Genomic DNA, 44,196 nt, shown 5'->3' with positions numbered 1-44,196 from the left:
GGGTGCGGAACGTCTTCTCGCTCGACTCGGTGACCTCGGCGCGGTGCACGTCGTCTTCGAGGCGGCTCTCGTTCTCGAGGTGGCGGTGCACCTCGTCGAGAACGAGCTGCGGCGGAACCGGGATCTCGAGCGACTCGAGCAGGGTGTCCACGACCTGGTCGCGGGCCTGCGTGCCCTGCCCGAAGACCTTCGACTTCTTGACCTGCTCACGGATGTCCGCCTTGAGCTCGTCGATCGTGTCGAACTGGCTGGCGATCTGGGCGAAGTCGTCGTCGGCGGTGGGAAGCTCGCGCTCCTTCACGGCGAGGAGCTTGACCGTGATCTCGGCCGACTCGCCCTCGTTGTCGCCGCCGAGCAGCTTGGACTCGAAGACCGTGGTCTCGCCGGCGCTCAGTCCGTCGAGCGCCTCGTCGATGCCGTCGATGAGGTCGCCGGAGCCGACCTCGTAGGAGATCGCGTTGGCCGTGTCCACCTCGTTGCCGCCGATGGTGGCGACGAGGTCGATCTGGGCGAAGTCGCCGGTGGCCGCGGGGCGGTCAACGGTGATGAGCGTGCCGAAGCGGGCGAGAAGGCTCTGCAGTTCGGTCTCGACCTCCTCATCCGTCACCTCGATCGGGTCGACGGTGAGCACGAGACCCTCGAGGTTGGGCAGGTCGAAGTCCGGACGCACGTCAACCTCGACGACGACCTTGAGCTCTCCGCTGAAGTCCTTCACGTCGGGGAGCTCGGTGATGTCGGCCTCCGGGCGGCCGAGCGGGCGGATCTTCTGCTCCTCGATCGCCTGGCGGTAGAACTTGTCGAGGCCGTCGCTCACCGCGTGGTTGAGCACCTCGTCGCGGCCGACGCGCTGGTCGATGATGGGCGGCGGAACCTTGCCCTTGCGGAAGCCCGGGATGTTGACGGACTCCGCGATGTGGCTGTACGCGTGATCGATGCTGGGCTTCAGCTCGTCGGGGGTAACCGAAATGCTCAGCTTCACGCGCGTGGGGCTCAGCTTGTCAACCGTGGTCTTCACGATGGGATCTCCTGAATTTCTGTGCTTCGTGGTGTACGTGGGTATTGTCGGGGCGACAGGATTCGAACCTGCGGCCTCTCGGTCCCAAACCGAGCGCTCTACCAAGCTGAGCTACGCCCCGGACTTCAGTGTTGTGAGGTACGTTCACCCCGAGGACAGATCGGCGGATGTCGCGAGACGTTTTCCGAAAATAAGCCTCGGCAAGCCTAGCGCACTGTCTGCCGGGTGCGCCGTGCGCTCGATTGCGCGAGGCGCCCGCGCCATGTATTAGGCTGGCTACCGCGCGATCGGCCACGGCCGGCTGCCACGGGGATGTAGCTCAATGGTAGAGCCTCAGTTTTCCAAACTGATGGCGCGGGTTCGATTCCCGTCATCCCCTCCACGTAGCGGACTCTCGAACCACAGTTCTTCCGTCAGGAGTACTAGCCTGCTGCCATGATCGATGCGCAACGCGGCGTGGCCCCTCGGCAGTTCTCCTGGGCCGACTTCCTGCTGCGGTGGGGTGTCCTTCTGATAATCGTGGGTTCGGTTGCAGGGCTAGCGGCCAAGTTTTTCGCCGACCGCGCCTCCCACGCGGCTTCTGGGGCGACCCGGATGTTGACTCCCGATGCTTCGGAGCCGATCGCATCGCATATTGCGCAGATCTTCGACCCGTCGTCGGCCCACTACGTGCCGCCCGATTACACCGCGTTCTGGATTGGCATGCTCGCCGTTGCGCTCGGCGTAGCCGCCGTGGCGGCAGGAATAGGCGTCGTGGTGGCCAAGCGTCGTGCCGGGTGACACGCTAAGCAGCTACTCTCGGCGCTTCCACGGTGGGATCAGGCCCACATCGGGTGTAGGTCTGCGGGTCGACCACAGACGCCGCTCGATCAGCCCGCCGCGGCCAGGCGGGTCGCCGGCTCCGTCACGTAGCGATGCCCGGTGGGCGACGTCCACTCGAGGTCGCCGTCGTCGACGTGCTCGACGGTCCACGCGGTGTGGTGCTTCTGGTCGTGATGCTTCGGGCAGAGGTGCGCGAGATTGTCGTGGTTCGTCGGACCGGCGAATTGCCAGTCCTTCGTATGGTCGAGGTCGCAACGTCGGGCGGCGGCACCGCATCCGGGGGCACGGCAGGTTTCATCCCGCATTCGAAGCCAGGCGCGAAGGTCCGGGGGAATCGCGTAGCGATCGCGACCGAGCGAGAGCACCGCGCCGGTCTCGGGGTGGGTGAGGATCCGGACGAAACCGGGAGCACCGGCGGCGAGCTCACGGGCGGTGTCGATGTCGATCGGACCGTAACCCTCGAGCACGGCGGGCTCGGTGCCGCGGCCGAGGAGGGTCAGCACCGGCACCGTGACCAGCACTCGAGCGCGGATGCCGGCGCCGAGGTTCGGCTGGGTCGGATGGTCGGCACCGGTCTGGCCGTCGATGAGCAGGTCGCAGAAGACATCCGCCCGAAGCTGGGTGAGGGTGCGCGACTCGTCGGGAAACTGGAGGGCGGCCGCGACATCCGTCACCCGCTGAAAGATGGCCTCGGCGCTCGCGGCCGGAAGGTAGGCGGTGAGCCAGGCCATGCCATCCCGGGCCGGATCGAGCGAGATCTCGCGCTTGTCGCGGCAGCTGTCGTGCCGCGCCTCCACGGATTCCGGATGCTCCCGCTCGCGCAACACCCGGGCCCGGTGCTCGAAGCGGCTCACGGTGAGGCTGACGGCAAACGGCAGCGCCGCCGCCTCAAATTCGCGACGCGCGTCAACCGGCAGCGAGTTGGCGTGATCGATCATCACCTGGGCGTGGCGGTAGCTGATGTCTCCATCCGAGAGGGCGGCCATCGTGGCCGGCAGCTCGCGAAGCAGCGACCGGCTCTCTTCGATGAGGGTCTCGGTGGTGCGCTCGGGCAGGCGCAGGGCGGCGGCGAGTTCGCTCACGAGGGAGCGCCGAGCGACGTGGGCGTCGCTCCAGGGGCGCACCTGGGACGGATCGGACGGCATCAGGGAGGCCGTGGCCTCGCTCCAGCTGCGCGCCTGGTCGATGAGGGCGGCCCTGTTGGCGGCGGCCCGTGCGGCCGCGCGATCGGCCTCGACGACATCGTCGATCAACTCGCCCATGGTGTCGAGAAAACTCGCGGCGAGCGAGGGAGTGAACACGCTGGAACGCGGCGCGCGATCGAGCCCGAGGGCTGTCATCGCGGGGGCTTCCATGACCCCACTCAACACCATGCCACCGACATTCCTGGCACACTCCGACGGACTGTAAACAAGGCCGAAACCGACAAGAAAACACGACCGAAAACGGAATTGCGCACGGGCCGAGAACGACGCCGAACACCGCGCAGAACACAAGTCACCCATAGCCCTATCCCCCCATACCGGCCAGACTGGGCACCACGCAATGACGAGGAGATCCCGGTATGAAGTTCATGTTGCTCATCGGCGGTAACCGCGACGCCTGGGCCGCGCTCACGCCGGAGGACTGGTCCGACAACGAGAAGGCCCACGGGGAGCTCATCGCCGACCTGAAGAAGTCCGGCGAATTCATCGAGTGCGACGAGCTCAACGTCACTCCGCAAGGCGCCCGCATCGTGCGCACCGACCACGGCGCGCCCTCGGTCGCCGACGGCCCGCTCCACGACGGTGACGACTTCGCCTCCGGGTATTACCTCCTCGACTGCGCAGACATCGACCGGGCCTGCGCGATCGCCGCACGGCTCTACGAGAGCCGATTCGCGCCGATCGAGGTGCGCCAGGTCGGCGGATGACGGCCGACGGCGCCGCACCATCCTGAGCGCATGCACCTGCACGCGCGCGCCCCTTAATTGTCACCGGTGCCCCCGCGATCCCCGTGACCGTCTACCGTTGAACCATGACGTCCCCCGATACCACCGCGCCCACCGAGGCAGACACCACCCCCGACGCGAAGACCTTCGCCGACCTGGGGCTCGGTGATGCGATGCTCAAGGCGCTCAAGGATGTGGGCTACGAGACCCCGTCCGCCATCCAGGCCGCGACGATCCCGCCGCTGCTCGCCGGACGCGACGTCGTGGGCCTCGCCCAGACCGGAACCGGCAAGACGGCCGCCTTCGCACTGCCGATCCTCTCCCGGCTCGACGTGTCGCAGAAGAACCCGCAGGCTCTCGTGCTCGCCCCGACCCGCGAACTCGCCCTGCAGGTCTGCGAGGCGTTCGAGAAGTACGCCGCCCACATCCGCGGCGTGCACGTTCTTCCGGTGTACGGTGGCCAGGCCTACGGAGTGCAGCTCTCCGCCCTGCGACGCGGGGTGCACATCGTGGTCGGCACGCCCGGCCGCATCATGGACCACCTCGAAAAGGGCACCCTCGACCTCTCGGAGCTCAAGTACCTCGTGCTCGACGAGGCCGACGAGATGCTCAAGATGGGCTTCGCCGAGGATGTCGAGACGATTCTCGCCGACACCCCGGACGACAAGCAGGTCGCGCTCTTCTCTGCCACCATGCCGCCGCAGATCCGGCGCATCTCGAAGAAGTATCTGCACGACCCCGAAGAGATCACGGTCAAGAACAAGACCACGACATCCGCGAACACCACCCAGCGCTACCTGGTGGTGTCCTATCCGCAGAAGGTGGATGCCCTCACCCGAATCCTCGAGGTGGAGAACTTCGAGGGGATGATCGTCTTCGTCCGCACGAAGAACGAGACGGAGACCCTGGCCGAGAAGCTGCGCGCGCGGGGCTATTCGGCCGCGGCGATCAGCGGCGACGTGGCCCAGGCCCAGCGCGAGCGCACCGTCAACCAGCTCAAGTCGGGCAAGCTCGACATCCTGGTGGCCACGGATGTCGCGGCCCGCGGCCTCGACGTGGAGCGCATCAGCCACGTGGTCAACTACGACATCCCGATCGACACCGAGTCGTACGTGCACCGCATCGGGCGCACCGGGCGGGCCGGCCGCAGCGGCGCCGCCATCAGCTTCGTGACGCCGCGCGAGCGACGGCTGCTCACCGCCATCGAGCGGGCCACCAGGCAGCCGCTCACCGAGATGCAACTGCCGACCTTCGCCGACGTGAACGTGACCCGGCTGGCGCGCTTCGACGACGCGATCACCGAGGCCCTCGGCCAGGCCGACCGCATCGCGGCGTTCCGCGACATCATCGGCCACTACGTCGAGCACCACGACGTGCCGGAGTCGGATGTCGCGGCCGCCCTCGCGGTGGTCGCGCAGGGCGAGACCCCGCTGCTGCTCGCGCCGGAGAAGCCTCAGCGCCGCACCGAGCGTGCCGAGTGGGGCGACCGGCCGGAGCGCGCCGACCGCCCGGAGCGGGCAGACCGCACCGAGCGACGCGCGCGCCCCAATGCCGGCCCGATGTCGACCTACCGCATCGAGGTGGGCAAGCGCCACAAGGTGGAGCCGCGCCAGATCGTCGGCGCGATCGCCAACGAGGGGGGCCTGAGCCGGGAAGACTTCGGCCACATCAAGATCCTCCCCGAGTTCTCGCTCGTCGACCTGCCGGCGTCCCTGCCGGACGACGTGCTCGACAGGCTGAAGGGCACGCGGATCAGCGGCAAGCTGATCGAGATCCGTCCCGACCGGGGCGGCGCGCGGAACGACGACCGAGACGATCGGCCGGCACGCAAGCCCCGCCACGACCCGGCGCGCTGACGCTCCGCCGCGCGTGAGACCGCGGCGACGTTACGCCGAGGACATCCCGGCGGCCCCTCGACGCAACGCGAGCAGCTCGAGCTCGTCCACCCGAGACAGACCGGAGCGGCGAACGCGGTCGAGGCCGCGGGCGCGCTCGTCCTCGAGGGTGCGCGCGAGCGTCTCGCGCAGCGGCAGCAGCCGGCCACCCGCGGCGAGGAACGCCGCGTTGCTGCGCCGGGCGAATCCGGATGCCGTCGCCGGCAACCAGAGGGGAAGCGACCGGGGGCCGCTCCAGTGCTGCACGTCGTGCTCGGCGAGCCAGTCGTCGTCGGCCGGGACGATCCCGCCGGTGAAGCCGGCCACCTCGGCCGCGAGGTCGAGCACATCGGCGAGGGGATACGGATCTCCCGCGACGTTGATCACGCCCGTCACCTGCCGGACGCTCGCGAGCGCGATCCACTCGGCAAGGTCCCGCACGTCGACGACCTGCACCCACCGGCCGGCGGTCGCCGGGGCCAGCACCTCGCCGTCTCCGGCGAGCGCGAACCTTCCCACCCAGTAGCCGGTTCGATCGCTGACGTCCCCCGGTCCGCCGATCAGGCCCGGGCGCGCGATGAGCAACCGGTCACCCACCGCCGAGGCCGTCGCCCGCTCCGCGGCCAGCTTGGCCTGCGCATAGTCGTCGGGGTCGACGGGCTCCGCGCGCTCGACGACGGCCGCCGACTCGTCGGCACCGGGCTCTGAGCTGCTCGCGTAGACCGACACCGTCGAGACGAGGGTCCAGTGCCGCGCCCGGGCGGCGAGCGCCTCGAGGGCGCCGGCCACGAACTCCGGCCGGTAGGAGATCTCGATCACCTCGTCCCAGGCCGTGTCCGCGACGGCCGCGTAGGCGCCCGGCACCGCCCGATCCGCCCGCACGAGGTTGGCCCCGGCCGGCACCGCGCCGGCGTCGCCCCGCGCCAGGCAGGTGACGTCGTCACCGTGGGCGAGCATCCGTCTGGCTATTTCGTGCCCGACCCAGGCCGTGCCACCCAGAACCAGCACCGTGCGCCGCGCGGAGTCTTCCATGACCGGTAGTCAAGCGGGAATCCGGCCGCCCGTGCGCCCGAATACGCTGCGGGCAGAATCGGCCGGCTCAGTCCCTCTCGTTTCGCCGGAGGGCGCCGAAGCGCCACACCGCGCCCGCGAACGCGACGATCGCGATGCCGGCGAGGATGCCGAGGGCCAGCGCCCGGTCGATCTCGCTCGTGCTGCGGTAGGCGAACCCGTAGAACGCCTGCAGGGCATGGGTGGCCGGGAAGATCCGGCCGATCCAGAGGAACACGTCGGGCAGCATGGTCGCGGGGAACATGATGCCGCTGAGCAGCAGGGACGGCAGGAAGACGAACATCGACAGCATCGTCGCCCACGACTGGCTGGGGGCGACCGCCCCGATCAGCAGCCCCACGGCGATGCTCGCGGCGATGAAGGTGACGAGCACGAGCAGGTACGCGAGCGGCGCCTCGGGCAGCCTGGCTTGAAAGACGATCGGCGCGGCGAGGTAGATGATCGCCGAGACCAGCAACAGGTGCAGGAAGGCGCTCGTCGCCTGCACCCCGATCACCGCCGAGCCCGGGATGCCGTTGGCCCGGTACGCGCGCAGCGTGCCGGACTCGCGCATCTTCACGATGGGCTCCGGAATCCCGAGGAGCGCGCCCATGGTGACGGCGAAGATCGTCATCGTGGCGGCGAGTGTGTCCTTCATGAGCGGGTTGAGCGACGCGAGCACTCCCCCGAAGACGAAGAAGAACACGAGGGGCACGAGGTAGAACACGAGAAGTGTGCCCCGGTCTCGCACGTCGACCCTCAGCTGGATGACCAGTGAGGTGAAGAAGGCGGTCATTGCTGGGCCTCCGTGACGACCTCGAGAAAGCGCTGCTCGAGCGACGGCCTCGCCACCCGCAGGTCGTCGACGGCGTCACCCGCCCGCTGCACCCTGGTGAGGATCTCCGTCACCGACTCGGCGACATCCCGGCTCGTCCACTCCAGGTAGCCGTTCTCCGCGTCCACGAAGTGAGCGGCGCCCACGTCCCAGCCGGGAAGCAGCGAGCCATTCGCCGTACGCAGGAGGATGCGCGTGTCTGAGTGCCCGGCCGCCGTCACCTCCTTCGGGGTGCCGCAGACCACCACCCGGCCGCGCACGATGATGGCGATGCGGTCGCAGAGCTGTTCCGCCTCGGCCATGTCGTGGGTGGCGAGCAGCACCGTGACCCCCTGCCCGCTGATCGAGCGGATCTCGTCGTGCAGCCTGGCCCTGCCCTGAACGTCGAGCCCCGCGGTGGGCTCGTCGAGCACGAGGAGCTCCGGGTCCCCGACCAGGGCGAGCACCAGGTGCACGAGCCGCTTCTGTCCGCCGGACAGCTGCCGGTACTCCCGCCGCATCAGTCCGCCGATGGTGAACCGTTCGACGAGCCCGGCAGTGCTGGGCGTGCGGTGCCATGCGGAGACGAGCCTGATCGCCTCCCCCACCCGGATGCTGTCCGGCAGCGACGACGACTGCAGCTGAACGCCCACATGGCGGCGCAGCTCGCGCTCGTCCCGGCGCGGGTCGAGGCCGGCGACCAGGACCGAGCCGGAATCCGGAGTGCGTAGGCCCTCGAGACACTCGAGGGTGGTGGTCTTGCCGGCGCCGTTGGGGCCGAGCAGACCGAACACCTCGCCTCGGCGCACCTCGAGGTCGAGCCCGTCCACCGCCGTGACCGTCCCGTAGCGCTTGGTGAGCGCACGGATCGAGACGATGGGCTCGGGCGAAGCGTTCATCCGTCGAGTATGGGCGCGCGGGCTCGCTGCCCTAGTGGCTTTGGTCCCCCCCTGCCTCTCAGGAGTTGAGCAGTCTCGCCAGCACCGCGGCCTCGCTGATCTCGGGCCGCCGCGTGGCGGTGAGAAGCACCAGTTCACCCTCGGCCGCCAGCCCGCGCAGGTGGTCGAGTGCCGCCGCCCGCTCCGGTTCGGCGAGCTCGGCCTCGTAGCGCCGGGAGAATTCCTCGAACAGGTCTGGGTCGTGCGAGTACCACTGTCGAAGCTCGGTCGAGGGGGCCACGGCCTTGCACCACTCGGTGAGGGCCGCCCGATCTTTGCTCATCCCCCGGGGCCAGATCCGGTCCACGAGCACCCGGGCGACCTCCTTCTCCGCCGGAGCATCGTAGATCCGCCCCACCGTCACTCGTCCGTTCGTCACCCTACGAGTATGGGCCGGTGTTCCGTGATCGGCCAGCGGCACACTCGGCAAACTCTCATACCCCCGGGGGTATCATGAAGTCATGGAAATTGCGCGCAAGATCGTCATCGTTGGTGGGGTGGCCGGCGGGATGTCGGCGGCGACCAGGCTGCGCCGGCTGGACGAGACGGCGGACATCGTGGTCTTCGAGCGCGGCCACTACGTCTCCTTCGCCAATTGCGGACTCCCCTACTACGTGGGCGGCGTCATCACCGACCGCGCGGCGCTGCTGCTGCAGACTCCCGAGTCGCTCGCGAGCCGATTCCGGCTCGACGTGCGCGTCGATCACGAGGTCGTGGCGATCGATCGGGTCGCGCACACGGTGGAGGTTCGCAACGTGCGCACCGGCGCGCTCACCGTCGAGGGCTACGACCGGCTCATCCTCGCCGGCGGGGCCACCACATCCCCCGAGCGTGCGTCGTCCTCGATCCCGACCCACACTCTTCGCACCATCGACGACGTCGACCACATCACCCGCACCCTCGCGGCGACCGGCTCCGCGTCGGCCGTCGTGATCGGCGGCGGATTCATCGGGGTCGAGGCGGTCGAGAACCTGGTGCGGCGCGGCCTCGACGTGACCCTCGTTCAGCGCGGACCGCACGTGCTGCGCCCGCTCGACGTTGAGATGTCCTCCCTCGTCGAGGCGCAGCTGCGGGCGCACGGCGTCGACGTGCGCACGAACACCACCGTCGTCGCGGCCGAGAACGGCGTGGTCTCGCTCAGCGACGGGACCGTGGTCGCGGCCTCGATCATCATCGACGCGAGCGGGGTGCACCCCGACACGACCCTCGCCGCCTCCGCCGGCCTCGCCATCGGATCGAGCGGCGGAATCTGGGTGGATGCCGAGCAGCGCACGAGCGACCCGGCGATCTATGCGGTCGGCGACGGCGCCGAGAAGACGGACGCCGTGACGACGGATGCCGCATCCGACGGGATCCTCGTGACGATGGCCGGGCTGGCGAACCGCCACGGTCGGGCGGCCGCGGACAGCATCGCCGGAGTGCCGGAGCCGGCCGTGCCCGCGCTCGGCACGGCGATCGTCGGACTGTTCGAGACCACCGTCGCCATGGTCGGCTGGAGCGAGCGTCGCCTCGCCGCCGCGGGCCGCGCCCATCGCGCGATCCACACGCATCCCGACTCGCACGCCACCTATTACCCCGGCGCCGAGCGGATGCACATCAAGCTGCTCGTCGACCCGGCGAGCGACGCCATCCTCGGGGCGCAGATCGTGGGCGGGGCCGGCGTCGACAAGCGCATCGACGTGATCGCCACGGCGATGTCCGGAGGCATCACCGCCTCCGGTCTCAGCCGGCTCGAGCTTGCCTACGCGCCCCAGTTCGGTTCCGCGAAGGACCCGATCAACCAGCTCGGCTACGTCGCGGACAACCTCGCCTCCGGCGCGACCCGCAGCATCCAGTGGCACGAGCTCGACACCGAGCGAGAGGCGGGCGCGCGGCTCATCGACGTGCGCCGGCCGGACGAGTTCGCGGCGGGCCACATCCCGGGCGCCGTCAACCTGCCCCTCGACGAGCTTCGCGAACGTCTCGACGAACTGCCGGTCGCCCCGCTCATCGTGCACTGCCAGGTGGGCCAGCGCGGTCACACCGCCGCTCGCCTCCTCGGCCAGCACGGCTTCGACGTGCGCAACCTCGATGGTGGCTATGCCACCTGGCTCGCCGGGGTCTCCGCCTTCGCGGCCGTGCCGACCCTCGCCTGATTCCGCACCTCATCATTCAGAACCCCCACCATCCAGAAAGGACCAGCAATGAGCATCTTCGGCAGGTTGTTCGGCAAACCGTACGCGACCATCGACGGCTCGGCCGCCCGCGAGATCACCGAGTCCGGCGGGATCCTCGTCGACGTGCGCAGCCAGGGCGAGTGGAATGCCGGCCACGCGCCGGCGGCGAGACACATCCCCGTGGAGGCCATCGATCGCAAGTCGACCGAGCTGCCGGCCGGCGTTCCGATCGTGACGGTGTGCAAATCCGGCGCCCGCTCGGCGGCCGCGGCGCGCACCCTCGCCGCGAAGGGATTCGAGGTGTCTTCGGTGCGCGGCGGGATGACCGCGTGGCAACGGGCCGGCGGCCGCGTCGTGGCGAAGAACGGACGAGAGGGAACGGTCTGATGTCCAGCCCAGCACTCACTCCGGCCGACAGCGCGGCCGAGCAGAAGAAGATCCTCAACCGGCTGCGCCGCGCTCAGGGCCAGCTGGCCGGAGTCATCGCCGCCGTGGAGTCCGGCGGCAGCTGCAAGGACGTGGTCACTCAACTCGCCGCGGTCTCGAGCGCCCTCGACAAGGCGGGCTTCGCGATCGTGTCGAGCGCCATGCGCCAGTGCCTCACCGAGGACGGCGCCGAGAACTCGCTCACCGTGGACGAACTGGAGAAACTCTTTCTCACGCTGGCCTGACGGTGGCCGCGGCTAGGGTTTCGACCATGGCCAGAGTGATCTACAACACCGCGAGCACCCTCAACGGGTTCATCGCCGACGAGAAGAATTCTCTCGACTGGCTCTTCGAGGTGGAGAGTGCGGACGGCGGCGACCTGGAGTCCTTCATACACCGGATCGGGGTGTTGGTGGAGGGCTCGACCACCTACGAATGGGTTCTCCGGCAGGAGAGGCTGCTCGAAGAACCGCACAAGTGGGCGGGCTTCTACGGCGATCGGCCGACCTTCGTCTTCACCTCGCGAGACCTGCCGGTGCCGGATGGCGCAGACGTGCGGTTCGTGTGCGGGCCAGTCGCAGACGCCCTTCCGGCGATCATCGACGCCGCCGGCGAGCGCGACGTCTGGGTGGTGGGCGGCGGGGAACTCGCCGGCCAGTTTCTCGACGCCGGTGCCCTCGACGAGATCCAGGTGTCGATCGCGCCCGCGGCGGTCGACGGAGGCGCCCCGCTGCTCCCCCGGGCGGTCGGGGCCCGAACCCTGTCGCTCCGCCGCGTCGAACAACGCGGCCAGTTCGCGCACCTCAGCTACGACGTGCGCAAGGGGTAACTCCCGGCGCGGACTACGGCCGGGGGTCCTCGCCCGATGCGGCGGGCGGTGCCGGAGGAGCGCCGACGTGGGCGGCATCCTCGGCTGGCTGTGCCGGCGAGACCGGCTCGTCCCGCTCGACATCCGCCCGGGCGGCGGGCCCACGGCCGGGAAGATACGGGCCGTCGGGCGCCGGCACGTGTCGGCGCGCCTGCACCACGAGCACGATCACGCCCAGCACGGCCAGCAGCAGGGCGGCGATCACGTTCGCCTTGAGGCCCAGGTAGACGAACTCCGTGGGGTCGAGGCGCAGCGACTCGAACCAGGCCCGACCCACGCCGTACCAGATGAAGTACAGCGCGAGCGTCCTGCCGGAGTGCAGCCGCAGGCGACGCTCGAGGTAGATGATGAGGAAAGCGCCGATCGTGTTCCAGATCATCTCGTAGAGGAACAGCGGGTGGAAGAGCGTGCCGGCCGGCAGTCCGGGCGGGAAGGCGGCGTTGGTCGCCTCGATCTGCAGTCCCCAGGGCAGCGTGGTCGGCCCGCCGAAGAGCTCGTGGTTGAAGTAGTTGCCGAAGCGTCCGAAGGCCTGCGCGAACAGCAGGCCGGGCACGAGGGCGTCGGCGAAGGCCGTGAAGCGAAGGCCGCGGCGACGGCAGGCGATATAGGCGCCGATGCCGCCGAAGATGATGGCGCCGAAGATGGCGAGGCCGCCCTCCCACACGTAGAGCGTCTTGAGCAGGTTCGCGCCGGGAAAGAAGTAGTCGCCCGGGTGGGTGACCACGTGATAGAAACGGCCGCCCACGATTCCGAATGGCACGGCCCAGAGGGCCACGTCGAGCACCAGTCCGCTCTCGGCGCCCCGCCGAGAAAGCCGGCGCTGGGTGAGCCACACCGCGATGACGATGCCGGTGAGGATGCACAGGGCGTAGAAGTGGACGGTCAGCGGACCGACCTGGAACGAGCTGATCGGGGGGCTGGGGATGCTCGCGGGAAACACGGCCACTCTCTTTCGCGCACCACGGCGCCGTTGAACCTGACGTGACGGATCGAGGCGACACCCGCCCATCGCCCACCGGCGGCAAGTTTACCCGCGTACCGGGTGAACGTCGGCCGTGTGCCGCCGCGACCCATACGATCGAATCGTGACGCAGGCGACGAGCAGAACCGGGGCATCCTGGTTCGTGCGGCTCACGGTCGTCACGGTGCTCGTGGGCGTCGGCAGCGGGGTCGCCGGCATCGCCGTGACCCTCCTGCTGCGCGTGACCCAGCACCTGGCCTTCGGATACTCCGACGGCACCTTCCTCGAGGGGGTGCTCGGTGCGGAACCGTGGCGCCGTGTGGTCGCCCTCGCGGCGGCCGGCGTCATCGGCGGCGTCGGCTGGTGGGCGCTCCGGCGGTGGGGCCGAGCCGTCGTTCCCGTGGCCGACGTGGTGGACGGGGCGCGGATGCCGGGCCTCCCCGCGCTGATCCACGCCGCGCTGCAGATCGTGATCGTGGGGCTCGGCGCGTCGATCGGCCGCGAGCTGGCCCCGCGGGAACTCGGCGCCCTCTTCGGTTCCTGGCTGAGCGACCGGGCCGGGTTGAGCCCGCGCGATCGCCGAGTGCTCGTGGCGGCGGGGGCGGGGGCCGGCCTGGCCGCGGTGTACAACGTCCCGCTCGGCGGGGCGATCTTCACCCTCGAGGTGCTGCTGCTCGACCTCAGCATCGCCTCCGTGATCGTGGCGCTCGCCACGTCTGCCGTCGCGACCTTCGTCGCCAGAATCGTCGTGCCCAACGAGCCGCTCTACGCGTTGCCCCCGCTGCCGGTCACGCCGTCTCTGATCGTGTGGGCCTGCCTCGCCGGACCGGTGCTCGGACTCGCCGGAGCGGGCTTCGTGCGCGCCGTCGAGGTCGCTAGGGACCACCGGCCCACGGGATGGCGGCTCGTCGTGGTGATGCCGCTCGTCTTCACGGGCATCGGAGCCGTCGCCCTCGTCTTTCCGCAACTCCTCGGCAACGGCCGCGCGCTCGGCCAGGTGGCCTTCGACGTGGCGCTGCCCACCGCCACCATCGCGCTTCTTGCCGTGCTCAAGGCGGTCGTCACTCTCGCGACCATCGGCAGCGGCGCATCCGGAGGCAGCCTCACGCCGTCTCTCGCGATCGGCGCGGCCCTCGGCATGGTCGGCGGCGCCGTGTGGGGCCACGTCTGGCCGGGAACGCCCGTCGCGGCGTTCGTCCTGGTCGCGGCGGCGGCCTTTCTCGCGGCATCCCTGCGGGCGCCGATCACCGCGCTGGTGCTCGTGTTCGAGTTCACCAACCAGCAGCTGGGGATGCTCGTGCCCGCGATGATCGCCGTCGCCGGATCGATCGCGGTCGCGCGCCAGCTCGAACGCCGCCGAGTCACCGGCGTCGACTAGCCGCGAGACCGTGGCCGCGGCCATCGCACGGCCAGTTCACGGCCAGCTCGCGGCGGGAGTCGTGCGGCCTCACGGCGGGGAAATGTGCTCGCGGCGGGAGTCGTAACCCCCGCCACGAGCACGTTTCTCCCGCCGCGAGAGAATGGGCAGCCGAGCGGCCGGAGTCGTGACCCGCGGGACTTTGTCCCCGGGGCGGCACCGTGCAAGGGACGAGGATCGACTCACGAGACTGCGCGCGACCGCGCGAGAGCGCCCAACGGTCGGGCGCCGTCCAGACGAGAAGGGGAACCCGTGACCTCCGCGCCACTGTCCTACGAGGTCACCGGCTCCAGCACCGCGGGAGGCTCGGCCTCCATTCGCGCGGGCCTCCACGACATCCCGATCGACGCGCGCTGGCCGGCGGGAGAGCCGTCCGGCGACCCCGGACCGGCGGAACTGCTCGCGTCGGCCTTTGCCGCCTGCCTCATCAAGAACCTCGAGAGGGCGAGCTCCATGCTGCCCTTCCGTTACGACAGTGCCGAGGTCACCGTTCGCGCGCGGCGGCAGGATGCCCCGCCCCGGTTCGTCGGGATCGAGTACGAGCTGCGGATCGTGACCGGGGAGGAGCAGCGACGGGTCGACCTCGTGCACCGCAACCTCCGGCAGTTCGGCACCGTCTACAACACCCTCGCGGCCGTCTGCGAGGTGCACGGCACCGTCGTCGCGGTGCCGCCGGCACCGGCCCCCGGCGGCTGAGCCGCAGCACGACACGGCGCCTCGGAGGTTGGCGGCGGCCGCTCCGGATGACAAACTCGCCCCATGAGCGACCAGCAGCCGAGCCTCCCCTCCCTCGCCGCCCGCGAGCCGGTCGCCCAGGCCCACGCCGACGAGACTCAGCGCGGCACCAACCGCCTGGCCCCGGCCTCGCTCTACCTCGGCATCGCCGGCGCGGCGCTCTCGCTCATCCCGGTCGCCGGCCCGTTCCTCTGCTGGCTGCCGGCGCTTCTCGCTATCGTCTTCGGGTTCCTCTCGCTGCGCACCGCGAGAGGCCTGAACGGACTGCGGCACACCGAGGCCCTGTGGGGCACGCTCCTCGGATTCGCGCCCATCCCGATCACGGTGCTGTGGCTCGCGTTCGGCGTCGCACTCGGGGGGATCACGGATCATCCGATCGCTCACTGACCGGTCCGCGGCAATCGTCGAGCCTACGATGGAGCGGTGAGCCCCCTCTCCCGTCGTCGCTTCCTCGCCGCGGGTGCGGCGGGAGCCGCCGGCCTCCTCGCCACCGGCTGTGCGCCGGAGCCCGCGCCCACCCCGACCGCGACTCCGGTCGGTCCGCCAGACTGGTCGGCGCTCGCGGCGGGGCTCGGCGGATCGCTCGCCCGCCCGGGGGATGCCGACTACGACTCGGTGCGGGTGACCGAGAATCCCCGCTGGGACGACGCGCGGCCCCTCGCCGTGCTCACCGCGAGCGACGCGCGGGATGTCGCGGCGGGCCTCGCCTTCGCCACGAAGTACGGGCTGCCGATCGCCCTCCGCTCCGGCGGGCACAGCTACCCGGGATACTCCGCCGGTGGCGCGGCGGGCAGCGGCGTGAAGCCGTCCCTGGTGATCGACAGCCGCGGGATGACGGCGGTGACCCTCGCGGCCGACAACACGGTGCGGATCGGGGCCGGCGCCTCGCTCGCCCAGGTCTATGACGGGATCGGCTCGCACGGCCGGGCCATCGCCGGCGGCTCCTGCGCCACCGTCGGCATCGCCGGACTCACCCTCGGCGGAGGCGTCGGCGTGCTCGTTCGGGCCTACGGGCTCACCTGCGACTCGCTCACCAAGGTGGAGATCGTGACGGCCGACGCCCGCGTGCTCACAGCGAGCGCCACCACCAACGCCGACCTCTTCTGGGCCTGCCGCGGCGGGGGCGGCGGGCATCTCGGCGTCGTCACCGCCCTGACCTTCGCCACCAAGCCGGCGCCCGAGGTGACGATGTTCTCACTCAGCTGGGCCTTCTCCTCCGCGGCCGCCGTGATCACGGCCTGGCAGGCCTGGGCGCCCACGGCCGACCCCCGTCTGTGGTCGACGCTGAAGCTGCTCAACGGGCCGGCCTACACGACCGGGCCCGGCGTCTTCGTCTCCGGCACCTGGCTGGGCGACCCGGCGGCCCTCGACTCCCTGCTCGCCCCGTTCATCGCGTCGGCCGGCGCCCCGCGCAAACGGGGCGTCTCGCAGCACAGCTACCGGGACGCGATGGCCAGCTACGCCGGCTGCGCCACCATTCCGGTCGCGGCCTGCCAGACGGGCGCCGGCGGCAGGCTCACCCGGGAGTCCTTGTCGGCCACCTCCCACGTGGCGTACCGGGCACTCGATGCCGCCGGAATCCGGGCCATCACCGATCACGTCTCGGCCGCGAAGGGCCTCGCCGGGCTGAAGGAGGGCGGCATCTCCATCGATGCCCTCGGCGGAGCGGTCGGGGACCTCGCGCCGGACGCCACGGCCTTCCCGCACCGCGCCGCGCTCGCCACCGTGCAGTACACCGCCACCTTCGCGAACGGCGGCGACCCGGCCCCGTTCGACGCCTACGTGCGCAGATTTCGTGCCTCGCTCACCGGCTCGTGGGGCGACGGCGCCTACGTCAACTACGCGGATGCGACCCTCACCGACCCGGCGAAGTCCTACTTCGCCGCCAACGCGGGCCGCCTCGCCGCCATCCGGGCCAAGCATGACCCGAGGGGCCTCTTCACCCAGCCCCAGGCCTACTGACGACCCACGCCTCGCGGGCCTGCCGCGCGACTAGGATTCAGCGATGGAGCTCACCCCCACCGAGTCACGCGTGCTCGACAGCCTCGACGAACAGACCATGGTCGACACCCTGGTGGCGCTCATCCGGGTGCCGAGCGTCACGGGCACCGATGCGGAGTCCGAGCTGCAACACGCCCAGGCGACACTTCTCGAACAGAGCGGCCTCGATGTCGACGCCTGGAAGTTCGACATGGACGAGCTGCGCGCCGACCCGGGCTTCCCCGGGGAGGAGACCGGGCGCACCGAGGGCTACGGGGTGGTCGGAACCACGGGCCACGGCACGCCCGCGCTGGTGCTGCAGGGCCACATCGACGTGGTGCCCACCGGCGATCGCGACCAGTGGCACGATGGCGACCCGTTCAGTGGCGCGATCCGGGGCCGGGTGCTCCACGGCAGGGGCGCGTGCGACATGAAGGCGGGCGTCGCGGCCAACCTCGCCGTGCTTCGCGCGATCCTCGTCTCGGGCGTCACCCTCGAGCGTCCGCTCGCCATCCATTCCGTGATCAGCGAGGAGGATGGCGGCCTCGGCGCGTTCGGCACGATGAAACGCGGGCACCGCGGCGACGCCGCCGTGCTCACCGAACCGACGAGCAATCGCATCGTCACGGCCTGCGCGGGCGCGCTCACCTTCGCCCTCTCGGTTCCCGGTCGGGCGGCGCACGGCAGCACGAGACTCCAGGGCATGAGCGCCTTCGACGCCTTCCTCCCGGTGAACGCCGCCCTCTTCGCTCTCGAGGCCGAGCGCAACGCGAGGCCGGACCCGCGCTTCCGCACGACGACGCTGCCGTATCCGATCTCCATCGGGCGGGTGCGATCCGGGGACTGGGCGAGCAGCGTGCCCGATCTCTTGGTGGCGGAGGGTCGGATGGGCGTGCAACTGGGCGAGGACCCGGCGGCCGCCCGCGCCGCCCTCGAGCGGGCGGTCGAAGACGCCTGCGCGGCCGACCCGTGGCTGCGCGATCATCCGGTCGTGGTCGGCTGGCCCGGCGGGCAGTTCGCGAGTGGACACATCGCCGACGATCACTCCTTCATCGACGAGGTCTCGAACGCCATCACGACCCTCTCGGGGCGCACGGCTCCGGAGAGAACCGCGGCGCCGTACGGCAGCGACCTGCGGCTGTACTCGGGGGTCGGGGGAATCCCCACCCTGCACTTCGGCCCGGGCGACGTCAATTTCGCGCACGCTCCGCGCGAGCAGGTGGACCTCGACGAGCTGGTCGCCGTCGCTCGCGCCCTCACCCTCCTCGCCGTTCGCCGCTGCGGTGCGCACCTGTAGGGAGCTCGAGGCCGCCGGCTGCCGCTGAGCTTCTGCAATAGCCTGAGGTGAGGGAGGCAAACGCCCGGGTGAGGAAGGCAGCGATGGCCGATCGGCTGCGGGTGGTGATCGCCCCCGACTCGTTCAAGGGCTCTCTGGGCGCACTCGAGGTGGCCTCGGCGATCGCCGAGGGCTGGCTGTCTGTGCGCCCGGCCGATGCGATCTCGCTCATTCCCCAGGCCGACGGCGGAGAGGGCACCCTCGACGCGATCGAGGCGGCGGTGCCCGGCGCGCGTCGCCGTGACGTCGGCCCGGTGACCGGGCCGGATGGGCGCGCGACCCCCGGCGTCTGGCTCGAACTCCCCGGGGGGATCGCCGTCGTCGAACTCGCCCAGGCGTCCGGCTTGCCGCTCATGGCCGAACCGGACCCGCTCGGTGCCACGACGGTGGGACTCGGCGAGGTGATCCGCGCGGCTCTCGCGGCCGGGGCATCCCGGCTCGTGATCGGGCTCGGCGGGTCCGCCTCCACGGATGGGGCGGCCGGAGCCTTGGCCGCCCTAGGCCTGAGCGGGGATGCGCCGCTCGGTGCCGGCGGCGGCGGGCTCGCCGCCCTCCGGTCCCTCGACCGCTCGGCGCTCCTCGCTCCGCCCCCCGGCGGCGTCACCCTGCTCACCGATGTCGCCGCCCCCCTGCTCGGTCCCACCGGTGCCGCCGCGGTGTTCGGCCCGCAGAAAGGCGCCTCCCCGGCGCAGGTCGAGTTGCTCGACGGCGCCCTCGCCCGGTTCGCCGGCCTGCTCGGCGGCGACCCTTCCCTCCCGGGAACGGGGGCGGCCGGGGGCGCCGCCTACGGATTCACGGCCGCCTGGGGCGCCGCGATCGAGCCGGGAGGCGACTACCTGACGGCCCTCACCGGTGTGCCGCAGGCGATCGCGGAGGCCGACCTGCTCGTCACCGGCGAGGGGCGGTTCGACGCGACATCCAGCACCGGAAAGATCGTCGGCACGCTCATCGGCCTCGCCGGCGACCGTGGAGTGCCGGTCGCCGTGATCGCGGGGCAACTTGCAGTGCCGCCGCTGGCCGCCGACGGCAGCGCGCTCTGGGCCGCCGGGCTCGCAGACCTCGCCGGCTCGGCCGAGGCGGCGATGGCCGATCCCGTGCGCTGGCTGCGCGAGGCCGGTGCGGCAGCGGCATCCGCGCGCGGGGTCGCCGACACGCCGTAGCCGCCCGCCGCGGTGCTTCCGGCGGTGCTACTTCCGGCGGTGCTACTTGCGGCGGTGCTATTTCCGGCGGTGCGTCGCACGTCCGCCCCTGCCCCTCGCGGCGGGAGACATCGCCGCCCTCGGCGGGGATACGGGCTCGCGGAGGGAGTCATGGCTCCCGCCGCGAGGGAGTATCCCCCGCCGCGACGGTGGAGGGAGTCACTACTCCCGCCGCGAGCACCGAGCGAGTCCGCGGAGACCGGTCAGCGCGCGGTCTCGACCGTGCCGGCCAGTGTCGCCGCCGCGCCCGTCACGGCGACGAGGGCGATCGTCGCGTTCTCGAGCGACGGCAGTGCGGCACCGACCGGGGGCGGGGACTTCGGGTCGAAGTCGACCGGGGAGCCGCCCGCGAGCGTGCCGCTGAGCGACCGGCAGTAGATCGTCACTGGCCCGCCCAGGATGAGCGTCGTGGCGGAGGCTGCCACCATGCGGGTGGCGGGATCCGTCGAGTCGAGGGCGAACCCGCCGATCGACACGCTGTCCGCCGTGATCTTGAGCACCGTCGTGCTGCCACCCCCGGCGAGAGCGACCGTCACGGTGCCGGCGTAGCGCCCGCCGGACAGGGCGACGGACGTGCCGCGAAGCCGGGCGGTCGATGACGCCGAGAGGGGCGCGTCCGGGTCGCGCGGCGCGTCTGGCGCCGGCGCTGCACTCGCCGCGGCGCGCGGGGTGACCGGCCGGGGGACGACGGGCGCGGGAGGCGAAACGGGCGTGGACGGCGCCGACGGTGACGGTGACGGAGCCGACGGTGACGGCACCGGTGACGGAGGCCCTGGCGACGTCACCGGCGACGGAGCCGCGGACGGTGTGGCGTCCGTCGGCACCGCCGTCTGGTCCGGGTTCGCGACGGCGGTGTCCGCGAACGACGGGACGGCGAGTGTCGTCGCGGAGGCGCCCGCCAGAAGCATCACCGCAACGACCGCGAGCGTGCCGCCCCGCCGCCAGGAGCCCGTCACGCGCGCGGTGTCCGCTGGGCCGCCGGGAACACCGGAGCCGCCAGAACCTTCAGACCCGCCAGAACTGACAGTGACGCTAGCCGCGCCGGACGCCGCCGGCGCCGGGGAGAAAGGGGGCGGCTCCGAGGCGGGCTCGGTGGCGCTGTCGGCCTCGAGGTCCGCTCCCTCGTCGCCCGTCGGCTCGTCCGATTGCTTGGCGGGCGCTCGCGGCGGCGCCCAGGAGACGCACATGATCCCGCCGACGACGCCGAGCAGGGTGCCGATGAGGAAGCCGCCGAGATTCACGCCGACCACGCCGTAGATCGCTATCGCGAGCGACATCACGCCGTAGAAGATGCGGTGCGCCGGCATCGCGACGATGAGCACCCCGAGCGTCACGAGGGCAAAGGGCAGGATCATCGCCTGCATCCCCTCGATGCCGACCTGGATGTGGATGCTGCCGAAGTCGAGCTGCCCGGAGAAGAACATCTCCAGCCCGGCGAGCACGATCAGGATGCCGCCGATCAGCGGCCGGCTGCGGTACCACCGGCCGAACCGGGTGCCCGCGGCCGACGCGTCCCGGGGTCTGGCGGTCTGGCTCTTTGCGCGACGATCTGTGCTCACCGATGGGCTCTTTCGCTGTGAGGAATGTGGAGACGGTGGAGACGGTGGAGAAGGTGGATGCAACCGAGGGAGGGGAAACCGGGACGCCTGCCCGCCACGAGGGCAGGGCGAGCGCCCCGGTGTCCGAACGCGAGACCGGGACGGGCTAGAAGCAGGTAGTCCCGGCGGTGAGCTGCATGTGCATGCCGGTGAGGGCGAAGGTGCCCGCCTGGGTGCTCCACGCCGTCTGCTTGAGGCTCGTGATGGTGAGGCTGTCGGCATCCTGGGCGAAGTCGCCCGCAGTGCCCTTGGCCGCGGTCTTGACGGCGGAGGCGTCGACCCCGATCCGGATGTTCTTGAAGGTCGCGTCACCCTGCAGGTCGGTCATGCCGATCTGGAGGTCGGTCGCCACAGCGGGGTTTCCGCCGCCGCCCGCGCTGATCAGCAGGCCGAGCTTGCCGAGCGGCGTCTGCTGCACGACCGACTGACAGAGGTCGGACAGCTTGGCCGACCCGATGTTCGCGATCGCGACCGGGTGCGGCACGCCCTTCGCATCCAGCGCGACGCCCGAGTACTGCGAGAAGCCGGTGCCGTCGAGCTTCGATGCCCCGATCTGGAACTGGCCGCCCGAGACCGCGAACGCGACGGGCACCGCGCCGTTGGCGACTCCGGCTCCCAGGAGACTCGCGACGATCGCGACGGGGACGGCGACGATGGCGATTCGTCCCGCGCGGAATTGGGTGAGTTTTCTGAACTTCATGGATCCTCCTTGATACATGCCGGGTGTACAGATGGGCGGCAGTGCCGCCCAGAGCAGACCCTAGGGATGCTGCTGTCAAGTTGTCAATAAGCAATTGACGCGTTGTCAATAACCCACTGCTGGAGGGTCCTTTTGGGCCGCCTCCGTTGTCGCAATGCAACTGAGGAACGGTCAGCAGTGCCGCGCTACTCCCCCGAGTGCGCGTCGAGGAAGGCGTAGAGCTCGGTGTCGTCGACCCCCGGGAAGGTTCCGGAGGGAAGCGGCGCGAGGATGTGCGCGTGCAGCTTGGCGCTCGGCCAGGCCTTGTGCACCCAGCGCTTCGACGCGTCGCCGGCGGGGCGTCGGCAGCAGTTCTCGTCCGGGCAGGTCGACGTGGCCCGATTGGTCGTCTCGCGCCCCCGGAACCACTTGGAGTCGGCGAACGGCACGCCGAAGGTGATCGAGAACTCCTCGCTCGACGCCGTGCCGGTCTGGGTGGAACACCAGTAGGTGCCGGTGGGAGTGTCCGTGTACTGGTAGAACTCGGTGGTACGGCTCGCTCGGCCGAAGGCGGTGCGTGCGCTCCAGTGCCGGCAGACGAGCTGGCCCTCGGTCGAGCCGGTGACATCGGTGGGCAGCTGCAGCCCGTCGTTCTCGTAGCCCTTGTACAGCGCGCCGTCCTCGCCGACCCGCAGGAAGTGCACCGGCATCCCCAGGTGAGAGGTCGCCAGGTTGGTGAATCGCAGCGCGGCCGCCTCATGGGTCACCCCGAACGCGTCTCTGAAGTCCTCCACGGCGAGGTTTCGCTCGGCCTTGGCCGCGGAGAGGAATTCGACCGACTGGGTGAGCGGCATCAGGCAGGCCGCAGCGAAGTAGTTGATCTCGAGCCGCTGGCGAAGGAACTCCGCGTAGCTCGACGGCTCCTGGTGGTCGAGCAGCCGGTGCGCGAGCGCCTGCAACGCCATCGACCGCAGGCCGTGGCCGCCGGGGATCGACGCCGGCGGCAGGTAGATCCGGCCGTTCTCGAGGTCGGTCACCGAGCGCGTGGAGTGCGGGAGGTCGTTGACGAAGATGAGTTCGAACCCGAGCTTCTTCGCCATCAGGCTGACCGTGCGATGGGTGAGCGCGCCGTTGACGTGGCCGACACCGCGCACGCTCTCTTCGGCGAGCTCCTCGATCTCCGGCATGTAGTTGTCCTGGGTGCGCATGGACTGGCGCAACTCGGTGTTGGCCCGCCTCGCCTCCTCGGGGGTCGCGATGGCCTCGCGGGCCCGCCGCGCCAGCTCGCGGTGCAGTCCGACGAGCGAGGCGAGAGTGTCGTCGGGCATCGTGCGGGAGGGGCGGATGGCCGGGAGCCCCAGGCCCTGGTAGACGGCCGACTTCTGCATCCGGTCGAGCTCGATCTCGAGGGCGGCCCGCGGCGTGGGCGGCTGTTCGCTGAGCAGGTCGGAGACCGGCACCCCCACCGTTCCGGCGATCCCCTGCAGCAGCGAGAGCCTCGGCTCGCGCCGCCCGTTCTCCATCAGCGAGAGCTGGCTGCCCGCAATTCCGACGGCGCTGCCCAGCTGGTCGAGAGTCAGACCCGCCTCGTTTCGAAAGTGACGGATGCGTTGGCCCAGCGTTGCGAGATCGGTCATGGAATTGATATTAGTGAAAGAAGCGCCATTCTTTAAGCCTACTTTTCTCGAATGATGCCGAAAATGTGGCGCAGGCTTGCATCACGACAGGATTTTCTCCCCCCTCGAGGACGGTTCGCAATGACACTCACCCCCACCCGCCACGGTTCGGCCCTCGCGCAGAACCTCACGCCCGCCACGTCGCCCGCAGCCTCCACCCCTCCGGCCATCGCCGACCCCCGCGTCGTCGCGTGGGTCGAGTCGATCGCCGCCGTCACCAGGCCGGACGCCATCCAGTGGTGCGACGGCTCGGCGGCCGAGTACGACCGGCTCACCAGGATCATGGTCGACGCCGGCACCATCCTGCGCCTGAATCCGGAACACCGCCCGTACAGCTTCCTCGCCAGGAGCGACCCGAGCGACGTCGCCCGGGTCGAGGCCCGCACCTTCATCTGCTCGGAGGACGAGGACGACGCCGGCCCCACCAACAACTGGCGTTCGCCGGCCGAGATGCGCCCGGTGCTGGCCAAGCTCTTCGACGGCAGCATGCGCGGACGCACGATGTACATCATCCCGTTCTCGATGGGCCCGCTCGGCAGCCCGCTCGCCAAGCTCGGCGTGCAGGTGACCGACTCGCCGTACGTCGTCGCGAGCATGGGCATCATGACCCGCATGGGAACGGATGCGCTCCGGCTCATCACCGCGGACACCGAGTGGGTTCCCGCCGTGCACAGCGTCGGCGCCCCCCTGCTCGACGGGGCGGCGGATGTGCCGTGGCCGTGCAACGAGACCAAGTACATCTCGCACTTCCCGGAGACCCGCGAGATCTGGTCCTTCGGTTCGGCGTACGGCGGAAACGCCCTGCTCGCCAAGAAGTCCTTCGCGCTGCGCATCGCCTCGGTGATCGCGAAGGACGAGGGCTGGCTCGCCGAGCACATGCTGATCCTCAAGGTGACCAACCCGCGCGGCAAGGTCTTCCACATCGCCGCCGCGTTCCCCTCGGCCTGCGGCAAGACCAACCTCGCGATGCTCACCCCGTCGATCCCCGGCTGGACAGTGGAGACCATCGGCGATGACATCGCCTGGCTCAAGCCCGGCCCCGACGGGCGCCTTCGCGCGATCAATCCGGAGGCGGGCTTCTTCGGCGTCGCCCCCGGAACCGGTGTGAAGACCAACGCCACGGCGATCGACACGCTCTGGGGCAACACCATATTCACGAACGTCGCCCTCCGCGACGACGGCGACGTGTGGTGGGAGGGGCTCACGGAGAAGACCCCCGACCACCTCATCGACTGGCAGGGCAACCACTGGACCCCCGGGTCAGGCACCCTCGCCGCCCATCCCAACTCTCGCTTCACCGTCGCCGCCGCGCAGTGCCCGTCGATCTCGGCGGACTGGAACGACCCCAACGGAGTGGTGATCGACGCGATCATCTTCGGCGGGCGCCGCGCCACGAACGTGCCGCTCGTGGTGGAGGCGCGCGACTGGGAGCACGGCGTCTACGTGGGCGCGACCGTGTCGTCTGAGCGCACGGCGGCGGCCGAGGGAACCGTGGGCGAGCTTCGCCGCGACCCGTTCGCCATGATGCCGTTCTGCGGCTACAACATGGCCGACTACTGGTCGCACTGGCTCGAGATGGGCGCGAAGCTGCGCTCGAGCGGCACCGCGCCGCGCATCTTCCAGGTCAACTGGTTCCGCAAGGACGACGAGGGCGGATTCCTCTGGCCGGGCTTCGCCGAGAACTCCCGCGTGCTCGCCTGGATCCTGGACCGCGTGGACGGCCGGGCGGCCGGGGCGGACACCCCCCTGGGCTGGAAGCCCGTCGCCGACGGCATCCACACCGAGGGCCTGGACATCACCGCCGCACAGTGGGAGCAGCTGTTCGAGGTCGACCCGGAGGCCTGGCTCGACGAGCTCGTCTCGACCGAGGAGTTCTTCGCCGGCTTCGGCGACCGACTGCCGGAGGCGCTCACCACGCAACTTGCCGACATCCGCCGCCGTCTGAAGCTGTCCAGGGAGAACTGAAACCCCGCTCGACAGTGCCCGTCCGTCGTCGGTCCCGCTCGATCCGGGACCGCGGCGGGCGGGCATCGCTGCGCGTGGGCGCGGCACGAGGGGAACCGGACACAACGTTTTGCGCGCGCCGTGCGTCTTAGGGGGTAGAGAGTAGAACCGACGCACGCAAGGGGACACGAGTGGCGACGCAGCAGGCAGCACACGGCGACGACTGGCGTGACGTCGTCACGACCCTCGTCGCCGAGCGCGGCGACGCCCTCACGCGCTATGCACACCTGATCTGCGGGAGCCCGGATGACGCGGCCGACCTGGTGCAGGAGGCCCTGGTCAAGACCTTCGGCCGGCTCCGCAACGGCTTCACCGTCACGAGCGCCGAGGCCTACGTGCGGCGCGCGATCCTCAACACGTATCTGGATGGGGGACGCCGCACCACTCGCTGGCGAAAGATCGCCCACCTCACGGCGGTTGCGGAGTCCGACGACTCCGCCGTGCCCGCCGCCGAGAGCCGTCTCGACCTGCACGGCGAACTCGGCAAGCTGAGCCCGCGAGAACGCGCCTGCCTCGTGCTGCGCTACTACGAAGACCTCAAGGTCGACGACATCGCCGAGTGGCTCGCCATCAGTCCTGGCACGGTGAAGCGCTACCTGAGCGACGGCCTCGCCAAGATGGCGGTCGCCCTCGCCGAAGAACCGGCCGCGGCGGAATCGCCCGAAATCAACCAGCCCACCACCGACGTTCAGGGAGCCACTCATGTCCACAGAATCTGATCTGAAGAGCCTGTTCGCCTCGGCCGCCGGCACTCCGAGCCGCGGCATCGACACGGCGACCGTGATCCGCCGCAGCTCCCGTCGCCGGCTGGGCCAGCAGTTCGCGGTGGGGAGCGCGACCACCCTCGCGGTCGCGGGCATCGGAGTCGCGAGCGTCGCCGGGCTGCGGGCCGCCTTCCAGCCCCCGTCGACAATGAGCGCCGGATCGAGTGCCTCCGACTCCGGGGCCGCAGCGCCGGAGATCGCCCAGGGCGACCAGGGCATCCAGGGCGCGCAGGGCATCAAACGGGCCCCGGCCGAGAAGCTCAACCTCTGCGGCGCAGAACTCGCCCAGGTGGCCCCCAACGCGGCCGGCCTGGTGCTCACCGCCGACTTCCCCGACGCCTCGGCTTCGGCGGAGAGCGTGCCGGGCACGGTCACCCTCACCAACACGGGGTCGACACACGTGCGCGGCACGACGGCGGCCTCGCCCGCCATCACCCTCTCCAGGGACGGCATCACCCTCTGGCACAGCAACGGACCCATGATCGCGATGGCCGCGGTCGTCGACCTCGAACCGGGGGCGTCGATGACCTATCGCGCCACCCTGGCGCCGGTGACCTGCGGGGCCGAAGACGACTCGGCCGAGAGCTTTCGCACCGACCTGCCGCACGTCGCCCCCGGCGTGTACCAGGTCTCGGCCGCGATCGATCTGGTGAGCGAGGGCGACACCGTGACGAACGATCTCGTGACCGGCCCGCTCGGTTCCGTCACACTCAACTGAATTAACCTCTTTAACCCCATCGCCACATCGGGTGTCGGTAGAATCCTAAAACTCACCCGTGCTGCAAAGGGGCTGATCATCCGACTCTCGTTGCGCAACCGACTCTTCGCCGCCCTGGCGGCGGTGGCCATGGCGCTCGGAATCGGCCTGGTCGCACCCTCTTCCGCCATCGCCACTCCCCCGGTCGACCTCGCCGGCGGGTACGTGGTCGACCAGGTCGGGGCCCTCGGCGGCCGGGAGGCCGAGGTCAACTCGGCGATCGACAAGCTCTACGCCGACACCAAGACGCAGCTCTTCGTGGTCTACGTCGACAGCTTCACCGGGGTGAGCGATCCGCAGGCGTGGGCGGCCGCCACCGCCAAGAAGAACGGGCTCGGCAACAACAACATCCTCATGGCTGTCGCCGTGAGCGACCGCGTCTACAACATCTTCTACGACGGTTCCGTGCCGCTCAGCGCGCAACAGACGGACTCCATCGAGACCAACGAGATCGTGCCGAAGCTCAAGGCCGAGGACTGGGCCGGTGCCGCGATCGCCGCCGCCAACGGTTTCGACTCCGCGATCGCCGGCGGATCGGGCGCCGGGTCTGGGGGCACCGGCTCGAACGGGACCGGATCTGGCGGCACCGGGAGCGCCATCGCCGGCGGTGCCATCCAGGCCGCCCTCATCACGATCGGCGTCATCATCGTGCTGCTGTTCCTGGCTCTCGGCCTCGTCCTGTTCATCCGGTCGCGCCGCAAGAGGGCGGGGCAACTCGCGGCCGCTCGCACGGCCCAGCTCTCCCTCGAGCAGCTGGACGCGAAGGCGAGCAGCCTGCTCGTGCAGCTCGACGACTCGCTCAAGTCGAGCGAGCAGGAGCTCGGCTTCGCGATCGCCCAGTTCGGCAACGAGGTCACCACCCCGTTCAGCGCCACTCTCGCCGAGGCGCAGGCCGAGGTGAAGGAGGCCTTCGCGATCAAGCAGAAGCTCGACGACGCCGTGCCGGAGACCCCGGAGGAGAAGCGGGCGATGACCACACGGATCATCGAACTGTGCGAGACCGCCGACCGCGAACTCGACGAACAGGCCGACGCCTTCGACGACCTGCGCGAGCTGGAGAAGTCGGCGCCCCAGGACCTGGAGAAGATGGTGACGGATGCCGCGGCATCCACCACCCGCCTCGCCGCCTCGAGGGAGAAGCTCGCCGCCCTCGCGTCGTCATACTCGGCGAAGGCGCTCGCGACCGTCTCCACCAACCCGGAGCAGGCCGACAAGCTCCTCGCCTTCGTGGACACGACGGGGGCGACGGCGCGGGACGCGATAGCGAAGAACGATCTGAGCACGGCGGCCGTCAACGTGCGGGCCGGGCAGGCGAGCCTCGGCCAGACCGCCCAGCTCCTCGACGCGATCGACTCCCTGGCGCTGGGGCTCGCCGACGCGAAGTCGACGCTCGACGCGGCGATCACGGACACCCGCCAGGACCTCGCGACGGCGAAGGCGCTGCCGGCGGCGGCATCCGACGAGCTGGCCCCGTCGATCGCGGCCGCCGAGACCGCCCTCGCTGCGGCGACCGAGGCCGGCAACGCGGGCGACCCGATCTCGAGCCTCGGCACGCTGGGCACCGCGAACGCGCAACTCGACCGGGTGCTCGACGCGGTGCGCGACGAGCAGGACAAGGTGCGCACGGCCGCGGCGCAACTGCCCTCGGCGATCAGCACGGCGTCGAGCCAGATCTCGGCCGCCAACGACTTCATCACCACCCGTCGGGGCGGCGTCGGCAGCACGGCACGCACGCGGGTCTCGGAGGCCACGCGGCACCTCGAGGTCGCTGTCTCGCTCTCGTCCAGCGACCCGGTGCAGGCGCTCACCGAGGCGACCGCCGCCATCCGGCTCTCGAGGGAGGCCCTCTCGGCGGCCCAGGACGACGTCGACTCGTTCCAGGGACCCGGTGCGGGCGGCGGCGGGTCGGGCCTCAACGGAATCGGGGGCGCCATCCTCGGCGGCATCATCGGCGGGCTGCTGAGCGGCGGCGGGCGCGGTGGAGGATTCGGCGGCGGCGGGTTCGGTGGATTCGGAGGCGGCGGATTCGGCGGCGGGTTCGGCGGCTCCGGCGGAGGCCGGTCGAGCGGTGGCGGGTTCGGAGGCGGCGGGCGCTCCAGCGGCGGCAGGTTCTAGGGGCCGGCAACGATTCACAACGGGCAAACGATTCACAACGGAAGGAAGAGAAAATGGTAAAGCAGTCAATCTTCGGCAGGATCGCCCAGCTCGCGAAGGCGAACATCAACGCCCTGATCGATTCGGCGGAAGACCCCGGCCTCATGCTCGACCAGATGGTGCGGGACTACACCAACAGCATCGCCGAGGCGGAGGGCGCCGTGGCCCAGACGATCGGCAACCTCCGGCTGCTCGAGCAGGACCACGCGGAAGACGTGCGCAACGCCGGGGACTGGGGAAACAAGGCCCTCGCGGCGAGCCGCAAGGCCGACGAGCTTCGCGCCGCCGGCAACACGGGGGACGCCGACAAGTTCGACAACCTCGCCAAGGTGGCCCTCGGCCGGCAGCTCTCCGCGGAGAAGGAGGCACGGGACGCAGAGCCGACGATCGCGTCCCAGACCGCGGTGGTCGACCAGCTCAAGAAGGGCCTCGACGCGATGCGCGGCAAGCTGAGCCAGCTGTCGTCCAAGCGCGACGAACTCATCGCGCGGTCGAAGACGGCCGATGCCCAGCGCCAGGTGCAGGATGCCGTGAAGTCGATCGACCTGCTCGACCCGACCAGCGAGATCAGCCGGTTCGAAGACAAGATCCGCCGCCAGGAGGCCGTGGTGATGGGCCAGCAGGAGCTCGCCGCATCCAGTCTCGACGCGCAGTTCGAACAGCTCGACGCCTCAGACAACGAGGTCGAGCTCGACGCCCGACTCGCCGCCCTCAAGGCGGGCTCGCCGCCGCCGTCGGCGATCACCTCCGGAGCGTGACCGGGCGGGGGTCGACTCTCGATCGAGAGATTCGACCCCTCCGCCGGGAACAAATTGCTCTCGCGGTCCGTTTGAGTCGCCATGACAACTATCGGATTCATCGGTGCAGGAAACATTGGCGGCCAGCTCGCGCGCAAGGCGATCGAGAACGGCTATGACGTGGTCATCAGCAACTCACGCGGACCGGAGACCCTGTCCGCACTCATCGAGGAGCTCGGGCCGAAGGCTCGCGCGGCCACCCCGGTCGAGGCGGCGGAGGCCGGCGACTTCGTGGTCGTGACCGTGCCGTTCAAGAACTACGCGGACGTGCCGGTGGAGCCCCTCGCCGGCAAGATCGTGATCGACACCAACAACTACTACTTCGAGCGTGACGGCCACTATGCGGCGCTCGACAACGGCACGGCGACGGTCTCCGGACTGCTCCAGGAGCACCTGCCGAAGTCGCGGGTGGTCAAGGGCTTCAACCACATCGTCTCGGCCGACATCACGGCGGACTCGCACCCGGCCGGCTCGCCGAATCGCCGCGCCCTGGGCATCTCGTCCGATTTCGAGGATGCCGCCGAGCTGCTCACGAGGCTCTACGACGAGTTCGGTTTCGACGCGGTGAACGCTGGTCCTCTCTCCGAGAGCTGGCGCTTCGAGCGTGACCGCCCCGCCTACGTGGTTCGCCAGAACGCGGCGGAGCTCGTGGCGAACCTCGCGATCGCGCCGCGCACGGTCTAACGGTCACTCGCAATCCCGCGGTGGCAGCCATACTGGACGTGTGGCTGCCACTTTTCTCGTCGTCCCCCAATGGCAAGGCTCCGGCTCATCGCGCGCGATGCGACTCGTGGATGGGGCGGAGGCGATCCGCGGGGACCTGCCCACCACATCCACGGTCCTGATCGACGTGCCGCTCGGCGCGGGCAACGACGAGGGCACCCAGGTGAGTCGCCTGAGCTCGCTGCAGGCGGTGCGGGATGCCCAGCTCATCGCCCTCGGCTCCATCAGCGGCCTCGCCGTGACCATCGGTGGCGACTGCGGGGTCGAGCTCGCCTCGATCCAGCACGCTGCCGCCGTGAACGACGGCATGGCGGTGGTCTGGCTCGACGCCCACCCCGACCTGCACACGGCGGAGTCCTCGCCCAGCCACGCCTTCCACGGCATGGTGTTGCGCACTCTTCTCGGCGAGGGTGACCCCTCGCTCACCCCGACGACGCCGCTCGAGGTCGGCCGGCTGATCCTCGCCGGAACGCGAGCCCTCGACGATGCGGAGGCCGCCTTCGTCGATTCGGCCGGAGTGCGCCTGATCGCGCCGGAACAGCTCACCGCGAAGTCGATCGGGGACGCGCTCGCCGCCTCGGGGGCCACCTCGGTCTACCTTCACGTGGACCTCGACGTGCTCGACCCGGCGGAGTTCGCCGGCCTCGGCTTCCCAGAGCCGTTCGGGGTCACCCTCCAGTCGTTGCTCGAGATCATCGCGGCGGTGAAGGCGGCGCTGCCGCTGGCCGGCGCCGGCATCACCGAGTTCGCCCCGCGGAACGCGACGGCCGCCGGGGACGACCTGGGCAGCATCCTGCGGATCATCGGGGCCGTCAGCAGCCCCTGACGGCCGGCCGCCCGCCGTAGCATGGGATGATCCGACCGAATTGAGGCCAGCGTTGACCGAGACCCCACGCATCACCGTCGAGCGGGACGGGCACGTTCTGAGGATCGGCTTCGACCGCCCGGAGAAGCGCAATGCGGCCGACTACCGGCTGTTGTCCGAGCTCGCCCTCGCCTACGGCGAGCTCGAGAACGATCCGGAGCTGAGGGTCGGTTTCGTGTTCGCCCACGGCGACCACTTCACCGGGGGACTCGACCTCGCGGACGTCGCCCCGCGCATCGGGGCGGACGGACTGGACATCGCGCCGGACGGTGGCATCAACCCCTGGCAGGTTTCCGGTCGCCAGCTCTCGAAGCCCGTGGTGATCGCCGTGCAGGGCACCTGCCTCACCCTGGGAATCGAACTGATCCTCGCCAGCGACATCGCCGTCGCGGCCGAGTCCACGACCTTCGGCCAGATCGAGGTCGCCCGAGGAATCCTGCCATTCGGCGGCGCCACGATCCGATTCCCGCGGGCCGTGGGCTGGGGCAACGCCATGCGCTGGATCCTCACCGGGGACAGCTTCGACGCGGCGGAGGCTCACCGCATCGGGCTCGTGCAGGAGGTCGTGCCAGACGGGACGCAGTTCGACCGCGGTCTCGAACTCGCCCGGCGGGTGGCGGCGCAGGCCCCGCTCGCCGTGCAGGCCGCCCTCGCCAACGCGAGGCTCGCCGTGCGCGATGGGGATGCCGCCGCCGAGGCGGCGCTGCAGCCCGCCCTGGTGCGGCTCGCCTCGAGCGAGGACGCCCGCATCGGAATGACCGCTTTCGTCACCCGCACCGAGGCCGAGTTCGTCGGCCGCTGAATCGAAGCCAAGGAGAGTCCCATGACCGAAACCACTTACGACGTCATCGTGATCGGGGCCGGGGCGGTGGGCGAGAACATCGCCGACCGGGCCGTGCAGGGCGGACTCACGGCCCTCATCATCGAGAGTGAGCTCGTCGGCGGGGAGTGCTCCTATTGGGCCTGCATCCCGTCGAAGGTGCTGCTGCGCAGCGGCATCGCGCTGCGGGCGGCGAAGGCCGTCGGCGGTGCTCGGGAGGCCGTCGGAGAGCTGGATGTCGCGGCCGTGTTCGCCCGCCGCAACTCCTTCACCCACGACTGGAACGACGACAGCCAGGTCGCGTGGGTCGCGGGAGCCGGCATCGACCTCGTGCGCGGCCACGCGCGCATCTCCGGCGAGAAGCAGGTGACCGTGGGCGACACGGTGTACACGGCCCGCCATGCCGTCGCCGTGAGCGTCGGCTCGGACTCCCTGCTGCCCGACATCCCCGGGCTGGCCGAGGCCCGGCCCTGGACCAGCCGGGACGCGACGAGCGCCAAGAAGGCGCCGTCGAGCCTCGCGATCCTCGGCGGAGGCGTCGTCGCCGTGGAGATGGCCACCGCGTACGCCACCTTCGGCACCCGAGTCACCGTTCTCGCCCGAACCTCGCTGCTCTCGAACCAGGAGCCGTTCGCGGGCGAGATCGTCGCCAAGAGCCTCACGGCCCTCGGCGCGGACGTGCGCCTGAACTCGTCGGTGACCTCGGTTCGGCGCGCGGAGGCGGGCGTCGAGCTCACCCTCGGCGACGGCTCGACCCTCGTCGCCGACGAGGTGCTGGTGGGGATCGGCCGCACGCCGCGCACCTCGGACCTCGGCTTCGAGACGATCGGCCTGACCCCCGGCGACTGGCTGCACGTGGACGACACGATGCTCGTCTCCGGGTTCGACTGGCTCTACGCCTGCGGCGACGTGAACCACCGCGTGCTCCTCACCCACCAGGGCAAGTACCAGGCTCGCGCGGCGGGCGACGTGATCGTGGCCCGGGCGAAGGGCCTGCCGGTCTCGGACGGGCCATGGGGCACCCACGTGGCCACCGCCGACCACGAGGCCGTTCCCCAGGTGACGTTCAGCGACCCGGAGGTCGCCTCCGCGGGGCTCACCGCCGCGGCCGCCACCAAGGCCGGCTACGACATCCGCGTCGTCGACTACGACCTCGGCTGGCTCGCCGGCAGTTCGGTGCACGCGGACGACTACGCCGGCCAGGCCCGCATGGTGGTCGACGAGAAGCGCGGGGTGATCCTCGGGGTGACCTTCGTCGGCCAGGACGTCTCCGAGATGATCCACGCGGCGACCACGGCGATCGTCGGCGAGGTGCCGATCTCGAGGCTCTGGCACGCCGTTCCCGCCTACCCCACGATGAACGAGATCTGGCTGCGGCTGCTCGAGACCTACGGTCGGCCCTAGTTGTTGTGCAGGACGGTGCCGCCGTTTACGGGCGTCCACCACACAAACTCCAGTTGTGCAGGACGGGTTGTGCTGGATGGCTCCGGCGTCCACGGGCGCCCGGCTGCAGACTCTGGTTCTGCAGGACGGCTCGGGCAGATAGCGAGGACGGTAGAGGCAGAGCCGACGGGAGCGTCCTGCACAACGGGACCGTTCCGCTCGCCACGCCCCTGCCGCGTCCTGCATGAACTGCGTTGCACAAGCTGTCCTGCGCAAGCTGTCCTGCAGAACTGGAGTCTGGGGTGGGTCCCACGCCTCGGGGCCCCGTCCTGGAGAACACGACCCGACCGACGCGGGCGGCACAACCAGATGGCCGAGAAGGTCCAATTCGTGACAGGGTCTGCCTTGACAGGTCCACGCTGACGTTCACCGACTGAAGCGAGTCGTCACACCCGATCCACCAACCTGCCTGGGCAGTACATGTAGGAGAGCAGACCTAGGAGAGCAGACCGGCATACACGCCTATCAGCGCGGTGGCCGACGATGCCCAGGTGAAGCCCTCCGCGTAGTGCCGCGCGGTGAGCGACAGGCTCTCGAGTCCCGCGGCGTCGTCGAGCAACTGCGCGATCGTGACCGCCCAGACCCGGGGTTCGCGGGAGTCGACGAGCAGCCCGGACACGCCGGCCGACACGGATTCGACGAGGCCGCCGCCGCGGAAGGCCACCACCGGCGTTCCGCTCGCGGCCGACTCGAGGGCGACGAGACCGAAGGTCTCCGAGCGGGAGGGCACGAGGGTCACGGTCGCCGCGGCGAGCACGTTGGCGAGCCATTCCCGCGAGACCGCCCCGGCGAACCGCACGTCGTCCCGCACGCCGAGTTCCGTCGCGATCGTCCGGAGCGAGGCCGCATAACCCTCGTCGCCCGGCGTCGCCTCCCCCGCGATCACGAGCACCGGGGCCCAGCCGCGCATCGCGTGCAGTTCGGCGAGCGCACGGATGGCGAGTTCCTGGTCCTTGAGCTGCTGCACGCGGCCGACCACGGCGATGATCGGCCGGCCGGGGGCGATCGCGAGCTGCTCCCGCACCGCGAGCTCCGCCGCATCCGTGCGCGTGGGCGAGAAGAGGCCGACATCCACCCCGGGAGGAATCACCCAGAGCCGCTCGGTGGGGGCGCGAACGTCGTCGATGAGGGCGGTGACCTCCGCGGAGGAGGCGGCCACGATCGCGCTCGCCTGGTTGGCGAGGTACATTTCGGTGCGCACCCGCTGCTCGGACTCGGCCGGCTGGCCGGCGCCGAGCGTGCGATTCTTCATGGCGGCCACGGTGTGGAAACTCTGCACGAATGGCAGCCCGAGTTCGAGCGCCACCGGCAGCGTCGCGAGCCCGCTGAGCCAGTAGTGGGCGTGGATCACGTCGTAGCGGCCCCGGATGCGCCCGGCGAGATCGGCCACGGCCTCGCCGAACTCGTCGGCGACCTCGGGCAGCCGGCTCTTGGGAAGCTGGCCGACAGGGCCGGCCGCGAGCTCGTGCAGGGTGACGCCCGCGGCGACCTCGGTCACCGCCGGACGGTCGATCGCTCGAGTGATCAGGTCCACCTCGATGCCGCGGTGGGCGAGCTGGCCCGCGATCGAGAGGATGGCGATGTTCATCCCGCCGGAATCCCCGGTGCCGGCCGGCGCGATCGGCGAGGTGTGCATCGACACCATCGCCACGCGTTCCAGCTTCACGGCCATGCTGTCACTGTATTGGCTCGCCCTGCCTGCCGGCTGAACGGATTGTGAGCGAGGAGTCCTAGGGTGGGTTCACGAATGGCCCGAGGAGCGATGAGCCGGATGATGGCGCGAGTGACCGCGGCGGCCGCACGGCTCGAGGCGTGGGCGAGGTCCGTGCCGGGGGCGCGAGCGGTGCTGCTCTCCCCCGCCGTGGCGCGGCCGGGCTATTGGTTCGCCATCGGGTGCGCCCTGGTCTGGGGCGGCATCCTCAGCCGAGGCCGACTGCGCAGCCTGGGCGGGCTCATCGTGGCGGCGAGGTGCCCGCGGTGGGCGTTCGGACGCGGTGGCACCACCATCGGTGCGGTCTACCTCACCCACGACTTCGTCGGCCCGGCGGTGCTGCGGCACGAGGCGGTTCACCGTGCACAATGGAAGCACTACGGGCTCGCCTTCATCCCGCTCTACATCGCGGCCGGGCAGGACGCGGCCCGCAACCGCTTCGAGATCGAGGCCGGACTGGAGAATGGCGGCTATCGATGACCCCGACCGACCTGCATGGACGCACGATCGTCATCACCGGGGCGAGTTCCGGCCTCGGGCGGGCGGCGGCCATCGCCCTCGCCGAGCGCGGGGCGCACATCGCCGTGGTGGGGCGCAATTCGGAGCGCACCCACGCCGTCGCCGCCCGTGTCGGCGGCGCACCCTTCGTCGCCGACTTCGACAGCCTCGACGAGGTGCGGGCGCTCGCCTCGAGCCTCCTCGCGCGGTATCCGCGCATCGACGCCCTCGCCAACAACGCGGGCGGCCTCCTGTCGAGGCGAGGCCGGTCGGCGGACGGCCTAGACCAGGCCCTGCAGCACAACCACCTCGCCCCGTTTCTGCTCACCAACCTGCTGCTGCCCAGGCTCGTGGAGAACCGCGCGCGGGTGATCTCCACGGCGAGCGTCGCGAACCGGTTCGCACACCTCGACCTGAACGACCTGCAGTTCGTCAGACGCGCCTGGCTCGGCGGCTGGCAGGAGTACGCCACCGTGAAGCTGGAGACGATCCTCTTCATCCGCGAGCTCGCCCGCCGCACCGCCGAGACCGGCCTCACCGCCTACTCGTTCCACCCCGGCTACGTGATCACGAGTTTCGGCAACGACTCGGCGTTCAAGAGGTTCGGCGAATTCGTCAGTCGCGGCAGCCTGGGGATCAGCGCAGAGCAGGGCGCCGCTCCCCTCGTTCACCTCGCCTCGATCGACGAGGTCGGGTCGCCGAGCGGCACCTACTTCGACGGTCTCGCCCCGAACGGCCGCACCCACCGGCTCGCGTCGGACGACGCCGTCGCCGCGCGGCTGTGGGAGCAGAGCGCCGCGCTCGTCGGGCTGTAGCCGCAAGCTATCGCTTGGGTAACGACGCTGGGCCTCCGGCCGATCACTCCCTAGAGTCATCCTCACGGTAAGGAGATGACCATGCGACGGAGCGGGTTCGGCACGGCGATCGTCGCCCTGGTGGTTCTCGCTCTCTCCGCGTGCACGTATTCGATTCAAGCGCCGACGTCATCCCCATCGCCCCCGGGGCCGTCCGCGAGTGCCGGCCCGTCACTCACTCCGGGGCCGACCGCGTCGCTGGCCTGCGACACCCTCGTCACCCCCACCGCGCTCTCCCGGCTGACGTCCGGCGGCTCGGTGTTCACCGAGGGCTTCGCGAAGCGGATGCGAGACGAGGGAAACGAACTGGTGGCCTTTCTCGACCTCGGCGGCATCCTGTGCCAGTGGGGATACCCCGAGAGCGACGCGAGCACGGTGCTCGGCTACTCGCTGATCACCGATGCGCAGGCGGCGGCCCAGAAGCGGAGGCTGACGACCGAGGGCTGGGTCGCGAAGGTCAACCCGGACGGAAGTGAGAACTGGACGACGACGAACACCGAGAACTACCTGGGCAATGAGCCCGTCTACGTGTTCCGGCCGGGCAACTGGCGATTCGCGCTCGACGTGTCTGGCCTGGCCGACTTCGCCGTGTGACGCCCGCTACCACTGCGGCGGGTGCCGCCGTTGCCAGAGCAGCCGGCGCTCGAGCTGGGCGCCGATCGCGAGCAGGGTGGCCTCGCCACCCGGCCGGCCGACGACCTGCACGCCCATCGGGATGCCGACCGCGGTCTGCGCCACGGGAAGCGTGATCGCGGGAAGCCCGGTCACGTTGGCGAAGGAGGTGAACGGCGTGTACTGCACCTGCTGGGCGAAGTTGAGTTCGGCATCCTCGCTGTCGTACCAGCCGACGGGTCGCGGGGTCAGTGCGAGAGCCGGGGTGAGCACGGCGTCGAAGCGCGAGAACTGGCGGATGATCGACCGCTCGAACGTCGTCAGGGCGGCGAGGGCGGCGATCAGGTCCCGCGCCGAGATCGCCCGGCCGCGCTCGACCAGCCAGCGGGTGAGGGGTTCGAGCGAGTCGAGCTCGGCGCCCTCGGCCGGGATTCCGGACGCCCCGGCCTGCCAGATCGTGCGGAAGTTCGGCGCGTAGCTCGGGTCCGGCTCGAGCCGCAGCTCCTCGAGTCCGTGACCGATGGCGTCCAGTTCGGCCACGGCGAGGGCGAGCGCGTCGGATGCCTCGACGGAGACGTGAATGTCGTAGGCGTCGTCCCACGGCGAGCTGGTCATCACCCCCAGCTGGAAGCGGCCCTCGCCGCGCACCGCGGCGTTGAGCAGCGCGCCGCCGTCCCAGCGCGGCGCGCGCAGGGTGAATGGGTAGTCGCCGCCGGCGACCAGCGCGTCGAGCATCATGGCGGCATCCGCGACGGTGCGGGCGAGGGGGCCGGGCACGACGAGTCCGGCGAGCTTGTCGAGGCCGGTGCCACTCGGCACGAGTCCGCGCGAGGGCTTGAGACCCACGAGCCCACAGGCCGCGGCGGGGATACGCACCGAGCCTCCGCCGTCGGACCCCGGGGCGAACGGCAGCAGCCCGGCGGACACGGCGACCGCCGCGCCGCCGCTCGATCCCCCCGCGCCGAGCGAGGGATCCCAGGGGTTTCGCGCCGGTGGGGCGACGAGGCTCTCGGTGTAGCTCGGCAGGCCGAATTCCGGCGCGTTCGTCTTGCCGAGGCTCACCCCGCCGGCCGCATCCAGCACCTCCACGATCTCGTCCGAGGTTTCTGGCACGAAGCCGCTCATCAGCCCCGAACCGAAACCGGTGGGTACCCCGGCGCGGTTCACGAGGTCCTTGTCGCCGAAGGGAAGGCCCCAGAGTTGCGCGGTCTTCGGCACCGTCTCGGCGACGGCACGCGCCCGATCGAGTGCCGCGTCCGCGGTCACGGTCACGAAGGCACCGAGGTCGCCATCGAGCCGCTCGATGCGCTCGAGGTAGTGCGCGGCGAGTTCGACGGGCGTCACCTCCCCGCGCTGCAGCCAGTCCCATTGCTCTTGGGCGGTGAGGTGATGGAGTTCGAACACCCCTCGAGCCTAGGGCCGCGCCGCACTTCTCACTCGAGCTCGGCGCGCAGCCGCCTCAGCAGCTTCTCGAACTCGGCGGGGGCGTCCCTGAGCACCGAGCGGCCGGTGAGGCGTCCGAGCAGCGGGGCCTTCTGCGCCACGTTGAGGATGTAGTGCTCCACGTTCGACCCGTACTCGTCCGGCACGATGCGGTACTCGCCGCGGTACCACCAGCCGCCCTGGGCGATGATGAGGAAGGCGAAGGGGTCTGCGGCGTAGAGCGTGCCGGAGGTCTCGGCCGGGCGGACCCTGGCGTCGATGGCCTCGAAGACGGCCTTGGGCCTCGCCTTGATGTGGCCGGCGAGGGAGACGAGCAGTTCGGCGTTCGCCGGGCGTTGGCGCGGGGCATCTCGCATTCAATGACTGTAGCGCCGGCGCGCCGGGCAACCGCACCGGACGGGGACGCCGCGCGACCGGGGAGACGTGGACGAGGCCGGCCCCGGTGATGATGGCCCACCCGGGCCGGCCCCGATTTTCTAACACATTCGCCTCGCCGGGACCACCCGGATGGGAGGCCCGCGGTTGACGTTGATGCCACCCTAGGCAACGCCCACGACATCCCCCGCTTCTTTACAGATTGCGAACTTTCGTGACGGCAGCGGTCACGAATCGAGCTCCTGGAATACCGTGATCTGCAACCCGCCCGGCGCCTCGAGCCTCGCGTTGAGGGAGTTCCACGGGGTGCGGGTGGGCGCGGCGAGCACCTCGGCCCCGCCCGCCTCGAGCGCGTCGGTGGTCGAGACGGCATCCGGCACCTCGAAGGCCACGCGGATGCTGAGGGCCGGCGCGCGGCTCACCGCACGACCCACCTCCACGTCGTCGATGAGCCGCACCTGGGCGCGGTTGGCGATCTCGAGCGTCGCCGTCGGGATGCCGAGGATGGTCACCTCGGCGCCACCCTCGCCGCTGTACGACTCCTGCTCGGTGAGGCCGAGCACGTCTCGATAGAAGGCCACGGCGGCGGCGTAGTCGTCGGTCTCGGCCACCAGTCTCAGCTGGGTCACGCGGGGTTCGGTCATGCGCCGAGCCTAGCTCGCGTTTTCTGGTACATTTGTACCACTATTGAGAGGGAACCCATGGGATACCTGTTTCTGGCCGGTGCGATCGTCGCCGAGGTCATCGGCACCACCGCACTCCGGTACACGACGGGCGAGGGCAACAAGCTCCTGCCGTACGCCGTCGTCGTCGTCGGCTACGTCGCGGCCTTCTCCCTGCTCTCGCTGAGCCTCGGCGCCGACGTTCCCCTGGGCATCGCCTACGCGATCTGGGCGGCGATCGGGGTCGTTCTCGTCGTGCTGATCAGCTGGCTGCTCTTCAAGGAGAGCCTCACCCTCGTGCAGATCGGCGGGGTGCTGCTCGTGGTCGGCGGAGTCGCGATGCTCGAACTCGGCGGGAAGCACTGACCGTGGCCGGCGGCACGGCCAAGGGCGAGGCGCGCAGGGCCGCCCTGCTCGACGCCGTCGTGCGCGTCCTCGAGCGCGGCGGACCGAGCGCGGTCACGCATCGAGCCGTTGCGGCCGAGGCCGGGGTTCCGCTCGCCGCGGCCACCTACTACTTCGCCAACATCGACGATCTGCTGGTGAGCGCGCTGCTCAAGGCCACCGAGGAACAGGTGGAGCTCTTCGCCGGCCTCCAGTCCCCCGGCGTCGGCGAGGTCGCTCGGGCGCTACACGACTGGACGCACACGAGGCGCGCCGCGGTCATCGCCCAGTACGAACTGCTCTTCCTCGCCATGCGTCGGGAGGCCCTGCGGGACGCCGCCGAACGCTGGTACCGGGCCCTCGAGAGTGCCATCGGGGGCGGCGGCCGCGGGTCCAGGGTCGCGGCGCTCGCCATCGACGGGCTCGTCCTGCGCATCCTCTGGAGCGGGGAACCGTCCACGGTGGCGGGCATCGAGGAGGCGCTCGGCGACATCCTCGAGGCGGCAGACTCGCTGCCCTGAGGCGGGCGCCGACTACTGAATCGTGCCCTTCGCCGGGTCGCCCATCGGCACGTTGCGCAGCACGTGCACGACGGTCTCCGCGGCGAGCGCCCCCTCGTTGAGGCGGTTAAGTTCCACGAGGGCCGCGCCGGCCGCGTGGGCGTCCAGGTCCTCGCGGCTGCGCCAGCGCTCCACCATGATCACGAGATCGCCGTCGGTGTGCGCGGCGTAGAGCTCGCACCCGGGTTCCGCGTGCACGAGCGGAGACACCGCGCCGAACGCGTCGAGCACGTCCTGGGTGCGACCGGGCGCCGGGCTGAGGATGGCGACGACGATGAGAGACATGCGTTCTCCTGACGGTTACTTGAGCGATTTCTGCATGAGGACGGTTCCGAGCCAGCGGTCGAACTTGTAGCCGACCTTGCCCATGTGGCCGATCTCCTTGAAGCCGAAGTTCTTGTGGATGGCGATCGACGCGTCTGCGCCCTTATCGGCGATCACCGCGATCATCTCCTTGAGGCCGGCCGCCTTGGAGCGCGTGATGAGCTCAGCGAGCAGGGCCTTGCCCAGCCCCTTGCTCGTCGCCGCCGCGCGCAGGTAGATGGAGTTCTCCACCGTGAACCGGTAGGCCGCCTTCTCCTTCCACGGGTAGACGTAGGCATAGCCGAGGATCTGCTCGCTCGGGCTCTCCGCGACCAGGAAGGGCATGCCGAGCTTCACGATGTGCTGGAACTTCGAACGGATCTCCCTCAACGTCATGGGCTTCTCGTCGAAGGTCACCGTGGAATTGGCCACGTAGTGATTGTAGATCTCGCGCACGTCGGGCAGGTCCTGCAGGCGGGCGTCCCGGATCGTGTACTCGAACGGTACCTGCAACGGCGGCAGGTTGCGCTGGGCCTCCTTGGGCCGGTGGGTCGCCTGGTATTCCTCCTCGAGCATGAGCAAATCCTACGTCCGGTTCGCCGCGGCCGACTGCGTCTGCGGCCGGGGGTCGAGCGACCAGTCGATCGGCTCGGCACCCTGCGCCTTCAGCAGCTCGTTCGCCCGGCTGAACGGCCGGGAGCCGAAGAATCCGCGCGAGGCCGACAGGGGGCTCGGATGAGCTGACTTCACGATGGGAGTCGCGCCGAGCATCGGCTCGAGGGCGAGCGCGTCGTTTCCCCAGAGGATCGCGACGAGGGGAGTGCCGCGCGCCACGAGGGCGCGGATCGCGGCCTCGGTCACCGCCTCCCAGCCGTGCCGGCGGTGCGAGCCTGCCTCCCCGGGCCGCACCGTGAGCACCCGGTTCAACAGCATCACGCCCCGTTCGGACCAGGCGGTGAGATCGCCGTGCGGCGGCGGCACGATGCCGAGGTCGTCGTGCAGCTCCCGGTAGATGTTCTGCAGGCTGCGCGGCACCGGGCGCACCGCCCGGTCGACGGCGAAACTCAGGCCGATCGGATGCCCCGGGGTCGGATACGGATCCTGGCCGACGATGAGAACGCGCACCTCGGAGAACGGGTACTCGAACGCGCGCAGCACGGCTCCCCCGGCCGGGAGGTAGCCGCGGCCGGCGGCAACCTCGGCGCGCAGGAACTCCCCCATCGACGCGATCGTGCCCGCCACGGGTTGCAGGGCGGCGGCCCAGCTGGGGTCGACGAGCTCGGCGAGCGGGTGCGGGGACATCGCCTACGCGGTCACGGGGGGAAGCGACGACCAGGGGAAGGCGATCCAGCGCGAGGTCTTGCGCCAGACGTAGTCGGGTTCGAGCACCGTCGCCGGCTTCGAGTACAGGCACACGGTGCGCACCTCGGCGCCCGCGCGAATGAGCAGGGTGAGCACCATGGCGAGAGTGCGGCCGGAGTCGGAGACGTCGTCCACCAGGAGCACCCGCTTGCCGCGCATCGATTCCTCGTCGAGCATCGGAGCGAGGATGATCGGCTCGTCCAGGCGCTCGTCGACACCCGTGTAGAACTCGGCGTTGAGCGCCCCGCAGCTCTTCACGTCGAGCGCATAGGCGATGGCCCCGGCGAGCAGCAGCCCGCCGCGCGCGATCGCCACCACGATGTCCGGGGCGAAGCCGCTCCCGTGCACCGTCGCCGCGAGTTCGCGCACCGCGCCCCCGAACTCGTCCCAACCCAGAATCTCGCGTTCGACATGTGCCATGTGCCAACGCTACCGGCACCCGCGGCGTCAACCCAGCCAGTAGCATCCGTTCATGAGCACCCTTCGAGGCAAATCAGGCGCCATCACCCTCGGCCTGATCGGCTACCTCTTCCTCGTCGAGATCGTCAGCGGAATCCTGCAGGGCTACTACGTGCCGCTGATCAGCGACCTCGTCAAGTACCTGGGCATCCGGGACGCCGACTTCAACTGGTTCGAGGCCGCCCAACTGCTGGTCTCGGCCCTCGTGGTGCCGATCCTCGCCAAGCTCGGCGACATGTTCGGCCACAAGCGCATCCTCCTCATCTCCACGGTGCTCACGGCCCTCGCGAGCTGGGCGCTCGTGTTCGCCGACAACTTCTGGACCTTCCTCGCCGCCTGGGCACTCCAGGGGTTCTACGTGGTCTGGCTCCCGCTCGAGGTCGCCCTGATCTTCGACCGGGGCCGGCGCACCGGCCGAGGCGCCTCGCAGACGCGTCGCGCGGCCGGCTTCCTCGTCGTGGCGCTCGAGACCGGAGCCATCGTCGGGGCCCTGCTCGGCGGCCGCATCTTCGGCTGGTTCGGCGAGAACGTGCCGCTCACGCTGTGCGTGCCGGCCATCGCCGTCACGCTGGTCTTCTTCGCCATCCTCTTCGGCGTTCCGGAGTCGACTCCCCTGCCGGGCCGGTCCCTCGATGTCGTCGGGTTCAGCCTCCTCACGATCGCCCTGCTGCTGATCACCTCCGGACTCACCTTCCTTCGGCTGAACGGTCCGGCCACCTGGTGGGTCTACCTGCTCCTCGTGGTGGGTGTACTCGTGTTCCTGCCGTTCGGAATCGTCGAGCTGCGGCACCGGGACCCCGCGATCGACCTGCGTGTGCTGCGGCAGCCAAACATGTGGCCGGTGCAGCTCACCGCGGCCCTCCTCGGCATCAGCCTTCTCGGCGCCCAGGCGCCGCTGAGCGCCTACGCCGGCACGGATCCCGCGAACGGCTACGGGCTCGGGCTCGACGCGGCCGACCGCTCGACCCTGATCGGCGTCTACCTCATCTCGATGATCGTGGGCGCGCTGCTCTTTCCCGTGGTCTCCCGCCGATTCTCGCCGCGGGTGGCCCTGATCATCGCGGCCTTCCTAGTGGCGATCGGCTACCTGCTCTTCCTGCCGTTTCACCTTGAGACCTGGCAGGTGTTCCTCAACATGTGCGTCGCCGGGCTCGGATCGGGTGCCCTGGTGG

At 70.4% G+C, this 44,196-nt stretch carries 46 protein-coding genes and 2 tRNA genes; 29 read left to right on the top strand and 19 right to left on the bottom strand.

Annotation, left to right across the window (positions count from 1 at the left end):
* Together tig and ACHZD8_RS04005 are read right to left on the bottom strand one after the other, a co-directional pair.
* A partial coding sequence (gene tig, locus ACHZD8_RS04010; RefSeq protein ID WP_394768860.1) for a trigger factor occupies positions 1-1,015 on the bottom strand: 1,015 nt, incomplete at its 3' end.
* A 47-nt stretch (positions 1,016-1,062) separates the two neighbouring features.
* Positions 1,063-1,136, bottom strand: a tRNA-Pro gene (locus ACHZD8_RS04005).
* Positions 1,137-1,323: 187 nt separating this feature from the next.
* Here ACHZD8_RS04005 and ACHZD8_RS04000 point away from each other — a divergent pair.
* Both ACHZD8_RS04000 and ACHZD8_RS03995 read left to right on the top strand, forming a co-directional pair.
* A tRNA-Gly gene (locus tag ACHZD8_RS04000) sits at positions 1,324-1,397 on the top strand.
* Between the two features lie 53 nt (positions 1,398-1,450).
* A complete protein-coding gene (locus ACHZD8_RS03995; protein WP_394768859.1) occupies positions 1,451-1,795 on the top strand; it encodes a hypothetical protein in 345 nt (114 codons plus the stop codon).
* Positions 1,796-1,884: 89 nt separating this feature from the next.
* On the opposite strand, the gene ACHZD8_RS03990 is transcribed toward ACHZD8_RS03995, so the two are convergent.
* Positions 1,885-3,192 (bottom strand): DUF222 domain-containing protein, encoded by a 1,308-nt coding sequence (locus tag ACHZD8_RS03990; protein WP_394768858.1) that lies wholly within the window; start codon positions 3,190-3,192, stop codon positions 1,885-1,887.
* 209 nt (positions 3,193-3,401) lie between these two features.
* Between ACHZD8_RS03990 and ACHZD8_RS03985 the strand changes: the two genes are divergently transcribed.
* Both ACHZD8_RS03985 and ACHZD8_RS03980 read left to right on the top strand, forming a co-directional pair.
* Positions 3,402-3,749 carry a YciI family protein gene (locus ACHZD8_RS03985; RefSeq protein ID WP_394768857.1) on the top strand — a complete coding sequence of 116 codons (348 nt, stop codon included), beginning with the start codon at positions 3,402-3,404 and terminating at the stop codon, positions 3,747-3,749.
* 104 nt (positions 3,750-3,853) lie between these two features.
* Positions 3,854-5,623, top strand: a complete 1,770-nt coding sequence (locus ACHZD8_RS03980; RefSeq protein WP_394768856.1) for a DEAD/DEAH box helicase — start codon at positions 3,854-3,856, stop codon at positions 5,621-5,623.
* A gap of 30 nt (positions 5,624-5,653) precedes the next feature.
* On the opposite strand, the gene ACHZD8_RS03975 is transcribed toward ACHZD8_RS03980, so the two are convergent.
* The 4 genes from ACHZD8_RS03975 to ACHZD8_RS03960 form a co-directional block, all read right to left on the bottom strand.
* On the bottom strand, positions 5,654-6,673 hold the full coding sequence (locus tag ACHZD8_RS03975; RefSeq protein WP_394768855.1) for an NAD-dependent epimerase/dehydratase family protein: 1,020 nt from the start codon (positions 6,671-6,673) through the stop codon (positions 5,654-5,656).
* A 67-nt stretch (positions 6,674-6,740) separates the two neighbouring features.
* Complete coding sequence (locus ACHZD8_RS03970) at positions 6,741-7,487, bottom strand: ABC transporter permease (RefSeq protein ID WP_394768854.1); 747 nt, start codon at positions 7,485-7,487, stop codon at positions 6,741-6,743.
* Complete coding sequence (locus tag ACHZD8_RS03965) at positions 7,484-8,404, bottom strand: ABC transporter ATP-binding protein (protein ID WP_394768853.1); 921 nt, start codon at positions 8,402-8,404, stop codon at positions 7,484-7,486. The genes ACHZD8_RS03970 and ACHZD8_RS03965 overlap by 4 nt, the downstream gene beginning before the upstream one ends.
* A 58-nt stretch (positions 8,405-8,462) precedes the next feature.
* Positions 8,463-8,822: a DUF488 domain-containing protein gene (locus ACHZD8_RS03960; RefSeq protein ID WP_394768852.1), complete on the bottom strand. Its 360-nt coding sequence runs from the start codon at positions 8,820-8,822 to the stop codon at positions 8,463-8,465.
* Between the two features lie 82 nt (positions 8,823-8,904).
* On the opposite strand from ACHZD8_RS03960, the gene ACHZD8_RS03955 reads away from it, so the two are divergent.
* From ACHZD8_RS03955 to ACHZD8_RS03940, 4 genes are read left to right on the top strand one after another with little or no spacing between them, the layout of a single operon-like run.
* Positions 8,905-10,578: an FAD-dependent oxidoreductase gene (locus ACHZD8_RS03955; RefSeq protein WP_394768851.1), complete on the top strand. Its 1,674-nt coding sequence runs from the start codon at positions 8,905-8,907 to the stop codon at positions 10,576-10,578.
* Positions 10,579-10,626: 48 nt separating this feature from the next.
* Complete coding sequence (locus ACHZD8_RS03950) at positions 10,627-10,986, top strand: rhodanese-like domain-containing protein (protein WP_394768849.1); 360 nt, start codon at positions 10,627-10,629, stop codon at positions 10,984-10,986.
* Positions 10,986-11,270, top strand: a complete 285-nt coding sequence (locus ACHZD8_RS03945) for a metal-sensitive transcriptional regulator (RefSeq protein ID WP_394768848.1) — start codon at positions 10,986-10,988, stop codon at positions 11,268-11,270. The genes ACHZD8_RS03950 and ACHZD8_RS03945 overlap by 1 nt, the downstream gene beginning before the upstream one ends.
* A 26-nt stretch (positions 11,271-11,296) precedes the next feature.
* Positions 11,297-11,854, top strand: a complete 558-nt coding sequence (locus tag ACHZD8_RS03940) for a dihydrofolate reductase family protein (protein WP_394768847.1) — start codon at positions 11,297-11,299, stop codon at positions 11,852-11,854.
* 13 nt (positions 11,855-11,867) lie between these two features.
* On the opposite strand, the gene lgt is transcribed toward ACHZD8_RS03940, so the two are convergent.
* The gene (gene lgt / locus ACHZD8_RS03935) at positions 11,868-12,839 is read right to left on the bottom strand and encodes a prolipoprotein diacylglyceryl transferase (RefSeq protein ID WP_394768846.1); all 972 of its coding nucleotides are present in this window, start codon (positions 12,837-12,839) and stop codon (positions 11,868-11,870) included.
* 139 nt (positions 12,840-12,978) lie between these two features.
* On the opposite strand from lgt, the gene ACHZD8_RS03930 reads away from it, so the two are divergent.
* The 6 genes from ACHZD8_RS03930 (at position 12,979) to ACHZD8_RS03905 (ending at position 19,482) form a co-directional block, all read left to right on the top strand.
* A complete protein-coding gene (locus ACHZD8_RS03930) occupies positions 12,979-14,232 on the top strand; it encodes a chloride channel protein (protein ID WP_394768845.1) in 1,254 nt (417 codons plus the stop codon).
* Positions 14,233-14,523: 291 nt separating this feature from the next.
* Positions 14,524-14,967, top strand: a complete 444-nt coding sequence (locus ACHZD8_RS03925) for an OsmC family protein (protein WP_394768843.1) — start codon at positions 14,524-14,526, stop codon at positions 14,965-14,967.
* Positions 14,968-15,030: 63 nt separating this feature from the next.
* The gene (locus ACHZD8_RS03920) at positions 15,031-15,393 is read left to right on the top strand and encodes a hypothetical protein (protein WP_394768842.1); all 363 of its coding nucleotides are present in this window, start codon (positions 15,031-15,033) and stop codon (positions 15,391-15,393) included.
* 36 nt (positions 15,394-15,429) lie between these two features.
* Positions 15,430-16,968, top strand: a complete 1,539-nt coding sequence (locus ACHZD8_RS03915) for an FAD-binding oxidoreductase (RefSeq protein ID WP_394768841.1) — start codon at positions 15,430-15,432, stop codon at positions 16,966-16,968.
* Positions 16,969-17,011: 43 nt separating this feature from the next.
* Complete coding sequence (locus tag ACHZD8_RS03910; RefSeq protein ID WP_394768840.1) at positions 17,012-18,283, top strand: ArgE/DapE family deacylase; 1,272 nt, start codon at positions 17,012-17,014, stop codon at positions 18,281-18,283.
* 83 nt (positions 18,284-18,366) lie between these two features.
* On the top strand, positions 18,367-19,482 hold the full coding sequence (locus tag ACHZD8_RS03905) for a glycerate kinase (RefSeq protein WP_394768839.1): 1,116 nt from the start codon (positions 18,367-18,369) through the stop codon (positions 19,480-19,482).
* 242 nt (positions 19,483-19,724) lie between these two features.
* On the opposite strand, the gene ACHZD8_RS03900 is transcribed toward ACHZD8_RS03905, so the two are convergent.
* The 3 genes from ACHZD8_RS03900 to ACHZD8_RS03890 all read right to left on the bottom strand — a co-directional run bounded on the left by ACHZD8_RS03900 (position 19,725) and on the right by ACHZD8_RS03890 (position 23,435).
* Positions 19,725-21,080 carry a DUF6114 domain-containing protein gene (locus tag ACHZD8_RS03900; RefSeq protein WP_394768838.1) on the bottom strand — a complete coding sequence of 452 codons (1,356 nt, stop codon included), beginning with the start codon at positions 21,078-21,080 and terminating at the stop codon, positions 19,725-19,727.
* Between the two features lie 145 nt (positions 21,081-21,225).
* Positions 21,226-21,819 (bottom strand): DUF6230 family protein, encoded by a 594-nt coding sequence (locus tag ACHZD8_RS03895; RefSeq protein ID WP_394768837.1) that lies wholly within the window; start codon positions 21,817-21,819, stop codon positions 21,226-21,228.
* A 185-nt stretch (positions 21,820-22,004) separates the two neighbouring features.
* Positions 22,005-23,435 carry a helix-turn-helix domain-containing protein gene (locus ACHZD8_RS03890; protein WP_394768836.1) on the bottom strand — a complete coding sequence of 477 codons (1,431 nt, stop codon included), beginning with the start codon at positions 23,433-23,435 and terminating at the stop codon, positions 22,005-22,007.
* 120 nt (positions 23,436-23,555) lie between these two features.
* Between ACHZD8_RS03890 and ACHZD8_RS03885 the strand changes: the two genes are divergently transcribed.
* The 9 genes from ACHZD8_RS03885 (at position 23,556) to ACHZD8_RS03845 (ending at position 33,762) form a co-directional block, all read left to right on the top strand.
* Positions 23,556-25,439 carry a phosphoenolpyruvate carboxykinase (GTP) gene (locus tag ACHZD8_RS03885; protein WP_394768835.1) on the top strand — a complete coding sequence of 628 codons (1,884 nt, stop codon included), beginning with the start codon at positions 23,556-23,558 and terminating at the stop codon, positions 25,437-25,439.
* A gap of 170 nt (positions 25,440-25,609) precedes the next feature.
* Complete coding sequence (locus tag ACHZD8_RS03880; RefSeq protein WP_394768834.1) at positions 25,610-26,197, top strand: RNA polymerase sigma factor; 588 nt, start codon at positions 25,610-25,612, stop codon at positions 26,195-26,197.
* Positions 26,181-26,960 (top strand): hypothetical protein, encoded by a 780-nt coding sequence (locus ACHZD8_RS03875; RefSeq protein ID WP_394768833.1) that lies wholly within the window; start codon positions 26,181-26,183, stop codon positions 26,958-26,960. Before ACHZD8_RS03880 ends, ACHZD8_RS03875 begins: the two co-directional genes overlap by 17 nt.
* Positions 26,961-27,050: 90 nt before the next feature.
* A complete protein-coding gene (locus ACHZD8_RS03870) occupies positions 27,051-29,114 on the top strand; it encodes a TPM domain-containing protein (protein ID WP_394768832.1) in 2,064 nt (687 codons plus the stop codon).
* A gap of 53 nt (positions 29,115-29,167) precedes the next feature.
* The gene (locus ACHZD8_RS03865) at positions 29,168-29,911 is read left to right on the top strand and encodes a PspA/IM30 family protein (RefSeq protein ID WP_394768831.1); all 744 of its coding nucleotides are present in this window, start codon (positions 29,168-29,170) and stop codon (positions 29,909-29,911) included.
* 81 nt (positions 29,912-29,992) lie between these two features.
* Positions 29,993-30,634, top strand: coding sequence for an NADPH-dependent F420 reductase (locus ACHZD8_RS03860; RefSeq protein WP_394768830.1), 642 nt, complete (start codon positions 29,993-29,995; stop codon positions 30,632-30,634).
* A 40-nt stretch (positions 30,635-30,674) separates the two neighbouring features.
* On the top strand, positions 30,675-31,499 hold the full coding sequence (locus ACHZD8_RS03855) for an arginase family protein (RefSeq protein ID WP_394768829.1): 825 nt from the start codon (positions 30,675-30,677) through the stop codon (positions 31,497-31,499).
* A 52-nt stretch (positions 31,500-31,551) separates the two neighbouring features.
* Positions 31,552-32,340, top strand: coding sequence for a crotonase/enoyl-CoA hydratase family protein (locus ACHZD8_RS03850; RefSeq protein WP_394768828.1), 789 nt, complete (start codon positions 31,552-31,554; stop codon positions 32,338-32,340).
* A gap of 21 nt (positions 32,341-32,361) precedes the next feature.
* Entirely contained in the window at positions 32,362-33,762 is a 1,401-nt protein-coding gene (locus ACHZD8_RS03845; protein ID WP_394768827.1) for a dihydrolipoyl dehydrogenase family protein, read from the top strand.
* 475 nt (positions 33,763-34,237) lie between these two features.
* Here the strand turns inward: ACHZD8_RS03845 and ACHZD8_RS03840 are convergent, their stop codons facing one another.
* Entirely contained in the window at positions 34,238-35,473 is a 1,236-nt protein-coding gene (locus tag ACHZD8_RS03840) for a glycosyltransferase (RefSeq protein WP_394768826.1), read from the bottom strand.
* A 75-nt stretch (positions 35,474-35,548) separates the two neighbouring features.
* Here ACHZD8_RS03840 and ACHZD8_RS03835 point away from each other — a divergent pair, with 75 nt between their 5' ends.
* The 3 genes from ACHZD8_RS03835 to ACHZD8_RS03825 all read left to right on the top strand — a co-directional run bounded on the left by ACHZD8_RS03835 (position 35,549) and on the right by ACHZD8_RS03825 (position 37,458).
* Positions 35,549-35,992: a hypothetical protein gene (locus ACHZD8_RS03835; RefSeq protein WP_394768825.1), complete on the top strand. Its 444-nt coding sequence runs from the start codon at positions 35,549-35,551 to the stop codon at positions 35,990-35,992.
* Positions 35,989-36,825 carry an SDR family NAD(P)-dependent oxidoreductase gene (locus tag ACHZD8_RS03830; RefSeq protein WP_394768824.1) on the top strand — a complete coding sequence of 279 codons (837 nt, stop codon included), beginning with the start codon at positions 35,989-35,991 and terminating at the stop codon, positions 36,823-36,825. Before ACHZD8_RS03835 ends, ACHZD8_RS03830 begins: the two co-directional genes overlap by 4 nt.
* Positions 36,826-36,900: 75 nt before the next feature.
* Positions 36,901-37,458: a hypothetical protein gene (locus ACHZD8_RS03825; protein WP_394768823.1), complete on the top strand. Its 558-nt coding sequence runs from the start codon at positions 36,901-36,903 to the stop codon at positions 37,456-37,458.
* 6 nt (positions 37,459-37,464) lie between these two features.
* On the opposite strand, the gene ACHZD8_RS03820 is transcribed toward ACHZD8_RS03825, so the two are convergent.
* The 3 genes from ACHZD8_RS03820 to ACHZD8_RS03810 all read right to left on the bottom strand — a co-directional run bounded on the left by ACHZD8_RS03820 (position 37,465) and on the right by ACHZD8_RS03810 (position 39,938).
* Positions 37,465-38,880, bottom strand: coding sequence for an amidase (locus tag ACHZD8_RS03820; RefSeq protein ID WP_394768822.1), 1,416 nt, complete (start codon positions 38,878-38,880; stop codon positions 37,465-37,467).
* A 29-nt stretch (positions 38,881-38,909) separates the two neighbouring features.
* Positions 38,910-39,275: a hypothetical protein gene (locus tag ACHZD8_RS03815; RefSeq protein WP_394768821.1), complete on the bottom strand. Its 366-nt coding sequence runs from the start codon at positions 39,273-39,275 to the stop codon at positions 38,910-38,912.
* A 246-nt stretch (positions 39,276-39,521) separates the two neighbouring features.
* The gene (locus tag ACHZD8_RS03810) at positions 39,522-39,938 is read right to left on the bottom strand and encodes a VOC family protein (RefSeq protein ID WP_394768820.1); all 417 of its coding nucleotides are present in this window, start codon (positions 39,936-39,938) and stop codon (positions 39,522-39,524) included.
* 57 nt (positions 39,939-39,995) lie between these two features.
* Here ACHZD8_RS03810 and ACHZD8_RS03805 point away from each other — a divergent pair, with 57 nt between their 5' ends.
* Both ACHZD8_RS03805 and ACHZD8_RS03800 read left to right on the top strand, forming a co-directional pair.
* Positions 39,996-40,322 (top strand): DMT family transporter, encoded by a 327-nt coding sequence (locus tag ACHZD8_RS03805; protein ID WP_394768819.1) that lies wholly within the window; start codon positions 39,996-39,998, stop codon positions 40,320-40,322.
* Between the two features lie 2 nt (positions 40,323-40,324).
* Entirely contained in the window at positions 40,325-40,861 is a 537-nt protein-coding gene (locus ACHZD8_RS03800) for a TetR/AcrR family transcriptional regulator (protein ID WP_394768818.1), read from the top strand.
* 12 nt (positions 40,862-40,873) lie between these two features.
* Here the strand turns inward: ACHZD8_RS03800 and ACHZD8_RS03795 are convergent, their stop codons facing one another.
* Genes ACHZD8_RS03795 through ACHZD8_RS03780 form a run of 4 tightly spaced genes read right to left on the bottom strand, consistent with a single transcriptional unit; the run spans position 40,874 to position 42,985 of the window.
* The gene (locus ACHZD8_RS03795) at positions 40,874-41,185 is read right to left on the bottom strand and encodes a putative quinol monooxygenase (protein WP_394768817.1); all 312 of its coding nucleotides are present in this window, start codon (positions 41,183-41,185) and stop codon (positions 40,874-40,876) included.
* Positions 41,186-41,200: 15 nt separating this feature from the next.
* A complete protein-coding gene (locus tag ACHZD8_RS03790) occupies positions 41,201-41,779 on the bottom strand; it encodes a GNAT family N-acetyltransferase (RefSeq protein WP_147782939.1) in 579 nt (192 codons plus the stop codon).
* 9 nt (positions 41,780-41,788) lie between these two features.
* A complete protein-coding gene (locus ACHZD8_RS03785) occupies positions 41,789-42,505 on the bottom strand; it encodes a uracil-DNA glycosylase (protein WP_394768815.1) in 717 nt (238 codons plus the stop codon).
* Positions 42,506-42,508: 3 nt separating this feature from the next.
* Positions 42,509-42,985 carry a phosphoribosyltransferase gene (locus ACHZD8_RS03780; protein WP_394768814.1) on the bottom strand — a complete coding sequence of 159 codons (477 nt, stop codon included), beginning with the start codon at positions 42,983-42,985 and terminating at the stop codon, positions 42,509-42,511.
* 52 nt (positions 42,986-43,037) lie between these two features.
* Here ACHZD8_RS03780 and ACHZD8_RS03775 point away from each other — a divergent pair.
* Positions 43,038-44,196, top strand: a 1,159-nt coding sequence (locus ACHZD8_RS03775; RefSeq protein ID WP_394768813.1) for an MFS transporter, incomplete at its 3' end; no start/stop codon positions are given.

The sequence above is a fragment of the Lacisediminihabitans sp. genome, assembly GCF_043726815.1.
Taxonomy (GTDB): Bacteria; Actinomycetota; Actinomycetes; order Actinomycetales; family Microbacteriaceae; genus Lacisediminihabitans.
The sequence above is the reverse complement of the archived record's forward strand: the minus strand, read 5'-3'. Positions and strand labels throughout refer to the sequence as shown.

What these genes read in the sequence shown, in the direction of transcription:
- ACHZD8_RS03995 (WP_394768859.1), top strand. Translation starts at nt 1,451, where the DNA reads ATGATCGATGCGCAACGCGGCGTGGCCCCTCGGCAGTTCTCCTGGGCC.
- ACHZD8_RS03990 (WP_394768858.1), bottom strand. Translation starts at nt 3,192, where the DNA reads ATGGAAGCCCCCGCGATGACAGCCCTCGGGCTCGATCGCGCGCCGCGT.
- ACHZD8_RS03985 (WP_394768857.1), top strand. Translation starts at nt 3,402, where the DNA reads ATGAAGTTCATGTTGCTCATCGGCGGTAACCGCGACGCCTGGGCCGCG.
- ACHZD8_RS03980 (WP_394768856.1), top strand. Translation starts at nt 3,854, where the DNA reads ATGACGTCCCCCGATACCACCGCGCCCACCGAGGCAGACACCACCCCC.
- ACHZD8_RS03975 (WP_394768855.1), bottom strand. Translation starts at nt 6,673, where the DNA reads ATGGAAGACTCCGCGCGGCGCACGGTGCTGGTTCTGGGTGGCACGGCC.
- ACHZD8_RS03970 (WP_394768854.1), bottom strand. Translation starts at nt 7,487, where the DNA reads ATGACCGCCTTCTTCACCTCACTGGTCATCCAGCTGAGGGTCGACGTG.
- ACHZD8_RS03965 (WP_394768853.1), bottom strand. Translation starts at nt 8,404, where the DNA reads ATGAACGCTTCGCCCGAGCCCATCGTCTCGATCCGTGCGCTCACCAAG.
- ACHZD8_RS03955 (WP_394768851.1), top strand. Translation starts at nt 8,905, where the DNA reads ATGGAAATTGCGCGCAAGATCGTCATCGTTGGTGGGGTGGCCGGCGGG.
- ACHZD8_RS03950 (WP_394768849.1), top strand. Translation starts at nt 10,627, where the DNA reads ATGAGCATCTTCGGCAGGTTGTTCGGCAAACCGTACGCGACCATCGAC.
- ACHZD8_RS03945 (WP_394768848.1), top strand. Translation starts at nt 10,986, where the DNA reads ATGTCCAGCCCAGCACTCACTCCGGCCGACAGCGCGGCCGAGCAGAAG.
- ACHZD8_RS03940 (WP_394768847.1), top strand. Translation starts at nt 11,297, where the DNA reads ATGGCCAGAGTGATCTACAACACCGCGAGCACCCTCAACGGGTTCATC.
- ACHZD8_RS03920 (WP_394768842.1), top strand. Translation starts at nt 15,031, where the DNA reads ATGAGCGACCAGCAGCCGAGCCTCCCCTCCCTCGCCGCCCGCGAGCCG.
- ACHZD8_RS03910 (WP_394768840.1), top strand. Translation starts at nt 17,012, where the DNA reads ATGGAGCTCACCCCCACCGAGTCACGCGTGCTCGACAGCCTCGACGAA.
- ACHZD8_RS03905 (WP_394768839.1), top strand. Translation starts at nt 18,367, where the DNA reads ATGGCCGATCGGCTGCGGGTGGTGATCGCCCCCGACTCGTTCAAGGGC.
- ACHZD8_RS03895 (WP_394768837.1), bottom strand. Translation starts at nt 21,819, where the DNA reads ATGAAGTTCAGAAAACTCACCCAATTCCGCGCGGGACGAATCGCCATC.
- ACHZD8_RS03890 (WP_394768836.1), bottom strand. Translation starts at nt 23,435, where the DNA reads ATGACCGATCTCGCAACGCTGGGCCAACGCATCCGTCACTTTCGAAAC.
- ACHZD8_RS03885 (WP_394768835.1), top strand. Translation starts at nt 23,556, where the DNA reads ATGACACTCACCCCCACCCGCCACGGTTCGGCCCTCGCGCAGAACCTC.
- ACHZD8_RS03875 (WP_394768833.1), top strand. Translation starts at nt 26,181, where the DNA reads ATGTCCACAGAATCTGATCTGAAGAGCCTGTTCGCCTCGGCCGCCGGC.
- ACHZD8_RS03865 (WP_394768831.1), top strand. Translation starts at nt 29,168, where the DNA reads ATGGTAAAGCAGTCAATCTTCGGCAGGATCGCCCAGCTCGCGAAGGCG.
- ACHZD8_RS03860 (WP_394768830.1), top strand. Translation starts at nt 29,993, where the DNA reads ATGACAACTATCGGATTCATCGGTGCAGGAAACATTGGCGGCCAGCTC.
- ACHZD8_RS03845 (WP_394768827.1), top strand. Translation starts at nt 32,362, where the DNA reads ATGACCGAAACCACTTACGACGTCATCGTGATCGGGGCCGGGGCGGTG.
- ACHZD8_RS03840 (WP_394768826.1), bottom strand. Translation starts at nt 35,473, where the DNA reads ATGGCCGTGAAGCTGGAACGCGTGGCGATGGTGTCGATGCACACCTCG.
- ACHZD8_RS03835 (WP_394768825.1), top strand. Translation starts at nt 35,549, where the DNA reads ATGGCCCGAGGAGCGATGAGCCGGATGATGGCGCGAGTGACCGCGGCG.
- ACHZD8_RS03830 (WP_394768824.1), top strand. Translation starts at nt 35,989, where the DNA reads ATGACCCCGACCGACCTGCATGGACGCACGATCGTCATCACCGGGGCG.
- ACHZD8_RS03825 (WP_394768823.1), top strand. Translation starts at nt 36,901, where the DNA reads ATGACCATGCGACGGAGCGGGTTCGGCACGGCGATCGTCGCCCTGGTG.
- ACHZD8_RS03815 (WP_394768821.1), bottom strand. Translation starts at nt 39,275, where the DNA reads ATGCGAGATGCCCCGCGCCAACGCCCGGCGAACGCCGAACTGCTCGTC.
- ACHZD8_RS03810 (WP_394768820.1), bottom strand. Translation starts at nt 39,938, where the DNA reads ATGACCGAACCCCGCGTGACCCAGCTGAGACTGGTGGCCGAGACCGAC.
- ACHZD8_RS03805 (WP_394768819.1), top strand. Translation starts at nt 39,996, where the DNA reads ATGGGATACCTGTTTCTGGCCGGTGCGATCGTCGCCGAGGTCATCGGC.
- ACHZD8_RS03795 (WP_394768817.1), bottom strand. Translation starts at nt 41,185, where the DNA reads ATGTCTCTCATCGTCGTCGCCATCCTCAGCCCGGCGCCCGGTCGCACC.
- ACHZD8_RS03790 (WP_147782939.1), bottom strand. Translation starts at nt 41,779, where the DNA reads ATGCTCGAGGAGGAATACCAGGCGACCCACCGGCCCAAGGAGGCCCAG.
- ACHZD8_RS03785 (WP_394768815.1), bottom strand. Translation starts at nt 42,505, where the DNA reads ATGTCCCCGCACCCGCTCGCCGAGCTCGTCGACCCCAGCTGGGCCGCC.
- ACHZD8_RS03780 (WP_394768814.1), bottom strand. Translation starts at nt 42,985, where the DNA reads ATGGCACATGTCGAACGCGAGATTCTGGGTTGGGACGAGTTCGGGGGC.